This is a genomic window from Roseovarius sp. MBR-79, assembly GCF_053628555.1.
In genome coordinates this window covers 1-48,115 of the sequence record NZ_JBRJGP010000019.1, presented here as the reverse complement: position 1 = coordinate 48,115, position 48,115 = coordinate 1, and the positions used below count along the sequence as shown (strand labels likewise).

At 65.3% G+C, this 48,115-nt stretch carries 53 protein-coding genes and 12 pseudogenes; 38 read left to right on the top strand and 27 right to left on the bottom strand.

What is annotated here, in order from left to right; translation table 11 throughout:
• Window positions 1-522: 522 nt before the first annotated feature.
• From ACSSV8_RS16660 to ACSSV8_RS16630, 7 genes and pseudogenes are all read right to left on the bottom strand, one after another.
• Entirely contained in the window at window positions 523-669 is a 147-nt protein-coding gene (locus tag ACSSV8_RS16660; RefSeq protein ID WP_454283200.1) for a hypothetical protein, read from the bottom strand.
• Window positions 670-676: 7 nt separating this feature from the next.
• Window positions 677-931, bottom strand: coding sequence for a hypothetical protein (locus ACSSV8_RS16655; protein WP_354540684.1), 255 nt, complete (start codon window positions 929-931; stop codon window positions 677-679).
• Window positions 928-1,602, bottom strand: coding sequence for a YcbK family protein (locus tag ACSSV8_RS16650; protein ID WP_354540685.1), 675 nt, complete (start codon window positions 1,600-1,602; stop codon window positions 928-930). The genes ACSSV8_RS16655 and ACSSV8_RS16650 overlap by 4 nt, the downstream gene beginning before the upstream one ends.
• Before the next feature lie 75 nt (window positions 1,603-1,677).
• Window positions 1,678-1,986, bottom strand: a complete 309-nt coding sequence (locus ACSSV8_RS16645; RefSeq protein WP_354540686.1) for a hypothetical protein — start codon at window positions 1,984-1,986, stop codon at window positions 1,678-1,680.
• Window positions 1,987-2,046: 60 nt separating this feature from the next.
• Window positions 2,047-3,123, bottom strand: coding sequence for a DUF2793 domain-containing protein (locus tag ACSSV8_RS16640; RefSeq protein ID WP_454283199.1), 1,077 nt, complete (start codon window positions 3,121-3,123; stop codon window positions 2,047-2,049).
• Between the two features lie 10 nt (window positions 3,124-3,133).
• Entirely contained in the window at window positions 3,134-7,180 is a 4,047-nt protein-coding gene (locus tag ACSSV8_RS16635) for a baseplate multidomain protein megatron (protein WP_454283198.1), read from the bottom strand.
• A gap of 25 nt (window positions 7,181-7,205) precedes the next feature.
• Window positions 7,206-8,123: pseudogene (locus ACSSV8_RS16630) on the bottom strand (phage tail tape measure protein); the annotation flags it as partial.
• Window positions 8,124-8,193: 70 nt separating this feature from the next.
• Between ACSSV8_RS16630 and ACSSV8_RS16625 the strand changes: the two are divergent.
• Both ACSSV8_RS16625 and ACSSV8_RS16620 read left to right on the top strand, forming a co-directional pair.
• The gene (locus ACSSV8_RS16625) at window positions 8,194-8,406 is read left to right on the top strand and encodes an AbrB/MazE/SpoVT family DNA-binding domain-containing protein (protein WP_354540690.1); all 213 of its coding nucleotides are present in this window, start codon (window positions 8,194-8,196) and stop codon (window positions 8,404-8,406) included.
• Window positions 8,406-8,786, top strand: a complete 381-nt coding sequence (locus ACSSV8_RS16620; RefSeq protein ID WP_354540691.1) for a type II toxin-antitoxin system VapC family toxin — start codon at window positions 8,406-8,408, stop codon at window positions 8,784-8,786. Before ACSSV8_RS16625 ends, ACSSV8_RS16620 begins: the two co-directional genes overlap by 1 nt.
• Here ACSSV8_RS16620 and ACSSV8_RS16615 read toward each other — a convergent pair.
• The 4 genes and pseudogenes from ACSSV8_RS16615 to ACSSV8_RS16600 all read right to left on the bottom strand — a co-directional run bounded on the left by ACSSV8_RS16615 (window position 8,776) and on the right by ACSSV8_RS16600 (window position 11,389).
• Entirely contained in the window at window positions 8,776-8,967 is a 192-nt protein-coding gene (locus tag ACSSV8_RS16615; protein WP_454283197.1) for a DUF7697 family protein, read from the bottom strand. The genes ACSSV8_RS16620 and ACSSV8_RS16615 overlap by 11 nt on opposite strands.
• A 50-nt stretch (window positions 8,968-9,017) precedes the next feature.
• Window positions 9,018-9,464 (bottom strand): hypothetical protein, encoded by a 447-nt coding sequence (locus ACSSV8_RS16610; RefSeq protein WP_454283196.1) that lies wholly within the window; start codon window positions 9,462-9,464, stop codon window positions 9,018-9,020.
• 269 nt (window positions 9,465-9,733) lie between these two features.
• Window positions 9,734-10,186, bottom strand: a pseudogene (locus ACSSV8_RS16605) (ATP-binding protein); the annotation flags it as partial.
• Between the two features lie 945 nt (window positions 10,187-11,131).
• Entirely contained in the window at window positions 11,132-11,389 is a 258-nt protein-coding gene (locus tag ACSSV8_RS16600) for a hypothetical protein (protein WP_454283195.1), read from the bottom strand.
• Between the two features lie 30 nt (window positions 11,390-11,419).
• On the opposite strand from ACSSV8_RS16600, the gene ACSSV8_RS16595 reads away from it, so the two are divergent.
• Complete coding sequence (locus ACSSV8_RS16595; protein WP_454283194.1) at window positions 11,420-11,728, top strand: hypothetical protein; 309 nt, start codon at window positions 11,420-11,422, stop codon at window positions 11,726-11,728.
• Between the two features lie 107 nt (window positions 11,729-11,835).
• Window positions 11,836-12,408, top strand: a complete 573-nt coding sequence (locus tag ACSSV8_RS16590; protein WP_454283193.1) for a hypothetical protein — start codon at window positions 11,836-11,838, stop codon at window positions 12,406-12,408.
• Window positions 12,409-12,819: 411 nt separating this feature from the next.
• On the opposite strand, the gene ACSSV8_RS16585 is transcribed toward ACSSV8_RS16590, so the two are convergent.
• Together ACSSV8_RS16585 and ACSSV8_RS16580 are read right to left on the bottom strand one after the other, a co-directional pair.
• On the bottom strand, window positions 12,820-13,047 hold the full coding sequence (locus ACSSV8_RS16585) for a hypothetical protein (RefSeq protein WP_454283192.1): 228 nt from the start codon (window positions 13,045-13,047) through the stop codon (window positions 12,820-12,822).
• Between the two features lie 54 nt (window positions 13,048-13,101).
• The gene (locus ACSSV8_RS16580) at window positions 13,102-13,353 is read right to left on the bottom strand and encodes a hypothetical protein (protein ID WP_454283201.1); all 252 of its coding nucleotides are present in this window, start codon (window positions 13,351-13,353) and stop codon (window positions 13,102-13,104) included.
• Window positions 13,354-13,386: 33 nt separating this feature from the next.
• Here ACSSV8_RS16580 and ACSSV8_RS16575 point away from each other — a divergent pair.
• The 24 genes and pseudogenes from ACSSV8_RS16575 to phnN form a co-directional block, all read left to right on the top strand.
• Window positions 13,387-13,791 (top strand): annotated as a pseudogene (locus ACSSV8_RS16575) (integrase core domain-containing protein); the annotation flags it as partial.
• A 270-nt stretch (window positions 13,792-14,061) separates the two neighbouring features.
• The gene (gene phnF / locus ACSSV8_RS16570; protein WP_454283191.1) at window positions 14,062-14,832 is read left to right on the top strand and encodes a phosphonate metabolism transcriptional regulator PhnF; all 771 of its coding nucleotides are present in this window, start codon (window positions 14,062-14,064) and stop codon (window positions 14,830-14,832) included.
• Window positions 14,833-15,059: 227 nt separating this feature from the next.
• Entirely contained in the window at window positions 15,060-15,533 is a 474-nt protein-coding gene (locus ACSSV8_RS16565) for a phosphonate C-P lyase system protein PhnG (protein WP_454283190.1), read from the top strand.
• Between the two features lie 9 nt (window positions 15,534-15,542).
• A complete protein-coding gene (locus tag ACSSV8_RS16560; RefSeq protein ID WP_454283189.1) occupies window positions 15,543-16,121 on the top strand; it encodes a phosphonate C-P lyase system protein PhnH in 579 nt (192 codons plus the stop codon).
• A gap of 1 nt (window position 16,122) precedes the next feature.
• Entirely contained in the window at window positions 16,123-17,319 is a 1,197-nt protein-coding gene (locus ACSSV8_RS16555) for a carbon-phosphorus lyase complex subunit PhnI (RefSeq protein WP_454283188.1), read from the top strand.
• Window positions 17,316-18,203, top strand: a complete 888-nt coding sequence (locus tag ACSSV8_RS16550; RefSeq protein ID WP_454283187.1) for an alpha-D-ribose 1-methylphosphonate 5-phosphate C-P-lyase PhnJ — start codon at window positions 17,316-17,318, stop codon at window positions 18,201-18,203. The genes ACSSV8_RS16555 and ACSSV8_RS16550 overlap by 4 nt, the downstream gene beginning before the upstream one ends.
• Window positions 18,188-19,024, top strand: a complete 837-nt coding sequence (locus ACSSV8_RS16545) for an ATP-binding cassette domain-containing protein (protein ID WP_454283186.1) — start codon at window positions 18,188-18,190, stop codon at window positions 19,022-19,024. The genes ACSSV8_RS16550 and ACSSV8_RS16545 overlap by 16 nt, the downstream gene beginning before the upstream one ends.
• Complete coding sequence (locus tag ACSSV8_RS16540; protein ID WP_454283185.1) at window positions 19,021-19,755, top strand: ATP-binding cassette domain-containing protein; 735 nt, start codon at window positions 19,021-19,023, stop codon at window positions 19,753-19,755. The genes ACSSV8_RS16545 and ACSSV8_RS16540 overlap by 4 nt, the downstream gene beginning before the upstream one ends.
• On the top strand, window positions 19,752-20,984 hold the full coding sequence (locus tag ACSSV8_RS16535; RefSeq protein WP_454283184.1) for an alpha-D-ribose 1-methylphosphonate 5-triphosphate diphosphatase: 1,233 nt from the start codon (window positions 19,752-19,754) through the stop codon (window positions 20,982-20,984). The genes ACSSV8_RS16540 and ACSSV8_RS16535 overlap by 4 nt, the downstream gene beginning before the upstream one ends.
• On the top strand, window positions 20,981-22,030 hold the full coding sequence (locus tag ACSSV8_RS16530; protein ID WP_454283183.1) for an extracellular solute-binding protein: 1,050 nt from the start codon (window positions 20,981-20,983) through the stop codon (window positions 22,028-22,030). The genes ACSSV8_RS16535 and ACSSV8_RS16530 overlap by 4 nt, the downstream gene beginning before the upstream one ends.
• A 67-nt stretch (window positions 22,031-22,097) precedes the next feature.
• Entirely contained in the window at window positions 22,098-22,922 is an 825-nt protein-coding gene (locus ACSSV8_RS16525; protein WP_454283182.1) for a hypothetical protein, read from the top strand.
• Window positions 22,923-22,952: 30 nt separating this feature from the next.
• Window positions 22,953-23,957: an ABC transporter ATP-binding protein gene (locus ACSSV8_RS16520; RefSeq protein ID WP_454283180.1), complete on the top strand. Its 1,005-nt coding sequence runs from the start codon at window positions 22,953-22,955 to the stop codon at window positions 23,955-23,957.
• Entirely contained in the window at window positions 23,954-24,772 is an 819-nt protein-coding gene (locus tag ACSSV8_RS16515) for an ABC transporter permease (RefSeq protein ID WP_454283179.1), read from the top strand. Before ACSSV8_RS16520 ends, ACSSV8_RS16515 begins: the two co-directional genes overlap by 4 nt.
• A gap of 314 nt (window positions 24,773-25,086) precedes the next feature.
• Complete coding sequence (locus ACSSV8_RS16510; RefSeq protein WP_454283178.1) at window positions 25,087-26,013, top strand: phosphate/phosphite/phosphonate ABC transporter substrate-binding protein; 927 nt, start codon at window positions 25,087-25,089, stop codon at window positions 26,011-26,013.
• Window positions 26,013-26,840, top strand: a complete 828-nt coding sequence (locus ACSSV8_RS16505; protein ID WP_454283177.1) for a phosphonate ABC transporter ATP-binding protein — start codon at window positions 26,013-26,015, stop codon at window positions 26,838-26,840. The genes ACSSV8_RS16510 and ACSSV8_RS16505 overlap by 1 nt, the downstream gene beginning before the upstream one ends.
• A complete protein-coding gene (phnE, locus tag ACSSV8_RS16500; protein WP_454283176.1) occupies window positions 26,833-27,864 on the top strand; it encodes a phosphonate ABC transporter, permease protein PhnE in 1,032 nt (343 codons plus the stop codon). The genes ACSSV8_RS16505 and phnE overlap by 8 nt, the downstream gene beginning before the upstream one ends.
• A 5-nt stretch (window positions 27,865-27,869) precedes the next feature.
• Window positions 27,870-28,322, top strand: a complete 453-nt coding sequence (phnG, locus tag ACSSV8_RS16495) for a phosphonate C-P lyase system protein PhnG (protein ID WP_454283175.1) — start codon at window positions 27,870-27,872, stop codon at window positions 28,320-28,322.
• The gene (gene phnH, locus ACSSV8_RS16490; protein ID WP_454283174.1) at window positions 28,319-28,876 is read left to right on the top strand and encodes a phosphonate C-P lyase system protein PhnH; all 558 of its coding nucleotides are present in this window, start codon (window positions 28,319-28,321) and stop codon (window positions 28,874-28,876) included. The genes phnG and phnH overlap by 4 nt, the downstream gene beginning before the upstream one ends.
• Before the next feature lie 3 nt (window positions 28,877-28,879).
• Entirely contained in the window at window positions 28,880-29,986 is a 1,107-nt protein-coding gene (locus tag ACSSV8_RS16485) for a carbon-phosphorus lyase complex subunit PhnI (protein ID WP_454283173.1), read from the top strand.
• Window positions 29,973-30,872, top strand: coding sequence for an alpha-D-ribose 1-methylphosphonate 5-phosphate C-P-lyase PhnJ (locus tag ACSSV8_RS16480; RefSeq protein ID WP_454283172.1), 900 nt, complete (start codon window positions 29,973-29,975; stop codon window positions 30,870-30,872). The genes ACSSV8_RS16485 and ACSSV8_RS16480 overlap by 14 nt, the downstream gene beginning before the upstream one ends.
• Complete coding sequence (locus tag ACSSV8_RS16475) at window positions 30,869-31,699, top strand: ATP-binding cassette domain-containing protein (protein ID WP_454283171.1); 831 nt, start codon at window positions 30,869-30,871, stop codon at window positions 31,697-31,699. Before ACSSV8_RS16480 ends, ACSSV8_RS16475 begins: the two co-directional genes overlap by 4 nt.
• Window positions 31,700-31,706: 7 nt before the next feature.
• The gene (locus tag ACSSV8_RS16470) at window positions 31,707-32,417 is read left to right on the top strand and encodes a phosphonate C-P lyase system protein PhnL (protein ID WP_454283170.1); all 711 of its coding nucleotides are present in this window, start codon (window positions 31,707-31,709) and stop codon (window positions 32,415-32,417) included.
• A complete protein-coding gene (locus ACSSV8_RS16465; protein ID WP_454283169.1) occupies window positions 32,414-33,568 on the top strand; it encodes an alpha-D-ribose 1-methylphosphonate 5-triphosphate diphosphatase in 1,155 nt (384 codons plus the stop codon). The genes ACSSV8_RS16470 and ACSSV8_RS16465 overlap by 4 nt, the downstream gene beginning before the upstream one ends.
• A complete protein-coding gene (gene phnN, locus ACSSV8_RS16460; protein WP_454283168.1) occupies window positions 33,565-34,149 on the top strand; it encodes a phosphonate metabolism protein/1,5-bisphosphokinase (PRPP-forming) PhnN in 585 nt (194 codons plus the stop codon). The genes ACSSV8_RS16465 and phnN overlap by 4 nt, the downstream gene beginning before the upstream one ends.
• Window positions 34,150-34,370: 221 nt before the next feature.
• Here phnN and ACSSV8_RS16455 read toward each other — a convergent pair.
• Window positions 34,371-34,646: pseudogene (locus ACSSV8_RS16455) on the bottom strand (transposase); the annotation flags it as partial.
• On the opposite strand from ACSSV8_RS16455, the pseudogene ACSSV8_RS16450 reads away from it, so the two are divergent.
• The 4 genes and pseudogenes from ACSSV8_RS16450 to ACSSV8_RS16435 form a co-directional block, all read left to right on the top strand.
• Window positions 34,611-35,288, top strand: a pseudogene (locus tag ACSSV8_RS16450) (IS256 family transposase); the annotation flags it as partial. The pseudogenes ACSSV8_RS16455 and ACSSV8_RS16450 sit on opposite strands and share 36 nt — an antisense overlap.
• A gap of 531 nt (window positions 35,289-35,819) precedes the next feature.
• A complete protein-coding gene (locus ACSSV8_RS16445) occupies window positions 35,820-36,089 on the top strand; it encodes a hypothetical protein (RefSeq protein WP_454283167.1) in 270 nt (89 codons plus the stop codon).
• Entirely contained in the window at window positions 36,086-36,403 is a 318-nt protein-coding gene (locus ACSSV8_RS16440) for a type II toxin-antitoxin system RelE/ParE family toxin (protein ID WP_454283166.1), read from the top strand. Before ACSSV8_RS16445 ends, ACSSV8_RS16440 begins: the two co-directional genes overlap by 4 nt.
• A gap of 152 nt (window positions 36,404-36,555) precedes the next feature.
• Window positions 36,556-37,212 (top strand): hypothetical protein, encoded by a 657-nt coding sequence (locus ACSSV8_RS16435; protein WP_454283165.1) that lies wholly within the window; start codon window positions 36,556-36,558, stop codon window positions 37,210-37,212.
• A 42-nt stretch (window positions 37,213-37,254) separates the two neighbouring features.
• Here ACSSV8_RS16435 and ACSSV8_RS16430 read toward each other — a convergent pair whose 3' ends face one another.
• From ACSSV8_RS16430 to ACSSV8_RS16405, 6 genes and pseudogenes are all read right to left on the bottom strand, one after another.
• Window positions 37,255-37,449: a hypothetical protein gene (locus ACSSV8_RS16430; RefSeq protein WP_454283164.1), complete on the bottom strand. Its 195-nt coding sequence runs from the start codon at window positions 37,447-37,449 to the stop codon at window positions 37,255-37,257.
• Complete coding sequence (locus ACSSV8_RS16425) at window positions 37,412-37,663, bottom strand: hypothetical protein (RefSeq protein ID WP_454283163.1); 252 nt, start codon at window positions 37,661-37,663, stop codon at window positions 37,412-37,414. The genes ACSSV8_RS16430 and ACSSV8_RS16425 overlap by 38 nt, the downstream gene beginning before the upstream one ends.
• Window positions 37,663-38,337 carry a YcbK family protein gene (locus ACSSV8_RS16420; protein ID WP_454283162.1) on the bottom strand — a complete coding sequence of 225 codons (675 nt, stop codon included), beginning with the start codon at window positions 38,335-38,337 and terminating at the stop codon, window positions 37,663-37,665. Before ACSSV8_RS16420 ends, ACSSV8_RS16425 begins: the two co-directional genes overlap by 1 nt.
• Before the next feature lie 70 nt (window positions 38,338-38,407).
• Window positions 38,408-38,716 carry a hypothetical protein gene (locus ACSSV8_RS16415; RefSeq protein ID WP_454283161.1) on the bottom strand — a complete coding sequence of 103 codons (309 nt, stop codon included), beginning with the start codon at window positions 38,714-38,716 and terminating at the stop codon, window positions 38,408-38,410.
• Window positions 38,717-38,800: 84 nt separating this feature from the next.
• Window positions 38,801-39,877 carry a DUF2793 domain-containing protein gene (locus ACSSV8_RS16410; RefSeq protein ID WP_454283160.1) on the bottom strand — a complete coding sequence of 359 codons (1,077 nt, stop codon included), beginning with the start codon at window positions 39,875-39,877 and terminating at the stop codon, window positions 38,801-38,803.
• 10 nt (window positions 39,878-39,887) lie between these two features.
• Window positions 39,888-41,744, bottom strand: a pseudogene (locus ACSSV8_RS16405) (phage tail protein); the annotation flags it as partial.
• Here ACSSV8_RS16405 and ACSSV8_RS16400 point away from each other — a divergent pair.
• Together ACSSV8_RS16400 and ACSSV8_RS16395 are read left to right on the top strand one after the other, a co-directional pair.
• Window positions 41,739-41,882, top strand: a pseudogene (locus ACSSV8_RS16400) (transposase domain-containing protein); the annotation flags it as partial. The pseudogenes ACSSV8_RS16405 and ACSSV8_RS16400 overlap by 6 nt on opposite strands.
• A 131-nt stretch (window positions 41,883-42,013) precedes the next feature.
• Complete coding sequence (locus ACSSV8_RS16395) at window positions 42,014-42,178, top strand: peptidoglycan-binding domain-containing protein (RefSeq protein ID WP_354540711.1); 165 nt, start codon at window positions 42,014-42,016, stop codon at window positions 42,176-42,178.
• 14 nt (window positions 42,179-42,192) lie between these two features.
• On the opposite strand, the gene ACSSV8_RS16390 is transcribed toward ACSSV8_RS16395, so the two are convergent.
• From ACSSV8_RS16390 to ACSSV8_RS16375, 4 genes and pseudogenes are all read right to left on the bottom strand, one after another.
• Window positions 42,193-42,483 carry a type II toxin-antitoxin system RelE/ParE family toxin gene (locus tag ACSSV8_RS16390; RefSeq protein WP_454283159.1) on the bottom strand — a complete coding sequence of 97 codons (291 nt, stop codon included), beginning with the start codon at window positions 42,481-42,483 and terminating at the stop codon, window positions 42,193-42,195.
• On the bottom strand, window positions 42,471-42,755 hold the full coding sequence (locus tag ACSSV8_RS16385; protein WP_354540710.1) for a CopG family ribbon-helix-helix protein: 285 nt from the start codon (window positions 42,753-42,755) through the stop codon (window positions 42,471-42,473). The genes ACSSV8_RS16390 and ACSSV8_RS16385 overlap by 13 nt, the downstream gene beginning before the upstream one ends.
• 89 nt (window positions 42,756-42,844) lie before the next feature.
• A pseudogene (locus tag ACSSV8_RS16380) lies at window positions 42,845-42,967 on the bottom strand (IS66 family transposase); the annotation flags it as partial.
• Window positions 42,968-43,253: 286 nt separating this feature from the next.
• A pseudogene (locus tag ACSSV8_RS16375) lies at window positions 43,254-43,871 on the bottom strand (S49 family peptidase); the annotation flags it as partial.
• Window positions 43,872-44,219: 348 nt separating this feature from the next.
• On the opposite strand from ACSSV8_RS16375, the gene ACSSV8_RS16370 reads away from it, so the two are divergent.
• A complete protein-coding gene (locus ACSSV8_RS16370; RefSeq protein WP_354540698.1) occupies window positions 44,220-44,483 on the top strand; it encodes an AbrB/MazE/SpoVT family DNA-binding domain-containing protein in 264 nt (87 codons plus the stop codon).
• A complete protein-coding gene (locus ACSSV8_RS16365; RefSeq protein ID WP_354540697.1) occupies window positions 44,480-44,878 on the top strand; it encodes a PIN domain-containing protein in 399 nt (132 codons plus the stop codon). The genes ACSSV8_RS16370 and ACSSV8_RS16365 overlap by 4 nt, the downstream gene beginning before the upstream one ends.
• A gap of 5 nt (window positions 44,879-44,883) precedes the next feature.
• On the opposite strand, the pseudogene ACSSV8_RS16360 reads toward ACSSV8_RS16365, so the two are convergent.
• The 3 genes and pseudogenes from ACSSV8_RS16360 to ACSSV8_RS16350 form a co-directional block, all read right to left on the bottom strand.
• Window positions 44,884-46,380 (bottom strand): annotated as a pseudogene (locus ACSSV8_RS16360) (phage portal protein).
• A gap of 3 nt (window positions 46,381-46,383) precedes the next feature.
• Window positions 46,384-46,599, bottom strand: coding sequence for a phage head-tail joining protein (locus ACSSV8_RS16355; RefSeq protein ID WP_454283158.1), 216 nt, complete (start codon window positions 46,597-46,599; stop codon window positions 46,384-46,386).
• 1 nt (window position 46,600) lies between these two features.
• Window positions 46,601-46,992: pseudogene (locus tag ACSSV8_RS16350) on the bottom strand (phage terminase large subunit family protein).
• Between the two features lie 146 nt (window positions 46,993-47,138).
• Between ACSSV8_RS16350 and ACSSV8_RS16345 the strand changes: the two are divergent.
• Window positions 47,139-47,282, top strand: a complete 144-nt coding sequence (locus ACSSV8_RS16345) for a hypothetical protein (protein ID WP_454283157.1) — start codon at window positions 47,139-47,141, stop codon at window positions 47,280-47,282.
• Between the two features lie 92 nt (window positions 47,283-47,374).
• Window positions 47,375-47,997 (top strand): annotated as a pseudogene (locus tag ACSSV8_RS16340) (transposase); the annotation flags it as partial.
• Window positions 47,998-48,115: the final 118 nt, after the last annotated feature.

Below are 48,115 nucleotides of genomic sequence, written 5' to 3'. Positions count from 1 at the left end.
ATGTCCGCGCCTCCGTCCAAATGTCTCTCAGGACCGATCTTGCCATGAAGAGGGCGGATCGCCGAGGAGAAACGTGATCATCCGGGATGGAGCAGGTAGGCTCTCAACCAGCTCTCAATATATGATTACAGAAAGGGCGTTGTTGGAAATCACTCTGGCTTTGCAAACTCCGCTATCTGCGCATCACCGCCGGTCGCCCCGTCGCGCGGCATTCTCCAAAGCGGCCAGCCCCGGGCGCAGTAGGGGACCACTGCCAAGCTCAACATTCGTTTTAATGTGGACCCGGCAGACGTGGCCTGTGAGTCGGGCCGATGTCAATGTGCAGGGCCACGCTTAACCCTTCTCCCGAGGGGCACGATCGTGCCCATTTCGGCGCGCGACAGGTGTCCCGCCCTGTGGGATCCTTAGAGGGCAGCGAAGCCCTGCTGCTCTTTGAAACCGTAAGCCAATGAACCGGGCCGGGCGTGACGCTGCGACCGAGGCGTCTGCCGCTTCCTGCATTTTGCTTGCCCGGCCCGTCTTTCACCCGCACGCCCGCACCTGGTCGCGCAAGACGGCATAGTCGCTCAGCATCCGAACGATCATCGCGTTTTCCGGCAGTGCACCCACCTCTGCGGCGGCGCGCGATTGTTCGGCTGCGCTGTATTCCACCACCGGCGGGCAGGCCACTTGGGCATCAGAACCGCCCGTCGCGCAGGCGCTGAGCCAGAGCATCAGGGTCACGAGGACGGCGGCTGGCGGCTTCCAGCATCTGGCGTTGAATTTCATGGCTCTTCTCCGATGTTGAAAGCCGCTCCGCCAGCCGCCCGGCGCGCTCCCCGGCGCGGCGAAGGTTCAGCAGAAACAGGACGATGGTGAGGGCGGCCAGCATCAGGCCCAGCGCTTTGCGCGCCGGGCCGCTTGCAAGGAGTGCGGCAATCCAGCCGATCATCTCTGGCCCCGCTTCCAGTCATCGATCCGGGCATGGATCGCGACGGCGATGCCGATCAGTGCCAGGGCAATGAACACCCAGCGCAGGGTATCGAGATAAGGCACCAGTGGCAGAATTGCGGATTGCGTCTCGGCAAGAACCTGCTGCGCCACCTCGACCCCGGCCGCACCGACCGTGGCCACCCCGGCCGCGCCACCACCCTTGAGCGTGCGACTGTCGGCCAGCACCTCACGGGCAGGCGGGATTTCCGGCACAAACGGTGTGGCACGGGGCGGAAAGGGATCGCCCCAGCTGCGGGCGGGCCCGAGATCGATATGCATGAAGCCCGAGCGCGGGTAATACCCGAAGCCGAGGAACCCCGCCGCCCTTGCAGCCGCCTCAAAGACAACGGGGTCGTGGTTCGACATGGCGATATCAAACGCCGTGCCTTCCATATGCTTCGATGCCTTTGCGCCGCCGACCGCGCGGTTATGCGCCGGGCTGCGATAGGCCGAGCGGACGATCAGCGGCTTGCCGAGGCGGTTGCGCAGGGACTGCAGCTTGTCCATGGCTTCGGTGTTGATCCTGATCGCACCGGCATCGCGCGAGGCGATCTCGGCGGGCGAAAAGCTGGGCCAGCGCCAGACGCTTTCGGGCACGTCGCGGAAATGGGCATAGGTCGTTGTCGGCATGGGGATCCTCCAGGCATGCAAAACCCGCCTGTGGGGCGGGTCGGGTGACGGATTGGTTTGTGAGTTGGTGGCGCGTCAGTCAGCACGACCGCGCTGGAAGGCTTCAAACATGACGTCCCGCATGGCGCGGATATCGGTCTCGATCCGCTCCAGCCGGTCGGCATCGACCTTGCGGTCCTCGGCGCGCTGTTTGTCGATGCGGTCGCGCTCGGCGTTGAGCTCGCGGTCGAGGCGGTCCAGCATCGCCTCGTTGGTGAACGCTTTGCGGGTGACGGTGGCGGCGATGGCCAGGATGCCGCCGATCAGCGCGGTGACGGCAGCGGTCATGCCATTGTCGCGAAAGACCTGCCCGACCTCCTGCAGCAATGAGGTGCGTTCTGTCATGGTGATATCCTTTGGTCGTGGGTCTGGTGTTGGTGTGAAACAAGGTTCTGCCGGGGTGCCTCAGCCGACCTTGCAGCCCCAGAAGGACGTCTGATCGGCCGCGAAAAACCCGTCCTGCGCACGGAAATACCCCTGCAACTCGACGGTATCGCCCGCGGTCAGAGGCACCATGGTCTGCAGCCAGAGGGCGGTGGCGAGCGAGACGTGGCCGCCGCTGATTTCACCGAAGGAGCCACGGATTTCCGTGGCTCCATTAAGCACCAGCCGCCCGCGCATCCGGGCCGAAGTGCTGGCATTGATCTTGTAGAGCAGCGTCGCGCCGAAAAGGTAGGTGCCGGAGGCGGGCGCGGTAAAGAGATTGGTGGCGGCGTCGAACACGCCCTGATCGTTATAGTCTGCGTTGTTGAGGCCGATCTTCGTCCAGGTTCCGACGCCGACGTAATTGTCGAAGTTGGTCCAGGCCTTGAAGCGCGGCAGTTGCGGCTGGTCGGCAATGCCGGTGGCGTTGTCGATGCTGAGCCCGTCGAAGAACGTGCTGCCATCGGGGGAGACCGCGAGGCGCAGCCTGTCCGAGCCGAAGAGCCCCAGCAGCGCCCTGGTCACGAACCCGGTCCGCAATGTCAGACCGAGATCATCGGCGGCGGCCTCCTTGTTCATGGTGTAGAACAGATCGCCGGTCCCCCCCTCGGCCACGGTCTTCGCCGTCCAGAGTGCGGCGTTCAGTTTGGCCGCGAACGGGGTGGCGGCATCGGCGGTGGTGCCCACGCCCAGCAGCGCGAGGTTCTGCAGAGCCGCCGGGGTTGTGCCGACCCAGCCCACGCCGTCATAAACCAGCAGCAAACGCTCGTCTTCGACCCAGACCCGCCAGCCGGTGCGGGGCGGCAGGCGCAGCCAGGCACCGTCGGACCAGAGGGCGACGTTCAGATCCCACCCGGCCCAGTCGCCGGCGCCGCCCGTGGCCACTATGTAGCGGTCCCCATCGACCGGGCTTGTCGGGGGTGCTGCCAGATCACGGCCGATCACCGAGAGCTGCACCAGCCCGTCGAGCAGGCGCAGCGCCTCGTTGTGGGTGACATGCTTCTGGGCCTGCGCGGCCAGAATATAGGGCAGCAGCAGGTTGGTCGTGGCGTCGGACATGAGAGGTCTTTCAGAAGTTGAGGGTGACGGATCGCCCAGCGCCCCGGCCGATCAGGGCCGAGAGCTGGAAGATGCGGATATCAAGGGTCTGGCCGGGTCCGAGCGGCGCGCCCCAATCGGCGGTCTGCTGCGTTGCGGTGTAGAGGACGCTGGTCGTGGCAGTCGTAAAGGATCGCTTGACAACTGACCCGTCCAGAATGTCGACCTCATAGGCATCGGTCTCTTCGGCAAGCGGCACATCACCTGCGTTCCAGCTGTCGGCGGCCAGCGATCGTGAGCGCCGCACCCAGCGGATGGTCAGGTCGCCGGGGCTGCGGGCAAAGCGCCAGGGCTGTTCGACATGGCCTACCGAAAACGGCCGCAGCCCAGCGCCCTCGGGAGTGAAACCGACCGCGGTGTAAGTCTCATCACTGACGGGTTTTGAGACCGGGCCGATGCGCCAGTTCCATGGCAGACCCAGATCAGCCTCGCTGATTGGTAGCGAAGCCAGTGTCGTGTCCAGCACCACGACGCGGGCGCCAGATGGCACCACGCTGGCGATGGCAGTTTCCGTGCCGCGCTGGCCCCGCAGCAAACGGATCAGGCGGTAGCGCCCGGCGGCGATCAGCTCCACGCTGCCCGCCTGGACAATTTCCCACTGGCTAGGACCTGTTTCGATCGCCAGCGCGTTGGCCCCGCCAAAGAGGGCGAGATCGGTGACGCTTTCCAGCGTTCCGGAGAAGAGATCGACCAGCAGCGCATTGCCGTGATCGAAGCGCGATACCGGCCCGGCAAAGAGGTCGGCGGCCAGCACGCCGATGCTGGCGCGGGTGCCGAATGTGGTCAGCAGCGCAAACCCATCTGTGGCGGCGCTGCGAAACACCGCCAGCTCCCCCGGCCATGGCCTGGCATGGGCCGCGACCAAGGGTCGGTGCGCGGGTTGATCGTCGCGCAGCTGCGGCAGATCGAGCAGGACGATCTCGGGCGCGCCGAACACCGTGGGGGTTGCCAGCGTGGTCGGGCGGGCCTGCCCGGGTGGCAGATCGTAGGTGCTGCGATCCTGGCGCACGGCGTCGACGCTGCGCAGGTCGGAGTCGGCGATGGACACGAGCCGCATCTCTGTCAGGCGGCCATCGTGGTCGAGCAGGATCACGTCCGCCGGATCGAGTGCCAGACGCGAGGGCGGCAGGCGGAACGCGGCCGTCTCCCGGCCCACCCAGGCCTCCATCAGGGCGCGGCGGCAGCGGCGCTCGGCCTCCTCGGGCGGGACGGCGAGGGGGAAGGCTTCCGAGGCGATGCGCGCGCTTTCCACGGTGATGCGCCGGGCTTCGACCTGTGCTGTATCGTACTCCTCGTCGGCGCGGGTGATCTGCCATTTGAGCGCCTGCGGCAGTTCGGATTCCTGCGCGCGGGTGAGCTCCATCACATCGCCCTCTGCGGCGGAGGACGCCACCATAGCATCCGGGGTGACGGTGACGCGGGCGCTCTGGCCGCGCATCACGAAGCGGATGCGGCCCTCGCTTTCCACCGCGTCAAACCCGAAATGCCGCGCCAGGGTGCCGATCGAGGCGCGCGGCGCTTCCAGCGCGGTGATGACATAACCCTCAACCGCGCCCCATAACTCGGAGACGTCGATCTGGTCTTCCCGCAGCCCGGCGCGGAGGCAAAGGTGGCGCACGAGGGCTGCCAGCGACACGGCCCCGAGCCGACCCGTCAGCCAGTGGCCCAGCCGCCAGTTCGGGCCATCGCTCCAGACATCAATCAACTCCGGAAAGAACGGATAGGGCCGCGCATCCCAGGTCCAGGCCGCGCAGTCGGGGACGTGCACCATCGGGCCGCCGTAGATTGAGGACACGGGGTTGTTCGCGGGATCGCCCCAATGCAGATAGGTCGCCTCCAGATACGCCCGCTGAATGGCATCATCGCGCCAGCCGCGCGAGAAATGCGGCACCTCGCTTTCCGAGGATTTTGGATCAACAAACACATTGGGCTGGTTGGTGCCGCGATCAATCGCAGGACAGCCCAGTTCGGTGAACCAGATCGGCTTGGATTGTGGCACCCACGCGGTCGGTGTCCCGCTCTCGACCCCACCGGGCCCGTTGAAATGCGGGTTTTGCCACCAGCTACGCAGATCCTTGAAGCGGAACACCCATGGCTTGTCCGCGCCGCCATCGGTAATCGGCGTCCTGATCTGCGCCGCGCGATCCGCTGCGCTGGCATGGAACCAGTCAAACCCTTCGCCGCCCGCGATGTTCGATTGCAGATAGGCGCGGTCATGGATCGCGGGCCAGCCGCCCTGCGCATCAAGATGCTCGAACCCGTCGCGCCAGTCCGACAGCGGCATGTAATTATCGATGCCGATGAAGGTGATGCTGGCATCCGCCCAGAGCGGATCGAGGTGGAAATAGACGTCGCCCGATCCATCCTGCGGCTGGTGCCCGAAATACTCCGACCAGTCGGCGGCATAGCTGATCGCGGTTTCCGCACCCAGAATGCTGCGCACATCCGCCGCCAGATCGCGCAACGCCTGCACGGCGGGATAGGTGCTCACGTCAGAGCGGATCGTGGTCAGCCCGCGCATTTCCGAGCCGATCAGGAAGGCATCGACCCCGCCCGCCACCGCGCAGAGATGCGCGTAATGCAGCACCATGCGTCGCAGGCCCCAGTCCTCCACGGGCCCGGCCCAGCTGACAGCATCCCCGGACAGGCTGAAACTCGCGGGCATGGCCGCGCCGAAGAAGGCCGCGACCTGTGCTGCGGCGGCGCCGGTCTGGTCGACGCTCCCCGCGACCCCCGCCGCAGGCGAAGAGGTGATGCGGCCGCGCCAAGGGAATGCGGGCTGGCCGATCCCGGCGGCATTGTCGGAATACGGGTTCGGCAGGGTGTTGCCGGACGGCACATCCATCAGCAGGAACGGATAAAAGGTCACCCGCAGCCCGCGCGCCTTTATCTCCCGAATTGCCTGAACCACCGCGAAATCCGCCGGTGTGCCGCCAAAGGCCGGGCGGTCGTCGCTGTCCCGGCTCACAAGCAAGGCATTGGCGCGGCTGACACCATTCACCGACCAGGCGATGGGCGAGGTGATCTTCACCGGCAGTTCCACACCGGGCCGGATCCTGCAATGCCCGGCCCGCAGGTCATCGCCGAACCAGGCCACCACGAGGCTGACGCTTTCGATGCCCGGGACCGAGGCTTGCAGCCGGTCGAGCGCCACGGTGATATCGGTGGTCTCCGCGAGGGCGTTGAGATTGTCGGCGCGGGTGGCCCCACCCGGGCCGGACAATCTCCTGACCGGTTGCGTCGCGTAGATGAACTCGCCCGAGGCCGGGATCATCGTGACAGCCTTGACCAGCCCCTCGGCGGTGTCGGGATCGGGCAGCGGGCGAAACACCTCGAAAGAAAGCTGCGGCAGGCGGTTGCCAAAGGCGGAGAGCGCCAGCTCCTCGAAGACCACATAGGCGGTGCCGCGATACGCAGGCGTGTTGGCGGCCCCCATTCTGGCGGCGATGAACGGATCGGGCTCCTGCGCCTCGTCGCCGGGATACCAGCGCCAGGTGACGCCAGAGAGGTCCATCGGCTTGCCATCGGCCCAGATGCGCCCCACACCGGTGATCCCCCGCCCTGCCGGGCCTCCTCCGCCTCCATTCTCTCCACTGGAGAGAATGGTCCCTCCGGGACCGGCTTCGGAGCCTTCCGAGAGCGCCACGGCGAAGGAGGCGAAGTAGAGAAACTCGGTGGTGGTGACCTTTGGCCCGCCGCCCTTGCCGCCGCCCTGGCGCGAGGTCTTGGTCTCCTCGCGGAAATCCGTGGCCCAGATGATGTTGCCGCCGACGCGCATGCGCCCGAAGAGACGCGGGATCACCGCGCCTTCGGTCGACGCGGTGATGGTCAGGCTGTCCAGCCGCGCGCCCTCGATGCGTTGCGCGGGCGCCAGTGCCGAGACGATCCAGTTGTCGAGCACACCGCCAAGGCTGGAGCCGACAAAGCCGCCGATGCTGGCGGCACTGACGCCAAGGAGGCTGCCGCCGATCGAGCCGCCAATCGCGGTGCCGACGGCGCCGAGGACAAGGGTTGCCATGATGAAAAACTCAGATGTGGTTGGAGCGCGGGAACAGGAAGGCGAAGGCGATGCGCCGCCGCCAGGCGGGGGTGAGGGCCGCGAAAGTGGCGGCGATGGAGGCCAGACGGCCGATATTGTCGAAGAGCGCCCTGATGGCGATGCCGAGCGGTCCGGTGCGGCTGGCAACCGCTGCCAGAGCGTTCGCCACCGCCTCCAGCGCCGGGGCGGCGGCGACGGCGAGCTGGTTCGAGACCCCGCGCCAGATCAGCCCCAGCCGCGAGATCGCATCATTGGTGCGCTCGATCTGGCCCGCGTCCGCGTCCGAGACCACCACCCCGAAGGCGAGCACATCCTCGGTCGCCTGGCGCAGTGTGGCCGTGTCGATCCGGGTGAAGACCAGAGCTGCGCGGTCGCCAAAGAGCGTTGAGGCGACAGCGGCGCGCTCGGCCTCGGGGACAAACTGGCCCAGCGCCTCCTGAATGTTGGCGATGCGCTGATCCAGTGGCAGGCGCTGCAGGTCTTCGGCCGAAAGTTGCAGGCGGCGCAGGGCGTCCACGGCTGGGCCAGTCCCGGCCGCCGCCTGGCTCAGCCGCCGTGTAAGCTGCGCCGTGGCCTGCTCGACCTGACCCATCGACACGCCCGCCAGATCGCCCGCGCGCTCGAGCACCTGAATGCTGGCAACAGTGGTGTCGAGCGAGGCCGCTAGCTTGGCCTGCGCATCCACCGTTTGCAGCCCCGAGCGGATCATCGCGGCCCCGGCAGCGGCCAGCGCGACCGTGGCGGCGGCGGCCGCCACCCGCGCGCGCCGCGCAAAACCTGCCATGCGGGCATTGGCCAGATCCATCTCGCGCGACAGACGGCCAAAGCCCCGCGCGCCTGCTTCGCCCACGCCCTCAAGCTCGGCGCGCACCTGGCGGCCGCCTTCCGCAACGAGGCGCACGGAAACGTGTTTCTCAGCCATGGATCAGAATCCTTGAATTTGGGATGTGTCTGTCTTACGTTTGGCGCATCGATAAACAAGTGGTATGATCATGTCCGAGACCGCGACCCTCTCCTCGAAGTTCCAGATCTCGATCCCGAAGGCGATCCGGAGTGCCCAACACTGGAAAGCCGGGCTGACCTTTGCGTTCATTCCGAAGGGCACCGGCGTTCTGCTGGTCCCGGTCCCGGAGCGGGAGGCCCTGAAAGGTCTTGCGCGCGGGGCATCGGGCAGCGACTACCGTGACCGCACGGACCGGGTCTGATGATCCTTGTCGATACCTCGGCATGGATCGAGTGGCTGATTGGCTCTCCCACCGGGGAGGTGGTGGCAAAAGACCTGCCGGAACAGGCGGAGTGGCTGGTGCCGACCATGGTGCAGCTGGAGCTCGCGAAATGGCTCACCCGCGAGGTGGGCGAGGACAAGGCCGATCAGGTGATCGCCTTCACGCAGGTCTGCGAGGTTGTTCCGCTCGACACCGATATTGCGCTGGCCGCGGCTGACGCGTGCCGCATCCACAAGCTGGCCACCGCCGATGCCATCATTCTGGCGACCGCGCAGGCGCGGGGCGCGCGTCTCCTGACCTGCGACCAGCATTTTGCGGGGCTGCCGGGCGCCACTGTGATCAAGAAGATCAAGACCTGACGGCGTGTTCTCTCTCACCGGCTATCTCTTCGTTCAGTTTGCGCACCATCACCGCCTCGATCCCGGGCAGCAGTTCGGCGGCGATGAGGGGGTCAATGCCTAAGCCGCTCGCGAGGGCCAATGCCGCGCCCATGTCCCAGCCCAGCACGGCACCGGGGGTCACGCGGATCTGGCCGCCCATACGGCCGACCAAATCCCAGATCTGCCAGCCTTCAAAGGTGACAGGTCGGTTCAGTCTTGCGGGGCAGTCCGGACAGCTTTGCTCGCGGCCCTCAAAGGGCGGGCAGGCGGCGCAATAGCGCTCGCCCCCGCCGAAGGACCACTCGGCGCGGGCGATAAGGCGTTTTTTTCCGCGTCCAGAATGAGACCGCGCGCGACATAGGAGGTCTGGAACGCCTCGAAGACCGGCCAGATCTCCAGCAGCGCATCAATGCCCTCGGGCGTGACCGGCACGACATTGCCCGCGTCGTCGCCGACGCCCTCCCAGTCCAGCACCGCGCGGCGGGCGACGGCTTTGGCCATGGCGAGCGCCAGCTCTTCCTGACTGGCATCTTCGGACAAAGCCTCGATGGTGGCATCGGCCCGGGCCGCGACCATCAGCGCGGTGGTCAGAGGTGCGACCTGCAGGCGCAGGCCTGGGGCAAGCTCGAGCCATTCGGGGGTGGCAGTGAGGTTCATGCTGGTCGCCATCGCGCTGGCCAACAAGATGGCGCGGGGGCTGTGGGCCATGTTGACGAAAAACGAGGAATACCGGGGGCCGGTGATGGTGGGGTAATACTGCGACCCCGCCAAAATCGACCGCCCGGAAGTGTGAGGAAGGCAATGACCCGCATGGGCAAATGATCGATCAGACCGGGATCAGGAGACCCAGAGGAATCCAGAGCGTCAACCAGAACGCGTTTCCCTGATTTGGGCCTGAGGCCCGCAGCATCCGGAAGCGGCACCTTGATCTTGAGATCGAAACGCCCCGCGCGCAGGACTGCCGGATCGATGCGGTCGATAAAGTTACACGCACCCACCACGATCACGCCTTCTTGCAGTGCGATCGCGTTCATCTCACCCAGGAATCCATTGATCACTTGGGTGCGGTAGTTGGAATTGTGGGGGTCGCGGCTGGCTCGTGATCCGACGGCATCGATCTCATCTATGAAAAGAATGGAGGGCGCGCGGCTCCGCGCCTCGGCAAAGGTCTTGCGCATCTCGCGCAGCATATCGCCCAGATGGCCCGCCGCCTGCCATTCCGCGAAGCTGCCGGTCACGCAAGCGATACCGGCGCTGGCCCCCATGGCGCGGGCCAGCCACGTCTTGCCAGTTCCGGGTGGGCCGTAAAACAGGGTTGAGCGCGAGAGGTCGGACCATGCGACCTGACCGGCTTTCCAAAGCAGAAGATCGGCAACCATACGCCGTGCCGCCAAAAGGGCAGGGCTGTCGCCGGCCATCTCTTCGAGACGGGGCACATCTTTGCGGTCGGTCAGCGTCATCGCTGTGAGCCGTGCGCTCACGTCTGGCAAGGTGGGACCGCGCAGGGCGGTGCAGACATGGGCGGTGCTGAGCTTGGCCAGCCGTGCGTCATCCGGCAGGGCCTGCTGGAAGGCCGCTTCATCCGTCAGCGCGACGCCAAGATCGCCCGCTCGCAGCTGCGCCACCAATATCTCGCGCGTCACGGGCGGCAGTCGCCAGAGTGGCAGACCCGCTTGCCGGATATGCTCTGGCAGCGGCGCGTCCAATGGGCAGAGGATAAGGGCCGGCGAAAACAGATCCATCGCCTCCTCTATAAGAACCGCAAATCTTTGCGCCTGCGATGCACTGACCGCGCCCTCTGAGACGGGCGGTGCAACCACCGTCCACGCCGGATTGGGCACGCAGCATTTGAGCACTTCCGCGACAAGCTCCAGATCGCCGATGGCGAAATCCGTCACGATCGTCACCGCGCGCGCGTCTTGTGCGGCACGCAGTGCGTCCTCGGACCCGAACGCCACAGCGAGCCGCAAGGCAATCAGGACCTGACGCGCCGGGACTGGGGCCCAAGGCGCATTGATCGGCTGCTCCGGGTCCGGCTGGCCCTGAGTGAAGCGCTGGAAGATCTCACCAAGCACATCATCGGCCTCGCCGTCTTGGACGTCCGATTGGGTGTTGCAGATCAGGTGGCCCCGGCCTGCATGATGCAGCCGCAGGCGGTCGATCAGGACATGTGCGAAGGGCAGCCAAAGAGGCGCTTTGGGTGAAGTGGTCGTATTGGGCTGGGTCATGGCGCAGCTCCCTGTTTTTAATGCGGCGGCAAAGCCCTTCTGTCTCCGGGCGCGTGACCCGGAGCCAGATGGGCTTGTTGGAAAGAGAGGCCCGTTTCAGGCGGCGGGTGCGCTGGCCTCAAGATCATCGAGCAGGCAGAGGATCACCGGCGTCAGAGATCCATCATAGATCTCCGTCTTGACCCGGATCTGCCCCCGCCACGCCGCAGGATCGACGGCTGCATCGGGATGTGCCTGTTTCAATTCCTTGTGCATCGCCTTCTCGGCGCAAAGCGCGGCATGGCCGGTGGCCATCGGCACCACGCGCAGGATCTGGCAGGGCATCTCGTTGTCGCGCCGAAGCTGATAGGTCATGCGCTGACACGGGCCTACGGTGTTCTGGAGTTGGAGCGCAGCGGATCGGTCGAGGAGGTATTTGGCACTTTTGTCGGCGACGCGACCGACATCTTCGATGCTTACTCTACGGTCGTGGCCTATGATCCTGCTTCCTTGGAGGCAGCCGCCACGCCGAAGTTTCATAAGCGGAGTGGCACGCGCGCCTTTGCTGGCGGAGCAGGAGGAACGACCGAAGGTATCCCCCTCTACGATCCGCTGAAATACACCACGGGCATGAACGCGATCAATCGTTCTGTCGCAATCTTCGCGGTCGATGGGGCAAAGACCCGCGTTCCGGTGATTTTCGTCCTGCAATGAGCACTCTCACCGGGCATCAATCCGCTACGATGCGGACCGTGATGCCCGGACATTTCTGACACCTCACGCTTGAGGGGCAACTTTTCTGACTGTCCGGAGATACGCATATGGCAAAACAGGCACGATACGACCAAGGATATGATCTGCGCCAGGACGGCGAGCGGCGCGTCATCAGCTTTGGCGGCGACGGGATTCCATGGTCCGGATACGTATTCATGGGGATCATGGTTCTGCCGGCCCTCTCTCTGTTATTGACGCCCTTCTGGATCGTGCCAACCATTGGAATTCCGGGGCTCGTCTTTCTCGTTTATCTGACTTTCCAGCGACAGGAGTTCACGCTCACCCCGCTGAGCATCATCAAGGGTGCCAATGAGTATGATCTGGCGCGTGTCACTGAGGTGCTGATCGACAATCCGATGGACAAGGAGGTATCCATCTCCGGCGGTGCCGGTCTGATCATTGGCGGAACCGGTGTGGCCGGGGCCTCGATGGCAGCGATGGGTGCGATTGCGAATGCCACGACCGGGGCAATGATGGCGGCAGCTGTTGCCAATGCGCGGGCTGCGGCAAAGCGGCGGTTTCGCGTCCGGATCCGATACGGATCGACGGTTGTGACCCTCGCGCGCAATCTGAAAAGGGATCGTGCGGTCGCGATCTTCCAGCTTTTGACGTCGGCGTAGATTGGGGGCGGTTTCGCCCGCAGAAACGATGCGTGCGAACTTTATCCGCTCGTTCTAGATCTTTAGCGATTCGTCGGGCGATGGCTCATCGGGTGGTTCAATATCCAATCCGATAGCGCCGACCGGGGTGCTGTCGGCCTCGTGACGCCAGATCTGTGCTTTCGGGAACAGTGCGCATCCTTTTCACCTACTCATGGGCTGGTGCCAATGATCCCGTGCTGGTGACACCGTTGCGGTTCTGCGCAATTTGCATAGGCAGTGCCTTCATGTTCAGAGCGCGCCTGCTGCGCTTCCTATGCAGGCCAAACATATGTTCCGCCGCGCTCCTCACCAACGCATTGGGGGCGCAGCAGCCATTGTCCGCGCCCCCATGATACTGTTGAGTCGTATGACCATCCCAGCCGCAAATACCTACTTCTCGACCGACTCGTTGCCATGATTTCTGGCACGCGTTTTACGCAAAAAGTCTTCATCATCCTCGTAATCGATGTCCTCAAGCGGGTGAAGCACGATTGAGGACGACGGCGTGTTTACATCGTCCAGCGTCTGTTCGAGCGATGCGATATCGATCTCGGGTGCCGGAATGGGTTCGGGAGCAGGCTTGAGGGGTTTCGGTTTCGCGGCCTCGATGTCTGCCATCGCCTGACGCCAGTATGTGCCGATCGTTGCCGCACTGATAAGAATGCCGCGTGCCTACAGTGCGGCTTCAATCACCTTGAAGTTCACTTTCCTCGCCCGTGCGGCGGTGATTTCGGGCAGAAGGAGAATGATGGCCTGCCTTTTCGTAATGCCTTCCGCTGTTTCCGTGCCGATCTTTGCGATGTCTTTTCTCAATTGCGCGATCAGGTTGGGGGTGATGATAACTTCTGCAGTGGCGGGCTTGGTTGCTTTGGCGGGTGCCGGGCGGGTGTCATTGGTCGCATTGGGGGACGTGCTGATGTTCATGGCGTTTCCTTTCTGTGCCGTCCCTTTCAACTACGGGTAGCCAAAACTGACTTTGCTCTCGATGCTCTTGAGCAGGCCCTGCACGATCGACGGCCCGTCCAAAGGAGCGGATTGGTCCACCACTCGGATCGCGGCGGGCAATATTTGTCCATTCGATACACCGAGCGTTTAGCCGAAGCGGGCATCGAACCATCGGTCGGCAGCGTCGGTGACTCATATGACAACGCACTCGCGGAAACCATAAACGGCCTCTACAAAACCGAGCTGGTCCACCGTCAGGGTCCGTGGCGCAACATGCAGGATCTGGAAATGGCCACCCTCGGCTGGGTGGATTGGTTCAACAACCGGCGCCTGCTTGGACCCATCGGAAACATCCCGCCAGCAGAGGCAGAAGAGAAATTCTATGCACAGCGCGACGTGCTCGATATGGTCGCGTGAAGTGAAGCTATAGGTCTCCGATGAAACCGGGGCGATTCAGATCTTCGCCGATCTTGAGGGCGGTGAATGTCTTGCCTGAGACTGGCAGCCTGATTAAATCCTGATCCACCTTAACAGGGCTGCAAACTGGTCGAAAAAGCAGGACCACCTCTGGCGAACGCAGTGGATGCGGGCCTTGATCATCACGACCGCCCCGCCTTGGATGGCCCGTCACAAGCACGTCATACGCCTCATCTAGACGTGGTGACGTAGAGATTCGGAGGGGGACCCTTGCCGCACCTTGTTCGACATTCCGGCGTCGCCGTCTGGGCGCAGATCGCTGAAGCCCTGCGCGGCGAGATCGAGCGCAATTTCGATGAGGGCGACTGGCTGCCGGCCGAGCCCGAGCTTGCCGCGCGCTTCGGTGTCAATCGCCACACGCTGCGCCATGCCGTGTCAGCGCTGATTGCCGAGGGGCTGGTTGAGCGGGTCCACGGACGCGGCACCCGCGTGTTGGCGCGCGGTCTGGTTTACGGTATCGGGCGCGACACGCGGTTCACCGAACAGCTTGCCGCCAGTGGCCGCACTGCGCAGGTGCGCCTGCTTGACCGCGATGAGGCGCGCGCTGAGGGTGGCGTCGCCCGCCGGTTGCGTATTGCCGAAGGCACGACTGTGCTGCGGCTGCGCACCTTGCGCAGTGACGAGGATCTGCCCTTTGCGCTCACGCTGCATTTTCTGACCGGTGCTTCGGCGGAGGCGGCGCGCAGCTACGAGGGCGGCTCGCTCACCCGCCATCTGCGCGAGACCGCCGGGATCACGCTTGAGCGGGTCGAGAGCCTGATCACCACGCGCCTGCCGCTGCCCGAGGATGCGCTGGCGCTCAGGATGCCGCGCACCCAGCCGGTGCTGCGCGTCAAGGGGGTGAACGCCTGCCGCGAATGCGGCGAGGTGCAGGAATACGCGATCAGCCAGTTTCGCGGCGATCGCATTCAACTGTCGGTGGCCGAGCCGGGCTGGGCCACCGACGAGCCGCCGCAAGACCAAGAGAACACCACGATCTGACTCCCCAGTCACGCAACGCGACCGAGAGGACCGACCATGCCCGATATGAAGGCCCGCCGCCCCGCCTGATCGCAGGCACGCCGGGGGCAGGAGTTCTGCCAGTTTCCAAAATTTATCCCCTTTGCGAGGGGTGCCGCCTCCGCCCGGTCACCGGGCGGGATGACGAGATAGTGCCCAACGGGTCGCCATTCATCGGCGACCAACAACAGATAGAAAGACAGGTCACCATGCCCGACCAAGCCACCGACCTTGCCGAAAAGGCGGCGCTGCACGAGCTGCTTGCCCATGCCGCCGCAGATGACATTCGCGATTTGCCCGAGCGCTTCGGCCTGACCGCCACGCGCCGCAGCGCGCGCCGGGTGCGCGTCATGCTGCGGCTGCGCGACGGGGTCAGCGGCCAGCCCTTCAACATGACCGAGGCGCTGGCGATCGAGGCCAATGCCGAGGTCGGCGGGCATCAGGGCTGCCAGCTTCGCTTGGGCGAGGATGACGAGGCGGCGGTGATCGGGGCCACGCTTCTGGCCGGGATCGAGGCCGACCCGACGCTGTTGCCCCAAGTGCGCGCGGCGCTTGCGGGGGTCGAGGCGGCGCGCGCGCGCAAGGCAGCGCAAGAGCGCGCGGCCGTGCGCGCCACCGAGATCAATTTCGAGGGTGGCGAGGTCGAGGCCTACGACGCCAACGACTATTCCACCGATCGCTGAGGATACCCCATGAAAGACGCAGTCTATTCCATCGGCCCCGATCCGTTCGAGACCCAAGCCCTTGCGCGCGCGGCCATCTCCGCCATGGCGCATCCCGGAAGGGTGCTGCGCTGCGGTGCCACCTGCGCGGGGCTGTTGCGCGCCTTCGTGCCTGCGGGCACGCGGCTTTACCTGGGCGAGGGCAGCGGCGCGGCGGGGTTTACGCCGCCCGTGGGCGCGCGGCTCGTGCAGGCACCGGGCGAGGCGGTGATCGCGGCGGCGCAGGCCGAGGCGGGTGCCGTGCTGATCGCGGCGCTGTCTCGCGGCACGCTGCATCATCCCGAGGATGGCGCGCTGTTGCTGCTGGCGGTCACCGGGCTAAGCGATGAGCCCGATGCGGACGCGCCGGCATTTTGGGTCGGGCGCGGGGCCGCCGGAGGGCGCACGCGGCGTTTCTCGGTGGCGGGGTTTGGCAATGATTTTATCGCCGCGCGCGCAGCCGTCAACGCCGCCTATCCGATGGGGGTGGACATCCTCTTGGTGGATCAGGGCAGCGGCACGGTTTCCGGTTTGCCGCGCCATTCGCGGCTTGACTCAAGGGAGGTCTGAGATGGGATATACCGTTGTCCGGGGCGGCACCGAGGCGATGCTGGCCGCCGAGCAGATGCTCGATGCTGTGCGGCTGGGGGCCTTTCGCGCAGCACCTGAAGGCGCGGCAAGTGCCACCCAGCAAGTGGACATGATCCTTGTCGGGCAGCGCAACGCGGTGGATCGCGTGATGTGCGAGGCCGGGTTTCACGCGCCGCGCCTCGCGGCCCTTGCCATCGTGCAGGCCGAGGGCGATGTCATCCATGCCTCGTTCATCCTGCGCGCTTTGCGGGTCAGCCTGCCACGCTGGGGCACATCCGAGACGATCGACATGGAAGATATGCGCGTGCTGCGCCGCCTGTCCTCGGCGTTCAAATCCGTGCCCGGCGGTCAGTATCTGGGGCCATCGCACGATTATACGCTGCATTTCCTGCGTCATGAGCTGCTGGCCGAACTGCCCGAAGAGCGCCGCGCCGAGGCCTTGCGCGCGCTTGGGGCCGAGGACGGCGTAGAGGGCGAGGCCACACGCCCGCTGCCGCCGATGCCGCGGGTGATCGAGATCCTGCGCGCGGCGGGTGTGGTCAGCCTGCCCAAGGGCGACACCGGGGCGGAACCTGCCGACATCACCATGGCACCGATGCGCTTTCCGGCGCCCGCCCGCTCGGCCCGGCTTCAGGCGCTGTCGCGCGGCGAGAACGGAATGATGATCGGGCTCGCCTACAGTTCGTTGCGCGGCTACGGCCATGTCCATCCGACCTTGGCAGAGCTGCGCGTGGGCCATGTGCCGGTGCGCCTGCGCCATCCGCTTTGGGACATCGAGGTCGGGATCGGCGAGGTGCTGATCACCCAATGCGATGCGATCATCACCGGTGTCGGGGCCATCTCGACCGATGATGCCGAAGACGGGCAGGACGGCCTGCGGCTTGGGCTGGGCTTTGGCGCGGCCCTTGGCCAGCAGGAAGAACGGGCCATTGCCATCTCGATCCTCGACGGCTGTCTGGAGCAGGGCGACAGCCCCGAGGGCGGCCCCGCCGACGATACCGAATTCGTGCTTTATCATTGCGACGGGGTCGAAAGCCTTGGCTTTGTCGAGCATCTGAAAAAGCCGCATTACATGCTTTTCGCCTCGGTTCTTGACCGGATGAGCGCGGCCAATGCGCCGCAAACCGTTGCGCCGGAAGCGGCGGCACAGCCCGAATTCGAGGAGACCACCCCATGAGCGCCAATCACATCGCCCCCGCCACCGCGCCGCAATGGCCCTTTGGCTATCTGGATGAGTTCATGAAAGCCTCGGTGCGGCTGGCCGTGCTGCGCTCGGTCTGCATTCCGGGCTATCAGGTGCCTTACGTCTCCGAGGAGGTGCCGATCGCGCGCGGCTATGGCTCGGGCGGGTTGCAGGTCACGCTGTCGCTGATCGGCCCCGAGGATCGCTACAAGATCATCGACGAGGGCGATGACGAGACGGTGAACGCGGTCAACCTGCGCCGCATGGTGGGGCTGGTGACGGGCGCCACCGCCACCTATGACCCCGAGCGCGCCGACCTGATCCAGACCCGCCACAAGGTGCCCGAGGCCCCCCTGCGCGAGGATCAGATCGTGATCCTTCAGGTGGCCTTTCCCGATGCGCTGCGGTTTTTCGAGCGCTCCGAGGCGGTGGCGCGGCAGATGCATGCCGAGAAGGATTACAGCAAGCTGTGGCTCCGGCTTTATGAAAGCGTTGTCAGCCACGGCGAGATCATGATCGGCGGGCGGTATCCGGTGATGGTCGAGGGGCGGTATGTGCTCGATCCCACCCATGTGCCGCGCTGGGATTTGCCGATGCTGGATCAGTCCCCGGCGCTGTTCGTCTTCTGTGCCGGGCGCGAGAAACGCATCTATTCGATCCCGCCCGACACGCGGGTCGAGCCGCTTGGTTTCGAGGATCACCCGTTTCGCGTCGAGGATCAGACCGGGCGCGCCTGCGGGCTCTGCGGCGCGACCGACAGCTTTCTGGCCCCGTTTCTGGCGCAGGGCGGCGGCATGGGCTGGCTGTGCTCGGACACGGCTCATTGCCGCAAGCGGCGCGGTGAACATCTGGAGGATATGACATGGCAACCCCTTTGATCCGGGCCGAAGGTCTGTCGTTGCGCCATGGCCGCGCGCCTTGCGCCGACGGCTGCCGCGCGCTGGACGACCGGGCAGATACTGCCGTCTGCCCGCGCTGCGGCGCGGTCTGGGCGCTGCGCGATGTCAGCTTTGATGTCTATCCCGGCGAGATTTTCGGCATTGTCGGCGAAAGCGGCGCGGGCAAGACCAGCCTGATCGACATCCTCGATTTCCGCGCCGAGCCGACGGCAGGCGCGATCTATTACGGCGGCTGGCATGACGGGCAGCGCCCTTTGCACGAGGCCAGCGACGAAGAGCGGCGCGACCTGCGCAACCACGCGCTTGGCCTTGTCTATCAGAACCCGCGTCGCGCGCTGATGATGGGGATGAGCGCGGGCGGCAATGTCATCGAACGGATGCTGGCCGCGGGCGAACGCCATATCGGGCAGATGCGCGCGCGGGCGCATGGCCATCTCGACCATATGGAACTGGGCGACCGGATGGACGTGGTGACCGAGACGCTGAGCGCGGGCATGCGCCAGCGGGTGCAGATCGCGCGTGCACTGGCCAACCGCCCGCAGGTGCTGTTGCTGGATGAGCCGACGACCGGCCTCGATCTGTCGGTGCAGGCGCGCACGCTTGATCTGATCCGCAAGGTGCAGCGCGAGCTGGGGCTGACGGTGATCCTTGTCACCCATGACTGGGGCGTGCTGCGGCTTCTGGCGCGGCGGGCGATCGTGCTCAAGGCCGGGCGCGTCGTCGAAAGCGGCATGGTGGCCCAACTCATGGAAGACCCGCAGGCCCCTTACACCCAACTTCTGGTGAGTTCCGCGCTATGACACAGCCCATCCTTGAAATCGACAATCTGTCCAAGACCTTCGTGCTGCATCTTCTGGGGGCCAAACGGATCGAGGCGTTGAAAGATGTCTCCTTCACCCTTGGCAGGGGCGAGTTTCTCGCGGTCACCGGGCGCACAGGCGCGGGCAAATCGACGCTGGTCAAGACGGTGCTGCAATATCACCGCCCCACTGGCGGCGGCGTTGTCTATCACCGCACCGACGGCACCGCGTTGCGGCTGGACCAACTGCCGGTGATCGAGCTGATCGCGCTTCTGGACAGCGAGATCGGCTATGTCGCGCAACATCTGCACGTGGTGCCGCGGGTGGCCGCGCTCGATCTGATGATCGAGGCCGCGCCGCACCATGACCGCCCCCGCGCCGAGGCCGAGGCGCGCGCGCTATTCGAGGCGCTGCGCCTGCCCGAAAGCCACGGAGAGCTGTATCCCGCCACGTTTTCGGGCGGGGAAAAGCAGCGCTTCAATCTCGGGCTGACGCTGATGCGGCGCCCGCGCTTGCTGATCGTGGACGAGCCGACGGCCGCGCTTGACCCGGAAACGCGCGAGATCGTCATCGACCTGATGGCAAGCCTCAAGGCGCAAGGCACCAGCACCATCGCCGTGCTGCATGACCGCCTTGCGGTCGAACGGCTCGCGGATCGTGAAATCGTGATCGCGGCGGGGCAGCTTGCCGCCGAACACCGCGTGACCCAGACAGAGGAACCTGTTGCATGACGACCCTCATCACCAATGCCCAGATCGTTTTGCCCGACCGGGTGGAACACGGCACGCTGCGCCTGCACGATGGCAAGATTGCCGAGATCCTGCCCGACGACGGGGCAGGGGCCGCGCCCGCGCCGGGGGTCGAGGTCATTGACGCCGAAGGCGATTGGCTGATCCCCGGCTGCATCGACCTGCATGGCGACGATATCGAGTTCGAGATCGGCGCGCTTGGGCCGCGCGCGGGCACCCTGCGCATGCCGGTCGAACTGGGCCTGATGCAATCAGACAAGAACGCCGCCGCCTGGGGGATCACCACCAAGCTGCATGCCATCGCCTATTTCGAGGACGAGGCCAAGAACCGCTCCAAGCGGCTGTCGGGGGCGATCATGGACGCGATCCGCGATTATGGCGCGGCGGGGCGCCTGCTGGTCGAGCATTGGGTGGACCTGCGCTACGAAGTAACCGCCGATCCCGATTACACGCTTGCGGCGATGGCGCATCCGGTGGTGCGCATGATCTCGGTCATGGATCACACGCCCGGCGAGGGCCAATTCGCCGATCTCGAAAGCTACAAGGCGCTCAACCGTCAGATCACCGATGCTGATGATGCCGAGTTGGAACGGCTGGTGGCCGAGAAACGCGCGCGCGCCCATCTCAAGACCGCGCATGAGGCGCAGGTGGCGGCGCGGGCGCAGGAACTTGGCCTGATCATCGCCTCGCATGACGACGATTGCGCCGCGCGGGTCGAGGCGTGGCACGCGCTGGGCGGGGGCTTGTCGGAAATGCCGGTGCGCCTTGAGGCGGCAGAGCGCGCCCATGCGCTTGGCATGAAGGTCAGCATGGCCGGTCCCAACCTGCTGCGCGGCGGATCGGCCAGCGGCAACCTGAACCTTGTCGAGGCGCTGGCCGCCGGTGCGCTCGATGCGATCTGTTCGGATTACTATCCGCCGGCCCTGGTGTGCGGCGCGTTCAAACTGGTGCAGGACGGGCTGATTGCCGATCTGCCCGATGCGATCCGCCTTGTCACCGCCGGCCCCGCCGATGCGCTTGGCCTTTCGGACCGGGGGCGTTGCCTGCCCGGTCTGCGGGGCGATGTCGCCCAAGTCTCGACGGTGCTTGGCCATCCGGTCGTGCGCCGGACCTTTGTCGCCGGTGCCCTTGTTTATGAGGATCGCCGGTTCGAGAACCGCCCGCCCGAAACCACCACCCCTTCCACATCAAGCGAACTGAGGACGTCATGAAACATTTCCTGAAACTTTCCTGCACCGCGCTTACGCTGGCCCTTGCCGCCCCGGCCTCTGCCGAGGATCTGACGGTTTACGACCTGCCCAGCAAATACATGAACTGGGCCGGTCTGGTCGAGGCCTACGAGGCCAAGACCGGTATCCGCCCGACGCTCGATCTCAAGAACGGGTCGAGCACCGCGCTTGCCGCGATCAAGCTCGAGGCCGCGAACCCGATCGCCAATGCCGCGTTCTGGTCGCTCGATATCGCGTCCGAGGCCAAGGCCGCCGGTCTGCTCGCGCCGCTGGAACCGACGCGGTTTGACGAAATCCCCGCCGATCTGAAGGACCCCGATCATCACTGGTGGGGCGTGGCAACCGCCAATATCGCCATCGGCGTGAACACCGACGTTCTGGCGCGTCGCGGTCTGTCGATGCCCACCTCATGGGCCGATCTGCTTGATCCGAAATATGCGGGTCTGGCCTGTTCGATGGATCCGACCTGGTCGGGCACGGCTTCGGTTTTCATGTATTCCATGAATGCCGTGCTGGGCGGGGCACCGGATGATTTCACCACCGGCTTCACCTATCTCAAGGCGTTCAAGGATAACGGCCACAGCTACCGCACCGAGATCGTGGCGCCGCGCCTGGCGCAAGGCGAATGCGCGATCACCGTTGACGCGGAAGGCAACATCCTGATCGAAAAGGCCAATGGCGCGCCGGTCGATGTGGTCATCCCGTCCGAGGGCGTGGCGGCAGTGCCGCTTGGCATGGGTCTGGTCAAAGGCGCGCCCGAGCATGACAAGGCGGTTGATTTCCTCAACTGGGTGCTGAGCGACGAGGCGCAGGCGATCATCGCGCAGTCCTATTTCCGCCCGGTCATCGCCAGCGCGGTGTCTGAGGACATGGCCAGCCAGTTCCCCGCGATCACCCGTCAGGTGCCGGTGGATATTCCCCATGCGGCGGCCAATGTCGGCAACCTGAAACGCGCCTTTACCGAGGCCGTGCTTCAGGATGGCGACGTGAAGGCCGCGCTTGCCGCGATCGGTCTGGCGGGCAGCTAAGCCAATCCCCTTGCCGGGGGCGGTCATATCGCCCCCGGCAGTCCCCCCTCGTGAAAGGCATCGCTTCATGCGCTGGTTCATCCTTGCCGTTTCGCTTGCCCTGCTGGGTGTTCTGGGGTTCGGGCTTGTCTGGCCGCTGGTCACGGTTGCGCGGGTCAGCATCATCGGCGCGGCTGGCGAGATCACCTTTGAGACCTACGGCAAGGTCTTCGGCAACGCCTATTTCATGCGCGCGCTTGTCGAAACGGTGCTGTTTTGCCTGGCCACCTCGGCGCTGGCCTCCTTCTGGGCGCTGCCGCTTGCCTGGCGGATCGGGCGGGGGCAGAGCGGCGCACGCACGTTGCGGGCGCTGAGCCAGATCAATTTCGCCTTCGCGGGCATCATCTATGGCATGTTGATGATCGTGCTGATGGGCAATGCCGGTGTGCTGGCGCTGCTGGAGGCGTGGCTTTTGGGCAGCGAGGCCACGCGCGGGCTGGCCTTTACCGCCTTCGGGCTGGCGGTGTGCTATCTCAGCTTTCAGATCCCGCGCTCGGCGCTGATCCTGGCCGAGGCGGTCGCCAAGATTGATCCGGGCCTTCTGGATGCGGCGCGCACTTTGGGTGGGCGCGGGCCTGCGCAGGCCTGGCTGGTGGTGCTGCCGCTGCTGCGTCCGGCGCTGGTCGAGGCGACGGTGTTTTCCTTCCTGCTGGCGATGGCGTCCTTTGGCCCGGCGCTGTTGATTGCCCGCTCGATCACGATTTTCCCGGCGCTGATCTATCGCGAATTCACCGGGTTCCTGAATTTCCCCAATGCCGCCGTCATGGCGGTTTTGATGCTGGTTGTGGCGCTTGTTCTCAGCGCCCTCATGCGGCTGGCCTTTGGTCGGCCATCCTGGACCGAGACCGCATGACGCGGCAGGCCACGCCAAGGAGACATAAAGATGACCATCACGCTTGAAGGGATCGAAAAGCATTTCAAGGACGTGCGCGTGCTGCGCGGCATCGACCTGAGCCTTGCGCCCGGCTGTGTGACGGCGCTGATCGGGGCGTCCGGGTCGGGCAAGACGACGCTGCTCAACATCATCGCCGGTCTGGTCGAGCCAAGCGCCGGGCGCGTGCTGTTCAACGGGCGGGACGTGACGCCGCTTGATGCCGCTGACCGCCGGATCGGTTACGTGTTTCAAAGTTTCGCGCTCTTCCCGCATCTGTCGGTGCTCGACAATGTGGCGTTCGGCCTGCGCACGCGCGGCGTTGGCCGCCGTGAGCGCCACGCGCGCGCGCTGGTCGCGCTGGAGCGGGTGCGCATGGCCGAACATGCCGACCGGCGGATTGATGCCTTGTCGGGCGGGCAGCGGCAGCGCGTGGCGCTGGCGCGTGCGCTGGCCCCGGAGCCGGAAATCCTGCTGCTGGACGAGCCGCTTTCGGCGCTCGATCCGGTGTTGCGCGACAATATCCGCGACGACTTGCGCGAGATGCTGGAGCCGCTCGATATCACCACGCTCATGGTCACCCATGACAAGGCCGATGCCTTTGTGCTGGCCGACCGGATCGTGATGCTGTCGGGGGGGCGCGTCCTGCAAGAGGGCACGCCGCGCGATCTTTATGACCGGCCCGCCCATATCGAGGTCGCGAGCTTTTTCGGCGCGGTGAACATGCTGCCCGAAGCGGGCGACGGCACGGGTCCGGATCAGGCCCCGGTGATTTTCCGCCCCGAGGATACCGGGCGCGCCCCAAATGCCGCGCAGGCGGATTTCACCATCACCATCGCCCGGCGGCTCTATCTTGGCGATCGTGTCCGGGTGCGGGGGCTGACATCCGAGGGGCATGAATTGAGCGTTGATCTGCCCAAACATACCGCCCTGCGCGAAGGCGAAATACTGCACCTGACCCTGCTGAAGGACGGCGAGAGCGCCGGGATGGCACGGGCGGCGGGGGCGCGGGGATGAGCGCGCAAAGCACAGAGATGTTGCGCCGCGCACAGCCCCAACCGCTTGCGGCGCGCATCGAGCGGCTCTGGCGCGGGGTGGAGCCGGGGATCGTCTGGGTACCGGCCGCGCTTCTGGTGGTGCCGTTGGCCTTTCTTGCGGTGGGATCGTTCACCGCGCGCTGGGACAGCCGGGGCCTGTCGGGCCTGTCGCTGGGGGCCTATGCCGAGATCTGGCCGGTGGCGCACAGCCAGATCCTGTTCAGCCTGATACTGGCGCTGGCGGTCAGCGCGATCAATCTGGTTCTGGGCGTCTCGCTCGGGGTCTATCTGGCGCAGGATCACAAACGCGGCCAGACCATCATCAAGGCGGTGATGGCGATGCCGCTCGTGCTGCCGCCGATCATCGTCGCGATGGGGCTTGTGCTGGCCTATCCGCACCTGATCGGCAGTTGGACGATCCTGCTGCTGGCGCATCTGGTCTGGACCTTCCCCTTTGTTGTCTGGCCGGTGATGACGGCGATGCTGGCGCTTGACATGGCCACGCTGGGGGCTGCGGCGCGCACGCTGGGGGCGTCGGAGTGGATGATCTTCACCCGCGTGATCCTGCCCAACCTGCGCAATTCGATTCTCTTGGCGTGGTCGATGACCTTCATCATGTCTTTTGCCGAAATCAACGGCTCTCTGTTCCTGAGTTCGGCGCGCAGCCACCCGGTGGGGGTGGGCCTTCTGGAAAGTTTTCTCAACCTCGAAATCCGGGTGGCTGCGGCCTATACGGTGTTGTTTTTGGTCGTTCTTTTGCCGGTGCTGGCGCTGACAATCCGCCGCGCCGAGTAAGGTTTCGGGGTCGTGTCACGCAAGTGTCGCACAAGTCGTCTAGATGTCTCAATTACCAGATTCGGAGATTGCAGATGTCCCCCGCACGCAGCCGATATTCCGTCGCAGTGACGGGCAGACCCAAGGCAAATGAGTGCGCGTTCGCGGCGATCGCAGTTTGCACCAAGACAGCGCATGTCGCCCCTCGCAGGGCCTATGCGCTTACGCCTTCGACCTTCGGCATGGTGCCGGTGGCCGATCCTGCCGCATCCTTAACCTGGGTGCGGCCACAACCCTGACTCCCCAGTCATTCAACGCAAACCAAGGAAGAAACCATGTCCCTTCTCAAGACCCTCGTTGTGGCTGCAGCCGCAACTGCGATGTCTATCACCGCAGCCTTCGCGCAACAAGCCGATGGCTCTGCCGCCAACCCCTACCGCGTCATGCTGGTGCCTGCCGATGGCGGCACCGAGGATGGCACAAGGGCCGATTTCAAGCCGGTGTTCGACGCGGTGACCGCCTCGACCGGCCTGCATTTCGACATCAAGGTCGGTCAGACCTATGCCACCGTGATCGAGGCAATCTGCTCGGACGTGATCGAGATCGCCTGGTTCGGCCCGGCCTCTTACCTGCCCGCCAAGGAGCGTGGCTGTGCCGAATTGCTGGCGGTGGACGTTAACCACGGCAATTCCACCTATTTCTCGGGCATCTATGCGCGCAAGGACAGCGGGATCACCTCGGTTGCCGATCTGAAGGGCCGTGAAATGGCCTTTGGCGATGCCAATTCCACCTCGTCTTTCGTCTATCCGGTGGCGATGATCGTGGCGGCGGGGCTTGATCCGGTGAATGATCTGTCGGTGATCCGCATGACCGGCAGCCACGCCAACAGCCTCAAGGCGCTGTCCGAGGGCCAGGTCGAGGCCGCTGCCGCGTCGTTTTCCAGCTTCGAGAAGGCGATCGACCAGGGCACCATCAGCGTCGACGACATCATCGTGATCGGCAAGTCCGACCCGATCCCCAACCCGCCGCTGGCCATGTCCACCAAGCTGCCCGCCGAGGTCAAGGCCAGCCTGCGCAATGCGTTCAACACCGTGCATGAGGCCCCCGGCGTCACCCCCGAAATGATCCGCGGCTATGGCGGCAAGCAGGTGGACCGCTACGATGCCTCGATTTCCGAAGACATGATGGCCCCGGCGCTTGCCACGCTGTCCAAGGTCTCGGGCGATCTGCGCAACGCGATCATCGAGAAGGCGTCGAACTGATGGCGGCCGCGGCGATCATCAACGCCGCGCTGGCCACCGGCGGAGAGGTGCGGGCGCACCTCTCCTTCCGGGGCTTGCGCAAGGTCTATGCCGATGGCGTCGCGGCGCTTGACGGTGTGACGGCGCATGTTGCGCGCGGCGAATTCTGTGTCGTGCTGGGGCCGTCCGGCTCTGGCAAATCGACGCTTCTGCGGGCGGTGAACGGGCTGACCGATCTGACCGAAGGCGAGATGGTGCTGGGCGACACGGCGCTGACGCCGAAAACCCTGCACAGCATCCGTCGCCGGGTGGCGATGGTGCATCAACAATTCAACCTTGTGGACCGCGTGAGCGTCGCGGCCAATGTGCTGTCGGGTGCCGTGGCCGAGGTGCCGGGCTGGCGTGCCATGCTGGGCTGGTATCCGCCCGCGCTGCGCCAACGCACCTGTGATGTGGTGGCCCGTGTGGGCCTGGATGAAATGCATCTGACGCGGCGCGCCTCGGCGCTGTCGGGCGGGCAGCAGCAACGTGTCGGCATTGCCCGCGCGCTGTTGCTCAAGCCGGAAATCATCCTGGCGGATGAGCCGGTGGCCAGCCTTGATCCGGCGATCAGCCGCGAGGTTCTGGGCCTCTTGCGCGAGGCCGCCCGCGAACAGGGCGCCACCGTGCTGTGCAGCCTGCACCAGACCGATCTGGCGCGCGAATTTGCCGACCGCATCATCGGGATGCGCAGGGGCCGCGTCGTATTCGACGGCAAACCAGCACTGTTTGACGCCCGCGCCGAGGCCGAACTTTACGAAGGTCTGGCCGTGCCGGGCGCGGAACCCAAGGAGAAGATCTATGCGTGAGGCCATTCTTGAAACCGGCGGGCATCCGCGCCCGGCCACGGAGTGGCATCTGCGCGCGCCCTATGACTGGCGCGCCGCATTGGCGGTTTTGTGCATCGCGCTGGCGTTGATCTGGTCGGGGCAGCGCATGGAAGTGGGCAAGATGCTGGGCCTGACCGGCGAGGCGGTGCTGGCGGGCGTCGGATTGCAAGAGGAAAGCCAGGTCGGCAAGGGCCTTGGCCGGATGATCGGCGCGCTGTTCCCGTTTGTCGTCGCCGACAAGCAGGAAATGGCGCGGCTGACCGATATCGACCGCGACAACCTGCCGATGTTCACCCGCATCGAGACGGTCGAGGTCACCACCTATCACCTCAATGCCGATACGTTGCAGGCCGAACCACGGGTCGAGACCAGGGAATATCTGGTGCATCCGTTCGGCTATCTCATCAAGGTGCTGTCCAAAATGGTCGAAACCTTCGAGATTGCCGTCTGGGCCACGATCATCGCGGTTCTGCTGTCGGTTCCGCTGGCGTTTTTCGGGGCGCGCAACTACACGCCCAACCGGTTTGCCTATTCTACCAGCCGCGGCATTGTCAGTTTCCTGCGCTCGATGCCGGAACTGATCATCGCGATGTTTCTGGTGCTGGGTTTCGGCTTTGGTGCGATTGCGGGCTATCTCGCGCTTGGCCTGCATGGCGCGGGGTTTCTGGGCAAGTTCTATGCCGAGGATATCGAAGGCGCCGACCCCAAGCCGCAAGAGGCGCTGACGGCGCTTGGCGCGGGCAAGTTCCGGGTGCTGCGCGCCGCCGTTCTGCCGCAGGTGGCACCGTCCTATGTGGCCTATACGCTCTATATCCTTGATCGCAACGTGCGCATGGCGGCGGTGATCGGTCTCGTGGGCGCGGGTGGCATCGGGCAGGAGCTCAAGGGCCGCTACGATACGTTTGATTATGGCCATGTCGGCACGATCCTGCTGGTGATCTTTCTCACCGTGTTCGTGCTGGATCAGGTCGCGGCGCGCTTGCGCGCAAGATTGATTGGATGACAGATATGACACGACCGGAGAGAGAAGACTGGGGCGCGGCGCTGGCCGCGGCTGACCCCGCAGAGCTGGCCGCACTGGCCGGGCGGATCACTGATAGCGCGCAGGTAGAGGCGATGGCACCGCCGCGCGAAGGGCTGATGCTGATGCGCCTGCGCGACAGCGTGGCGGGGGCGGCGTTCCATCTGGGCGAGGTGCCGGTGGCGCGGGTGCATCTGCGCCTGAGCCGCGACGGGCGCACGGCCGAAGGCGGCGCGGTGCTGATGTCGGATGACTTGGCGCGGGTGACGCGGATCGCGGTGCTGGATGCGGCGCTGGCCGCCGACTGGATTGAGGCCCCCGAGATCGAGGCGCTGATCGCCGCTGGACAGGCCGCGCGCGCGCGCCTTGAGGCCGACCGCGCGCTGGTGCTGGACCGCACCCGCGTCGATTTCCAGCTTTTGTCGGAGGAAGACGAATGACCGTGCTTGATCTGGCCCCTGTCTGGCGGCCTGCCAACCATCAGGCGCTGTTTCGCCTGATCCTTGACGCCGCTGCGCGCCCCGGCACATTGGCAGACCTCTCGGCGCATCTGGGCGAGGCCCCGGCTTCGCTGGCCGCGCTGGCCACGTTTTGCGACAACACGCAAGGTCTGGCCGATCTGACCGGCACGCTGGACGAGACCGCATGGCGGTTTCTGGACGCGCAGCGCGCAGCACCCGAGGTGGCGGGCTTTATCCTTGCCGCCGGGGCTACGTCCCCCACCTTTACCCCGCGCATCGGCACGCTGGATGCGCCCGAGGGTGGTGCGACCGTCATTCTGCTGGTGGACAGCCTGACCGAAGGCCGGCCCCTGACCCTGTCTGGCCCCGGCATCAAGACCACCAACACCCTGCATGTCACGGGCCTTGCGCCCGGTTGGTTGATCGCGCGCTCTGAGTGGTGCGCCGATTTCCCGATGGGCTGCGACATGGTGCTGACGGACGCAACCCGCGTGGCGATCCTGCCGCGCACAACCAAGATCACGGAGGGCTGAGCCATGGCCTATGTTGCCATTCGCGGCGGGGAAGAGGCGATTGCCGGGTCCGCCCGCATCATGGACGCGCTGCGCACGATGGGGGCAGGCGATCCGATCGAGCTGGACCAGATCGAACGCCAGATGCCGCTCTTGCATACAAAGGTAATGTCCGAAGGCGGGCTTTATCATCCGCGCCTTGCCGCGCTTGCGCTGAAACAAAGCCTTGGTGACAGCCTTGAGGCGTCGTTTTTCCTGCGCGCCTACCGCTCGACCAAGCCTCGGCTGGGCGAGACCGGCACGCATGACACGCGCGCGATGCGCGTCACCCGCCGGATTTCCGCCGCGTTCAAGGATATTCCCGGCGGGCAGATGCTGGGCGCGACGCCCGATTACCTGCACCGCCTGTTCCGGTTCGATCTGATGGATGAGGGCGCCGAGACGTTTGAACAGATCACCCGCGACTGGTTCGGCAACCGCCCCGAAGCGACGCGCCCCACGACCTTTCCCAAGGTGGTGGATACCTTGCGCGAAGAGGGGCTGTTGCCGCCGCTGGCGCAGGACGACACCGAGCCGTTCGACATCACCCGCCAGCCGCTGATCTTTCCGGTGCCGCGTTCGGCGCAACTCTCGACCATGGCGCGCGGCGAGACGGGCGGCCTTCTCGCGCTCGCCTATTCCAACATGCGCGGCTACGGCGATGTTCACCCCACGGTGGGCGAATTGCGCGTGGGCTACCTGCCGGTGATGGCCCCGCACCCGGTGACGGGCAAACCGGTCGAGATCGGCGAGGTGCAGGTCACCGAATGCGAGATTGTCGCCATGTTCGAGAAAACCGATGAGGGTGCGCCGGTCTTTACCTTGGGTTACGGCGCGTGTTTTGGCCATAACGAGGTCAAGGCGATTGCCATGGCGGTGCTGGATCGCGCCATATCCGTCGCCGCCGAGAAGGGCAGCATCAAGAACCCCTCCGAGGACCCCGAATTCGTGCTGCTGCATGTGGATGGGATCGAAAGCATGGGCTTTTGCACCCATTACAAGATGCCGCATTACGTCACCTTTCAATCAGATATGGATCGCCTGCGCGCTGCGCGCGACAAGGCCGGGGAGGCAAGTGATGTTTCCAACTGACACCATGGCGCAAGGGCACGCCGGGGCCGATTACGGCTTTGCCTTCCTTGACGAGGATGCCAAGCGCGAGTTGCGCCGCACCATCTTCAAGGCGGTGTGCATTCCGGGCCATCAGGTGCCCTATGCCAGCCGCGAAATGCCGATTGCGCGGGGCTTTGGCACCGGGGGGATGCAGTTGACGCTGGCGCTTCTGGGGCCGCGCGATTGCGTCAAGGTGATCGACCAGGGCGCCGATGACAGCGTGAACGCCGCCAATATCCGCGCGTTTTTCGCGCTGACCTGCCCCGGTGTCAGCGGCACCACCCTGACCGAGGCCGCGAGCGTGATCCAGACCCGCCACCGCATCCCCGAACAGCCCCTGCGCGACGATCAGATTCTTGTGTTTCAGGTGCCATACCCCGATCCGCTGGTGCTGGTCGAACCCAATGCCGCCACGCGCCGCCGGATGCACGGGCGCGCCGATTATGCGCGGCTGTGGGTCAAGCTTTATGAGGATATGGTGGCCTTTGACGAGATCACCATTTCGCACCGCTATCCGACACGGATCAATGGCCATTACATCATCGACCCCTCGCCGATCCCGCGCTACGACGTGCCGAAACTGCATCAGGCCGAGTGTCTCTATCTCTTCGGTGCGGGGCGCGAGAAACGCATCTATGCGGTGCCGCCCCATACCGATGCGATCCCGATCACCTTTGGCGATGTGCCGTTCAAGGTCGAGGATTTCACCGACCGCACCACCGGCAAGCGCCATTGCTGCCGCCGCTGCGGCGCGAATGACAGCTTTCTGGACGAATTTCTGGATGAGGGTGGCAACCGCGTCTTTCAATGCTCGGATGCCGCGTATTGCGACAGCCGCCTGACGGCGAGGGAGGCCGCAGAATGACCCCGATCCTTGACGTAGAAAACCTGACCCGCATCCATGGCAAGGGCTGCGACCGCTGCCTTGAGGCCACGGGGCCAGAGCATGACACCAATATCTGCCCCTATTGCGGATCGGTGGTGGCGGTGGCCGAGGCCTCCTTTCGCCTGCACAAGGGCGAGGTGCTGGGCATCATGGGCGAGTCTGGTTCCGGCAAATCCAGCCTTGTGAAGATGCTCTATTTCGATGATCAGCCCACATCGGGGCGCGCGACCTATCACCTGAACGGGCGGGCGCATGACCTGTTCACGCTGAACGAGGCACAACAACGCCGCTTGCGCGATACCGCGATGGGGATGGTCTATCAAAACCCGTCGCTGGGGCTGAATTTCGACATTTCCGCCGGGGGCAACATTGCCGAGCGGCTCTTGATGTCGGATGAGCTGCGCTACGCGGTGATCCGCGACAAGGCGCGCGCGCTTCTGGCGCGGACCGAGGTGCCGCCCGCGCGCATGGATGAATTGCCGCGCAATTTCTCGGGGGGCATGCAGCAGCGGGTTCAGATCGCGCGCGCGCTCTCGACCGGCGCGCCGCTGTTGTTTCTCGATGAGGTGACGACCGGGCTGGACCTGTCGGTGCAGGCGCGCATCCTCGATCTGATCATGGAATTGCAGGAAGATTCCGGCGTCTCGATGCTGGTCGTCACCCATGATCTGGGGGTGGTGCGCCATCTGACCACCCGCACCATCGTGATGAAATACGGCCGCATCATCGAATCCGGGCTGACCGATCAGATCCTCGAGGATCCGCAGGCCGCCTATACGCAACAACTTGTCTCCAGCGCCTTGTGAGGGTCCGATGAGCGATACCATTCTTTCCGTGAAGGGCCTTGGCAAGGGCTTTTACCTGCACGACCGCGCCAAGCATATTCCCGCCGCCATGGGGGTGTCCTTTGACATCCGCGCGGGCGAGTTGGCCGCGCTGGTGGGGCCGTCGGGGGCGGGGAAATCCTCGCTTCTCAAGGCGATCTATCGCAGCTATGTGCCCTCCGAAGGCGTGGTGAATTATACCACCGCAGCGGGTGACGTGGTCGATCTGGCGCAAGCGCCGGAAACGCAGATCACCGCGCTGCGCCGCAGTGAGATCGGCTTTGTCACCCAGTTCCTGCATTGCCTGCCGCGCCTGACCACGCTTGACGTGGTGGCGCGCCCGCTGTTGCAACAGGGCGTGGCAAAGGCAAAGGCGCATGAGGTCGCCGCCGAGATGCTGGACGCGCTGGCCATTCCGAAACAGCTTTGGGATGCGACCCCGGCGACGTTTTCGGGCGGCGAGCGGCAGCGTGTCAACATCGCCCGCAGCTTTGCGCAGGGCGGGCGGCTGATGCTGCTCGATGAGCCGACGGCCAGCCTTGACCCGGTCAGCCGCGAAAAGGTCTGCGCCATGATCGAGCGCGCCAAGGCGGGCGGCACCGCGATGGTGGCGATTTTCCATGATATGGAGATTGTCGAGCGGCTGGCCGATCAACGCATCATGGTCGAGCGCAAGGCCTTCGAGGAGGCGGCAGAATGACCGTCACGCTGAGCAATGCCCGTATCGTAACGCCCGAGGGGCTGCATCACGGTGCACTGACCATCGAGGATGGCCAGATCGCCGCGCTGGATGCGCCTGCGCGCGGGCTCCAGGTGGATATGCAGGGCGATCTGATCCTGCCCGGCCTCATTGATCTGCATGGCGATGCGATCGAAAAAGAGGTGGAGCCGCGCCCCAATGCGTTCTTCCCGCTGCCCGTGGCGCTGAATGCCATCGACCGGCGCATGGCGGCGGCGGGTGTCACCACCGCCTATCACGGCATCAGCTTTGCCGAGGGCGAATTGGGCGTGCGCGATGTGGATTTCGCCGAAACGCTCGCCCGCGCGCTGCACGGCTTTGCAGGTGCCGTCGATCACCGCGTGCATATCCGCTACGAGGTGACCGACGCCGGGTCCGAGGCGCGGGTGACGCGGCTGTTGGATCAGGGCGTGGCGGCGCTTTTGTCCTTCATGGACCACACGCCGGGGCAAGGGCAGTTCAAGGACGCCGCCGCCTACGGGGCCTATCTGAGCCGCGTCTATGCCCAGAGCGCGGGCGAGATCGCCGAGCGGATCGAGACCAAACAGGCCGAGGCCGCGAATGTCGCCGACCGCATGACAAGGCTTGCGGCACTGGCGCGCGGGCATGGCGTGGCGCTGGCGGGTCATGATGACGAGGGCGCCGAGCGTGTCGGTTTCATGGCCGGGCTGGGGGCCACGATCAGCGAATTCCCGCTCGATCTGGACACCGCGCGCGCAGGCTGCGCGGCGGATCTGGTGACGCTTTTCGGCGCGCCCAACGTACTGCGCGGGCGCTCGCAATCGGGCGCGCTCTCGGCGCGGGACGCGATTGCGGCGGGGGTCGCGGGCGCGCTCTGCTCGGATTACGCGCCGCAAGCGATGCTGCCCGCGCTCGGCGTCTTGACCACCGAAATGGGCATGGCATGGCCGCAGGCGATGGCGCTGATGGCGGCTGGCCCGGCGCGCGCGGCGGCGCTGGCGGATCGGGGCCGCATCGCGCCCGGTCTGCGCGCCGACCTGATCCGCGTGCGCAGCGAGGGCGCGGCGCTGTCGGTGATCGCAACCTGGGTGGCAGGCCAACAGGTCTATGGCTTTGGCGCGGCCCCCGTGCGCGCGATGGCCGCGCAATGACCGGGCATTTGTGGCTCGTTGTCGGCCCCTCCGGCGCGGGCAAGGATACGGTGCTGGCCGGGCTGGCCGCGCGGCTGACCCCGGACGACGGCGTGATGATCGCGCGCCGCATCATCACCCGGCCCTGCCAGCCCGGCGGTGCGGAACAGCATCTGTCTGTGACGCTCGAGGCCTTCGCCCGGCTCGATGCGGCGGGGGCCTTTGCGCTCAGTTGGGCCAGCCACGGGTTGCATTACGGCATCGGGGCCGAGGTGCGCCCATGGCTCGCAGCCGGCTTGAGCGTGGTGGCCAACGGTTCGCGCGCGGCCCTGCCACAGGCGCGCGCCGCCTTTGGTCCCGCCTTGCGCGTGGTCGAAATCACCGCCCCGCCAGAAATACTGGCCGCCCGCCTTGCCGCACGCGGCCGCGAAAGTGCTGCAGATATCGCCGTGCGCCTTGCCCGCACGGCAGAACTGCCGCGCGACACGCCCGACCTCGTCATACAGAACGCCACAGCGCCCGAGACCGCCATCGCGCGGCTGCACGCCGCCCTGACACCCGCACCCGCGCCAACCGCGTCGAGGAACCGGGGGCGTCCGTGATCCTGACCCGCGAGGCATCATTATGATATTGTCGGCGGGTGTGGTTCGGCATGCGAAACGAAGTGAGGCCAAGCCGGGCGGTCCCAAGGGCCGCATCCGAGGCATTTCTGACCGCATCTTGGCACATCGGGCTGGCATCGGGCGCAGACCCGCGCGCTATGGCGTGCGGTGCTTCAAAGGCGAATTTTCTAAGAGTCTGATTCAAAACTAAGCGAGCATGTTCATATCGTTGCAAGATGACGCGTGACCCGTCGCATGTGGGCGACGAGCACCCAAGCCTCTGCGCTGGCTATGGATTTTTCCCAGTCCTTTGACAGGCGGCGGCATAGCCCCAGCTAGGTAAGGGTGCGCTCGACCACCCATCGGCGGGGCAAGACTTCGAAGCCATCTGCGGTGTCGGAGCGTTTGACGTTCTGGACGGTCCAGCGCCCGATGGCCTTCAGGGCATCGCCCAGTTTGGGGCAGGCATAGCCGCCGTCGGCGAAGATGTGGCACAGCGTGGTCGCCGCGAGGTTCTGGGCATGGAAATAGGGACTTCCGAGGCAGAACCGACCTGGACGGAGTTTCTGCGTAAGCTGACCTGTCGCGGCCTGCGGGGCGTGAAGCTCGTGATCTCGGATGCTCATGAAGGCATCAAGGCAGCCGTGACAAAGGTGCTGTGCGCCACATGGCAGCGCTGCCGTGTTCATTGCCAGCGAAACGTTCTGGCCCATGCGGGCAAGAGCGGCAGGCGTGTTGTCTCGGCCTTCATCGCCACTGCCTTCGCGCAGGACACCGCAGAAGCAGCAAGCACTCAGTGGCGTGCAGTCGCCGATCAGATCCGCCCCAAGGTGCCAAAGCCGGCGAACATCATGGATGACGCCGAGCACGACGTTCTGGCCTACATGACCTTTCCGAAGGAGCATCGCGCCAAGCTGCACTCCACGAACCCGATCGAACGTCTGAACGGCGAGATAAAGCGCCGCACCGACGTCGTCGGCATCTTTCCAAACGACGATGCCATCATCCGCCTGGTCGGCGCGCTGCTCCTCGAACAAAACGATGAATGGGCGGTCCAGCGGGGGCGATACATGACACTGGAAACCATGGCGCCTTTGAGCGATGATACTATCGTTCGCCTGCCTGTCGTGGCGCGCTGATCAGGCAGGCCCGCGCCGGATGTCATGGTGATCTTCGAGGCCAGCTACACCATTCAATGGGACACGATCAACAACCGGATGGAAGCCTCCTATCTCGGCGCTCTTGCGTGCCGAAACCAGCGTAAGGTCGACGACGCCATTCCTACGGGTCAAGAGCATATTGAGCGGTCATTTACATCTTAGACCAAACGTGAATCTCGCGGTTTTCAACAGGAACATCACGGAAATATCTGATCCTGCGCAGACATGTGGATGCCAGTCAAACAACACACCTCAAATCAGGTAGGCTACGGCGGTAGTGGCCTCCCGCAACAAAATTCCTTAACCTTTCCAAACAGTTATAACCCGACAAAAAAACTTGTGTACGGCCCGCGCAAAAACGGGTCAACGCCAAGTCAACGTTTCGCACGTCCCCCTGAAAACCCAGTGGCTTTTTGCGCTTGGGGGTCTTGGGCAACGGCGTTGCGTCCGCCACGGTTGAAACCATCGCCTCGATCCATTATATGACTCAGTCATACCATGGAGGCGCGGATGACCGTCAAAACCACCCTCAGCTTCACGGATCGCCACCACCGGTTCCTCTCTGAGAAGGTGGGACAGGGCGTGTTCGCGACCCAGAGCGCCGCAGTCGCGGCCGCGCTGGAACAGATGATGCAGGATGAGCAGGAACGCGACGTGGCCCTTGCGGCCCTCGCGCAGGAAATCCGCGCGCGCATGGAAACGCCGCGCGAAGAGTTCATCGACCAGGACGACGCCTTTGCCGCCGCCCGCCGTACTATCGGGGCGGCCCACGGCGCGTGAACTACCGCATTCGTTTCCACCCTCTTGTCGCGCGTGATCTTGATGCCGTCGCGCATTGGGTTCTCGACTATGCCGGTCACGAAGCGGCCGCCCGCAAGCTGGCCGAGATCGAGGCGGCCATCGCCACGTTGAAGGCCACACCGCACAAAGGTAGCCTCCGCGATGAAATCGCCCCTGGCTTGCGTGCTATCCCGGCAGGAAGGAAAGCCGTCATTGCCTTCGTGGTTGACGATTATGCAGCCGAAGTGCTTGTTTATGCGGTCACCTATGGCGGCGCGGATTGGGTCATGCGCAGCCGCGCGCGCAGCCGGTAGCGGGGCAGAGGCCACCCGCACGCACGCGTCTGATCGCGCTGGACGGCGTAATCGCTGAGCATGCGGACGATCATCGCGGCGCAAGCCCCTGTGGCACTTGCGTGAAATGCCGATTAGACTGCAGGGATCGAAGGCGATGACGGGGGAAAACGATGGCGGCGCGTGACAAGAAACAATCGGTAGATGACGGGGCAATGCGCGCGCTCCTGAAACGCCATGCGTGCCCGATCGGATATCATCAGCTTCGGTCCCGCTTCATGGGCAATATTGCGACGCCGGATATGCAAGCATCGCCCATGCAGGAAATTAAGCGGATCTGGAACGATGAACTGCCGGAATTTGAAGATCAAAAAGAGGCGGAGGCATTCTTCGGCGCGCTCCTGCAGGGCATGTGGAATGGGCTGGGCGCGCACCAGAAGCGCAATGATCCCTTCAAGCTTGCACGGGTAAAGACGGCTCCGGCCAGCTATGAATATCTGGCCCGGCTTGCGAAGGTGCGCCGCGAGGAAATCGAGGGGTTTCTCGACGGGCTGTTCGCGGGGCAGGAAGAGATGGATTTTCCCGAAAGCGCGCACAAGGCTGTCGGTATCCTGGGCGAATTGCGCGCCTTGTTTGCGGCGACCGAGGATCTTGCGACCACCCCTCCGGGACCCGCCGACGTATCGAGCCTGGAACAGACCGCCAAGCACCTGCGGGAATTGACCCGTATTTCCGAGGTCGAAATCAATACAATCATCCAGTCATGCCGCAAGGCGCGCCAGCAGATGCTGGAAACCCGTGTCATGGAGCGACCGGATCGGCTGCATTGATGCCTCTGGCTCTTCCCGCGTGATACATGCCCGGCCCGGTCTTCACCCGCACGCCCGCGCCTGATCGCGCAGGACGGCGTAATCGCTGAGCATGCGGGCGATCATCGCGCCCTCGGGGAGCGCCTCGACCTCGGTGGCGGCGCGGGCCTGATCGACGCGACTGTATGCGACGACTGGCGGGCAGACCTGTTGCGGCCCGTCAGAACCGCCCGTCGCGCAGGCGCTGAGCCAGAGCATCAGGGTCACGAGGACGGCGGCTGGCGGCCTCCAGCATCTGGCGTTGGATATCATGGGTTTTCTCCGATGTTGAAAGACGTTCCGCCAGCCGCCCGGCGCGTTCCCCGGCGCGGCGGAGGTTCAGGAGGAACAGGGCGATGGTGATTGCTGCCAGCAGCAGGCCCAGCGCTTTGCGCGCCGGGCTGCGGGCGAGGAGGGCGATAATCCAGATCATCACCGCTGACCCTTCTTCCAGTCGTCGACGCGGGCATGGATGGCGACCGCGATGCCGAGCAGGGCGAGAGCAATGAACACCCAACGCAGGGTGTCGAGATAAGGCACCAGCGGCAGGAGGGCGGATTGGGTTTCCGCGAGGACGTCCTGTGCCACCTCGATTCCGGCCGCGCCGACCGTGGCCACCCCTGCCGCGCCACTGCCCTTTAGGGTGCGACTGTCGGCCAGCACTTCGCGGGCGGGGGCGACCTCCGGCACGAAGGGCGTGGCGCGCGGTGGGAAAGGCTCGCCCCAGCTGCGCTCGGACCCGAGGTCGATATGCATGAAGTTTGATCGCGGGTAATAACCGAAGCCGAGGAAGCCCGCCGCCCGTGCGGCTGCCTCGAATGCCACCGGATCGTGGTTTGACATGGCGATATCAAAGGCGGTGCCTTCCATGTGTTTGGACTGACGCGCGCCGCCGACCGCCTTGTTATGCGCGGGGCTGCGATAGCCGGAGAGCACGATCAGCGGCTTGCCGAGGCGGTTGCGCAGGTTCTGCAGCGCGTCCATGGCCTGCGTGTTGATCCTGATCGTGCCGTCACCGCGGCTGGCGATCTCGGCGGGGGAAAAGCTGGGCCAGCGCCAGGTGCTGTCGGGCACGTCGCGGAAATGGGCATAGGTGGTGGTCGGCATTTGGGATCCTCCGGAAATGCAAAACCCGCCGGGTCAGGGCGGGTCGGGGGCAGGTTTGGTGTGGTGATCGTCAGTCGGTGCGGTCGCGCTGAAACGCCTCGAACATCAGATCCCGCATGGCGCGGATGTCGGTTTCGATCCGTTCCAGCCGGTCGGCATCGCCCTTGCGGTCCTCGGCGCGCTGGCGGTCGACGCGGTCGCGCTCCTGGTCAAGTTCCCGCTCAAACCGGGCCAGCATGGCGTCATTGGTGAAGGCCCGGCGCGTCACCGCAGCCAGCAGGGCAAGCGTGCCGCCGATCAGCGCGGTGATGGCGGCGCTCAGCCCGTTGTCGCGCAGGGTCTGAGTGACCTCTTGCAGGATGGTCGTGCGTTCGTTCATGTTGATTTCCTTGATAATCTTGCGCGGGCAGAGGCCTGCACCGCCTTTGATTCCTGTCGCCGGGCGGTTTCCTGTTTGTGCAACTCATCCAATCTTCGCCCCCCAGAAGGAGGTGTGATCGGCCGCGAAAAACCCGTCCTGCGCACGGAAATACCCCTGCAATTCGACGGTATCGCCCGCCGTCAGCGGCACCATGGTTTGCAGCCAGATCGCGGTGGCGAGGAAGATGTGGCCGCCGCTGATCTCGCCAAAGGAGCCTCGGATCTCGGTGGCCCCGTTCAGCACCAGCCGTCCGCGCATCCGGGCCGAAGTGCTGGCGTTGATCTTGTAGAGCAGCATCGCGCCGAAGAGGTAGGTGCCGTCCACGGGTGCTACGAAATGGTTGTTCGCGGCGTCGAAAGCGCCTTGGTCGTTGGTGTCGGTGTTGTTGATGGCGATCTTCGTCCAGGTATCGACGCCGACATAGTTGTCGAAGTTCGTGTACGCCTTGAAGCGGGGCAGCCGGGGCTGGTCCACGATGCCCGTTGTGTTGTCGACGCTCAGCCCGTCGAAGAAGGTGCTGCCGTCGGCGGAAACCGCAAGGCGAAAGCGGTCGGAGCCGAAAAGGCCAAGCAGCGCGCGGGTGGAAAACCCGGTCTGCAGGGTCAGCCCGAGATCGTCGCCTGCCGCCTCCTTGTTCATGGTGTAGAAGAGATCGCCGGAGCCGCCCTCGGCCACGGTCCTGGCGGTCCAGAGCGCCGCGTTCAGCTTGGCCGAGAACGGGTTCGACGCATCCGCCGTCGTGCCCAGCCCCAGCAGCGCCATGTTCTGCAATGTGTCCGGCGTGGTCCCGACCCAGCCTGCGCCATCATAGACCAGCAGCACCTTCTCGTCCTCGACCCACGCGCGCCAGCCAGTCCGCGGCGGCAGGCGCAGCCAGGCGCCATCGGTCCAGAGCGCAACGTTCAGATCCCACCCCGCCCAGTCGCCGGTCGCACCGGAGCCGACGATGTAGCGGTCGCCGTCGGCGGGGCTGCCGGGCGGGGCGGTCAGGTCGCGGTCGCGGACGGAGAGCTGGACGAGCCCGTCGAGCAGCCGCAGCGCCTCATTGTGGGTGACGTGCTTCTGGGCCTGCGCCGCCAGGATGAACGGCAAGAGCAGGTTCGTGGTGGCATCGGCCATGATCTATCCTTCAGAAACTCAGCGTGACGGTCTTGGGCGCGCCCCGCCCGACGCGGGCGGAAAGCTGGAAGATGCGAATGTCGAGCGTGTCGCCGGGGCCGAGTGGCGCGCCCCAGTCGGACGTTTGCTGGGCCGCCGTGTAGACCGCGCTGGTGATGGCCGTAGACAGGGTTCGTTTCACGACCGCGCCATCGAGGATCTCGACCTCATAGGCTTCCAGTTCCTCCGCCATCGGCACTTCGACCGCGCCCCAGCTGTCGGCTGAAAGTGCGCGGGATCGGCGCGTCCAGCGGATGGTCAGATCGCCGGGGGTGCGCGGCCTGCGCCACGGCTGTTCGACATGGACGACCGAGAATGGCTGCAGCCCGACGCTCTCGGGCGTGAAAGCTTGCGCAACATAGGTCTCGTCGCTCACCGGTCGGCTGGCGGGGCCGATGCGCCAGTTCCACGGCAGCCCGAGATCGGCCTCGGCAATCGGCAGCGAGGCGAGCGTGTTGTCCAGCACGACGATCCGCGCGCCCGCGGGGGCCGGGTTGCCCATCGCCTCTTCCGTGCCGCGCTGGCCGCGCAACAAGCGCGTCAGCCGGTACCGGCCGGGCGCCAGCAGTTCCGCCGCGCCCGCCTGGACGATCTCCCAGACGCCGGGCGCGCTCTCGATGGCCAGCGCGTTGGCACCTCCGAACAGGGTCAGATCCGTGACGCTTTCCAGCGTGCCGGTCAGCAGATCGACGACCAGCGCATTGCCAAGATCGAAGCGCGACGTGGGGCCTTCGTAGAAGTCCGACACCAGCGCCCCGATCCGAGCGCGGCCGCCGAAGGTCGTGAGCAGATCGAAGCCGTCGGTCGCGGGGCTGCGGAACACCGCCATCTCGCCCGGCCATGGTGCGGCGTGCGCGGCGATCATCGGTCGATGTGCGGGCTGGTCCTCGTTGATCTGCGGCAGGTCCATGAGCACCGCCACGGGCGGGCCGAACACGATGGCCTTCGAAAGCGCCGAGGTCCGGGCCTGCCCGGGCGGCAGATCGTAGGCCTCGCGGTCCTGGCACACCGCCTCGATGCCGCGCGCCTCGGCGTCGGCGATCGCGACGAGGCGCAGCGGGACCGACCGGCCGTCATGCTCGAGCGCCAGCACATCGGCCGGGTCGAGCGCGAGGCGCGAGGGCGGCAGGCGAAACGCGGCACCCTCGCGCCCCACCCATGCCTCCATCAGCGCCCGGCGGGCGCGGCGCTCGGCTTCCTCGGGCGGCACCGCCATCGGGAAGGTCTCGGAGGCGACGCGCGTGGTGTCCACGGTGATGCGCCGCGCCTCGACGACGGCGGCGTCGTAATCCTCGTCCGCGCGGGCGACCTGCCACTTCAGGGCCTGCGGCAATTCGGTCTCTTGGCCCCGGGTCAGTTCCAGCACGTCGCCGTCGCGGGCCCCGCTGCCTGCGCTCAGAGCGACCAGATCGTCCGGCGTGACGGTGGTGACCGCCGCCCGACCGCGCATCATGAAGCGGATCACACCCTCGGTCTCGACGGCATCAAACCCGAAATGCCGCGCGAGCGGGCCGATCGAGGCGCGGGGGGACTCGAGCGCGGTGATGACGTAGCCCTCGACCGCGCCCCAGAGGCCGGAGACGTCGATCATGGCCTCCGGCAGACCGGCGCGCAGGCTGAGGTGGCGGACGAGGGCGGCGAGCGACACCGCGCCGAGCCGCCCGGTCAGCCAGTGCCCGCGCCGTCAGTTCGCGCCATCGGTCCAGACGTCGGTGAGTTCGGGGAAGAACGGATAGGGCCGCGCGTCCCAGGTCCAGGCGGCGCAATCGGGGATATGCACCATCCGGTCGCCTGAGAGCGATGACACCGGGTTGTTCGCGGGATCGCCTCGCTGATCGAAACCTGCAAGGTCAATGGCGTCGAACCCTTCGCCTATCTCAAGACCACCCTGACAGCCATCGCCAACGGCCACCCCCAAAGCCGCCTCGACGACCTGCTGCCGTGGAACTTCACGCCGTCAAGCTGACCCGACCGTGGTCCCTAGCGACCGCTTACGATGCAACCTTTGAACTGGCTGGAAGCGAGGAGGCCTTCGAAGACGTTGCCGGGGCTTGTGGTTGGACAACGCTATCCCTGACCTAGGACGATTATCGTGCCATCCAGACCCTCTTGAACGGAGGAGGCTTCAATGCTGGCACGCCAGATGGGCAATGGGGTTCAGGCTCCAAGGAGGCAATGAGAGCCTTCCAGACGTCTATCGGCATTCCCGCGACGGGCGCCCCTGACCGGGCTACGTTGCAGAAACTTGGCTTCGGAGGCTAACGGTCACAGTACGGTCAGTAGCCAGCCTCGCGCTGATGGCGCACGGCCAAGACCACCGCCGTTTCACCATCAAACCGATAAAGCGACACATATCCGCTGTCGCCGAAGGTGATGAACCACTCGCGGAATTCCGGTTCCATATCCTCGACTGGCCGCCCGGCGCCCGGTTGATCACGCAGGATGTTCATGCCCTCGCGGATGGATTTGGCCGCGCGGCGGGCGGCATCGGGGTTCTTGTCTGAAAGGAAACGGTAAAGTCGTTCGACATCCCGCAGCGCGGCGGGCGACCAGATCAGTCGTGACATTCAGGTGCTGCCGCCTCTTCGCCTGCTTCCAGCCTGGCAAGCCAGGCATCAGCTTCGTCATGTGTGATGTGCTTGCCCGTCGCTTGAAACTCCTCCCATGCCTGCAACCCGGCCTGGCGAAACGCCTCGCGTTTCTCTTCGCGCTCGACGAACTGCGCTACCGCCTCGCGCAGCATCCAATGCGTGGAGCGGTCCTTGGCATCCGCCAACCGCTTGAGGCGGTCGCGGGTATCCTGATCGAGCTTTACGGCGATGGGGCGGACGGCGTTCATGCGGGTGACTCCGGATGGGTATTCATCAGTATTACCTTTAGCACAACTGCATCCCTTGCAGAAGTCACAATTCAGAAAGTGCGCCGTCATGCCCAGGCGATGCCGCCTTCGTCGTGACCGGCGAAGAGCGCATTCTTGCGATTGAGGGCAATCGGGCGGATCAGGTTTTCGACCCTGTTGGAGTCGATCTCGACGCGGCCATCGGTCAGAAAGGCGCGCCGCCTGCGCGCAGACCTGCGCCACCTCGGCGGCCTCGGCGCGAATGGCGTCGGCGGTCATTGTGGTGGGCGCAGCATCACCCACCGCTGCCGGAATCTCTGGAGCTGCAGCGACGGTTGCTGTCGCGGCGAGAGCGGCGGAAATATGAGCCGGGTTCGGCGTGTCGGAGGGCGCGTCAGTGGACGTGGTGGTCATCTGTAGACCCTTTCTGCTGGAGGGAATGGTGCCGCGCGGGGCGGCGGCGAAAGCGTGGAAAGCGGTGACGGGATCGGCAAGATCATCGGCCAGACCGGCAGCGATGGCGTCAGCCCCGCGGAACACGGCGGCTTCCGTGGCCAGCGCCGCCGCGTGGCTCAGCCGATCCCCGCGCCCGGCGGCGACGGTTTCCGCGAAAAGGAAGCGCACCACCTCGAGCTCGCGCTGCATCTGGTCGTGCACGGCTTCCGGCAGCGGCTGGTACGGATTGGCATCGATCTTGTGCACGCCCGCGTGGATCAACGTGACACTGAGGCCCTTCTGATCCAGCGCCCCGCTCATATCGGTGTGCAGGGCCACCACGCCGATGCTGCCGACAGCCCCCGTGCGGGGCAGGATGATCCTGTCGGTCTGGGAGGCCAGAACATAACCAGCGGAAAGGGCATGTTCGGCGACAAAGGCCTGGACGGGTTTCTGCGTCCGCGCCGCCCGGATGCGGTCGGCCAGATCAAAGGCCCCGGCCACCTCGCCACCAAAGCTGTCGATGTCGAGCGCAATGCCGCGCACGCCGGGATCGGCCAGCGCTGCCTGCAATTGGGCTGCGATCCCCTCATAAGAGGTCAGGCCAGAGGACTGCCCGATCCACGCCCCGCGATGCACCAGCGTTCCGGCAATTTCGATCACCGCAATACCGTCCACCATCGCAAAGGGCTGGGTGCCATTCCGCTGGTGACGCTGGGCAAGATCATTGCCGAAGAGCGAGGCGCGGGCGGGCAGGGCCGCCGCTGCTTGATCCGAAGCGTCGACCTCCAGCCCTTGGAGGGTGATTTCCTGCCCGGTGATCCGAGGCCCCAACCCCGACAGGAAGGCCAGCGCCTTGGCCGGATCCACCATAAGCGGGGTGTTGAAGGCGCGTTGGGCGATCTGGGCGTGGTGCATGTTCAGGGTCCTGACCGCCCTGTCTTGCGGTGACAGAGGGTCTCATCTTGATTTTCCGGGGGATGTGCCGATATAGTAAGGAGATACGCCAATAAGTAAGGAATCGCGGTGATGCAGGAATCGACGGTGACCATCAAAGGCCAGACGACCCTGCCGCGCGATGTGCGGGCGGCGCTTGGTCTCAAGAGCGGTGACAAGGTGCGCTATGTCGTGATGAACGGCGAGGTCAGGCTGCTGAAAGCCCGGCCCGTGGCAGAGCTTGAAGGCGTCCTCGCGCGGCCTGATGCGCAGACAAATGCGGGGCCTGTCAGCCTTGACGAGATGGATGAGGCCATCGCAGCCGGGGCAGCGGATGGGATGCGCCCCGCCAAATGATCGCCATCGACACCAATGTGCTGGTCCGCTTTCTGACCCAGGATGACCCGGAGCAGGCGGCGGCGGCCAGCGCCTTCATGCGCGGCCTCACTCCTGCAGCGCCGGGGTTCATCAGCCGCGAAGTGATGGTCGAACTGGTCTGGGTGCTGGAGCGCGCCTATCGATTTTCGCGCGCCGAGGTCTCTGCCGCGCTGGAAGGCTTGCTGGCGGCGATCGAGATCGAGGTCGAGGCGGCGGATGATGTCGGCTCGGCGGTGTTTCGATATCGCGATGACGGGTTCGGTTTCTCCGACCTGATGATTGCCGCAGCCGCGCGTCGCGCCGGGGCCGCGAAGCTGGTGACATTTGATCGCAAGGCCGCGTGCCTGCCCGGCGTCGATCTTTTGCCCACCTGATCGCATCATGCACCCTCCTTTGAGTCGGGTTTCTCGTCGCCGGTGTCGTCGGCCGCGCCGTCCTTTTCTGCGTTGGGTTCTTCATCCGTCTTGCCGCTTTCGCCCGGCCCCTGTGCAGGCGACCCCGGACGGCGGAAGTCGAGGCCCAGAGCCAGTTCGCGGTTGCGTTCAGCGGCGATTTCCCGGTCCACCTGTTCGGCGTCATAGCCGCGCTCCGCCAGCGCCTGCGTGCGCGATTTCAGCTCTGCCTCGATCTGCAGGATCTCGGCCGAGGCGTCCTTCATCGGGTCGATCCAGTCCCATTTCGTGGGAAGCCAGGCGCAGGCCTGATAGTGGCGGCGCTGGCTGTCATAACCCTGCAGGTCCAGCGCGCCCGACAGCACGGCGGTGTCCATCCAGCGCACCCAGACCGCGCGGCAGAGCTGATAGACCAGCACGCCATGCTGTCAGGCCGATATCCGGCGGCGGAATTCGATCAGCGAGATGCGGGTGTTCGAGAAGTTGCCCTTGGCGGTGTCGCCGGTCAGATAGCCGTAAGGAATGCCCAGCGCTGCCGCGATCTGCAGCAGGGTGCGGTACTGAAACGGCTCATAGGTGCCGCCGGAGTCTGGTGTGGCCGGGGTCGAGACATCCTCGCCGGGATCGAGCCGCACCACCTGTCCCGGTTCCACCTCCAGATCCTCCTCGGTCGGTTCCAGCGGCGTTTCCGGCGCGGGCGAGGTGATGAACATCGCGAACATCGCGGCGATCTTCTTTCGCTCCAGCTCGGCGTCGTCATAGAGGTCCAGCGTGAACAGCTTGACGATGGCGGCCGCAAACCGCGACACGCCGCGCAACTGGCCCGCCTCGACCGGGTCCAGCACATGGATCACATCCGTAGCGGGCACGCGGACAGTCTCCCCTGCGAGCCCCGGATCGGTCATGTCGCCCGGGTGGCGGCGCAGGAAGTGATAGGCGACGCGGCGGCCGATACCATCGAACTCGATGCCCTGCCGGGTCAGCCCGGCGCCGGGCAGGCTGCGGTTCATGTCGAGCGGCAGCATTTCCGCAGGCAGCATCTGCAATTACAGGGGAACGGTGAGGCCGTCTTCCGCCCGGCGCGGGCGGATGCGCAGTAAGACCTCGCCCGACAGAAACACCTCGCGCGCGGCGCGGCGCTGCAGCCCGTAGAAATCCGTTAACCCTTCGGCGTCGGCCTCATCGGTCCAGGCCAGCCACAGCGCCTGCAACTCTTCCTTCCTGGCGGCATCCGCGATGGTTGACGATGGTTTGATGCCGTCGCCGACCACATTGCTGGCAAAACTCTCCACCGCATTGGCCGCATAGCCGTTGTTCCGGACCAGCCAGCGCGCGCGGGCGGTGATCGTGTCGCCCGAGGCGGCGATCAGCGTGTTCACATGGGCGCGGCTGGCGCGGAACCCGCGCAGGCGGCGGTGGGCCTGTGCGGCATCGAAGCCTCCGATGATCGACCCCAGCCGCTGGCGAAAAGCCTCGAACGCCATGGCTCACAGACCCTTCGTCGCGACAGTGCCCCAGCGACGGCGACGCGGTGTGCCGGTGGTGGCGGTGGCAATCCGACCTTCCAGATCGGCGATGGCATTCGCCAGTTCCGCGTCCGAGCCATAGGTGATGGTCTTGCCGTCATAGCTGACCGAGCGGACGCCTGCGTAACGCGCTTCCTGCAGGGCGGCCAGCAGGGCGCGCATCCGTTCCAGATCCATCTCAGTCCCTCATGAAGTTCGGTGTGTAGGCGTCGACCTCGTCGAGAAAGATGTAGCGTGCGGGCATCGAGCGCAGGCCGGTGGCCGAGTTCGCCCCGGTCAGCACCAGGATGCCGCCGGGGAATTCCTTGGACAGCATCGAATTGCCCGCATCGCGCGAGCGGGCCGGTTGCACGCGCTCCCGCAGGGCCGGGCTGTCCTCGATCAGCGGATCGAGCCGCCCGCGCGACGTCCGCTTGGCCATCTCCACCGTCGGCAGCACCGCCAGCATCGGACCCGGTGCGTGGTGGATGACAAAGCCGATCCAGTTGTGCCTGCCTCCGTGGCACCGACCTGTGCGGCCTTCATGAACGAAATCCGCTGCGCCGGGTGGCGCGGCGACAGCGCATCCATGATCTCGCGCAGATAGGGCGTGCGCGCGGTGCGGTATTGCCCCGGCTCGGCCGAGGCCCGCGACGACAGCTTGCGATGCGCATCCGCCCATCCGCATCGACCACGCCGCAGTGCCCACGCCCCTGAACAGCAGGGACCCGGACGCGGTGGCCCGGATGATCGAGGCTGCGCTGCGCGACGAGGGCATCAAGGCCGAGGCCTCGGACGTGATCTCGCATCTGAAGATCGAGCTACCGACCACCCAGCTGGTCGCTGCCAGCGCGATGCTGGCCAGCTTGCAGCTGATCTGAAGGAGCTTCCAATGGACATTTCCTTCAACTGGCCTGCTGCCGGTTTGGTGGACACGAAGATAAGATCGTGACCAAGGAACTGGAGATCGGACATGGTAAGACGGAAGTTCACGGAGGAGTTCAAGTTTGAGGCTGTAAAGCTGGTGACAGATCGGGGCGTTGCGGTGGCGCAGGCGGCCCGAGATCTGGATCTGGCCGAAAGCGTGCTGCGTCGGTGGATGCGGGAGGCCGCAGTAGCCCCGATCACAGCGTTCCCTGGCAATGGCCAGCAGCGTGCCGAGCTGGCAGAGATCGCAGCTCTGAAGAAAGAGGTCGCCAAGCTCAGGGCGGAGCGTGACATCCTAAAAAAAGCCGCGGCATTCTTCGCGAGGGAAGCGACATGAGGTTCGCCTTCATCGCGAAGCACCGGCATATCTGGCCGGTCAGCTGGCTGTGCGAGGTTCTGGAGGTCTCACGCTCGGGCTTCCATGCATGGCTGAACCGCTCTCTCAGCGACCGAGCGATCCTTGATGCGAAGCTCGTCACGGCCATCGACACGAGTTTCAAGGCCAGCGACCGGACCTATGGCACCCGCCGTGTCTGGCATGACGTCCTTGAAGAAGGTCTGATCTGCGGCCGTCACCGGATCGAGCGGTTGATGCGCCAGAATGCATTGAAAGCACGCCCAAAACGGCGCGGAAAGCCTGGGGACGATGGAGAACGATCGGTCATCGCCGACAGTGAGCCGGTGAACGCCATTGATGAAGTGGATGGCTCCCGCTTTCGGCATCGCAATGTGCCATGTTGGGTGCTGTGAAACGGCCAACAAAGGGAGCCATCCATGGACAAGGTTA

What these genes read in the sequence shown, in the direction of transcription:
- ACSSV8_RS16655 (WP_354540684.1), bottom strand. Translation starts at nt 931, where the DNA reads ATGATCGGCTGGATTGCCGCACTCCTTGCAAGCGGCCCGGCGCGCAAA.
- ACSSV8_RS16650 (WP_354540685.1), bottom strand. Translation starts at nt 1,602, where the DNA reads ATGCCGACAACGACCTATGCCCATTTCCGCGACGTGCCCGAAAGCGTC.
- ACSSV8_RS16645 (WP_354540686.1), bottom strand. Translation starts at nt 1,986, where the DNA reads ATGACAGAACGCACCTCATTGCTGCAGGAGGTCGGGCAGGTCTTTCGC.
- ACSSV8_RS16640 (WP_454283199.1), bottom strand. Translation starts at nt 3,123, where the DNA reads ATGTCCGACGCCACGACCAACCTGCTGCTGCCCTATATTCTGGCCGCG.
- ACSSV8_RS16635 (WP_454283198.1), bottom strand. Translation starts at nt 7,180, where the DNA reads ATGGCAACCCTTGTCCTCGGCGCCGTCGGCACCGCGATTGGCGGCTCG.
- ACSSV8_RS16625 (WP_354540690.1), top strand. Translation starts at nt 8,194, where the DNA reads ATGTCCGAGACCGCGACCCTCTCCTCGAAGTTCCAGATCTCGATCCCG.
- ACSSV8_RS16620 (WP_354540691.1), top strand. Translation starts at nt 8,406, where the DNA reads ATGATCCTTGTCGATACCTCGGCATGGATCGAGTGGCTGATTGGCTCT.
- ACSSV8_RS16615 (WP_454283197.1), bottom strand. Translation starts at nt 8,967, where the DNA reads ATGGGCGGCCAGATCCGCGTGACCCCCGGTGCCGTGCTGGGCTGGGAC.
- ACSSV8_RS16610 (WP_454283196.1), bottom strand. Translation starts at nt 9,464, where the DNA reads ATGAACCTCACTGCCACCCCCGAATGGCTCGAGCTTGCCCCAGGCCTG.
- ACSSV8_RS16600 (WP_454283195.1), bottom strand. Translation starts at nt 11,389, where the DNA reads ATGACCTATCAGCTTCGGCGCGACAACGAGATGCCCTGCCAGATCCTG.
- ACSSV8_RS16590 (WP_454283193.1), top strand. Translation starts at nt 11,836, where the DNA reads ATGGCAAAACAGGCACGATACGACCAAGGATATGATCTGCGCCAGGAC.
- ACSSV8_RS16585 (WP_454283192.1), bottom strand. Translation starts at nt 13,047, where the DNA reads ATGGCAGACATCGAGGCCGCGAAACCGAAACCCCTCAAGCCTGCTCCC.
- ACSSV8_RS16580 (WP_454283201.1), bottom strand. Translation starts at nt 13,353, where the DNA reads ATGAACATCAGCACGTCCCCCAATGCGACCAATGACACCCGCCCGGCA.
- ACSSV8_RS16565 (WP_454283190.1), top strand. Translation starts at nt 15,060, where the DNA reads ATGCCCGACCAAGCCACCGACCTTGCCGAAAAGGCGGCGCTGCACGAG.
- ACSSV8_RS16560 (WP_454283189.1), top strand. Translation starts at nt 15,543, where the DNA reads ATGAAAGACGCAGTCTATTCCATCGGCCCCGATCCGTTCGAGACCCAA.
- ACSSV8_RS16555 (WP_454283188.1), top strand. Translation starts at nt 16,123, where the DNA reads ATGGGATATACCGTTGTCCGGGGCGGCACCGAGGCGATGCTGGCCGCC.
- ACSSV8_RS16550 (WP_454283187.1), top strand. Translation starts at nt 17,316, where the DNA reads ATGAGCGCCAATCACATCGCCCCCGCCACCGCGCCGCAATGGCCCTTT.
- ACSSV8_RS16545 (WP_454283186.1), top strand. Translation starts at nt 18,188, where the DNA reads ATGGCAACCCCTTTGATCCGGGCCGAAGGTCTGTCGTTGCGCCATGGC.
- ACSSV8_RS16540 (WP_454283185.1), top strand. Translation starts at nt 19,021, where the DNA reads ATGACACAGCCCATCCTTGAAATCGACAATCTGTCCAAGACCTTCGTG.
- ACSSV8_RS16535 (WP_454283184.1), top strand. Translation starts at nt 19,752, where the DNA reads ATGACGACCCTCATCACCAATGCCCAGATCGTTTTGCCCGACCGGGTG.
- ACSSV8_RS16530 (WP_454283183.1), top strand. Translation starts at nt 20,981, where the DNA reads ATGAAACATTTCCTGAAACTTTCCTGCACCGCGCTTACGCTGGCCCTT.
- ACSSV8_RS16525 (WP_454283182.1), top strand. Translation starts at nt 22,098, where the DNA reads ATGCGCTGGTTCATCCTTGCCGTTTCGCTTGCCCTGCTGGGTGTTCTG.
- ACSSV8_RS16520 (WP_454283180.1), top strand. Translation starts at nt 22,953, where the DNA reads ATGACCATCACGCTTGAAGGGATCGAAAAGCATTTCAAGGACGTGCGC.
- ACSSV8_RS16515 (WP_454283179.1), top strand. Translation starts at nt 23,954, where the DNA reads ATGAGCGCGCAAAGCACAGAGATGTTGCGCCGCGCACAGCCCCAACCG.
- ACSSV8_RS16510 (WP_454283178.1), top strand. Translation starts at nt 25,087, where the DNA reads ATGTCCCTTCTCAAGACCCTCGTTGTGGCTGCAGCCGCAACTGCGATG.
- ACSSV8_RS16505 (WP_454283177.1), top strand. Translation starts at nt 26,013, where the DNA reads ATGGCGGCCGCGGCGATCATCAACGCCGCGCTGGCCACCGGCGGAGAG.
- phnE (WP_454283176.1), top strand. Translation starts at nt 26,833, where the DNA reads ATGCGTGAGGCCATTCTTGAAACCGGCGGGCATCCGCGCCCGGCCACG.
- phnG (WP_454283175.1), top strand. Translation starts at nt 27,870, where the DNA reads ATGACACGACCGGAGAGAGAAGACTGGGGCGCGGCGCTGGCCGCGGCT.
- phnH (WP_454283174.1), top strand. Translation starts at nt 28,319, where the DNA reads ATGACCGTGCTTGATCTGGCCCCTGTCTGGCGGCCTGCCAACCATCAG.
- ACSSV8_RS16485 (WP_454283173.1), top strand. Translation starts at nt 28,880, where the DNA reads ATGGCCTATGTTGCCATTCGCGGCGGGGAAGAGGCGATTGCCGGGTCC.
- ACSSV8_RS16480 (WP_454283172.1), top strand. Translation starts at nt 29,973, where the DNA reads ATGTTTCCAACTGACACCATGGCGCAAGGGCACGCCGGGGCCGATTAC.
- ACSSV8_RS16475 (WP_454283171.1), top strand. Translation starts at nt 30,869, where the DNA reads ATGACCCCGATCCTTGACGTAGAAAACCTGACCCGCATCCATGGCAAG.
- ACSSV8_RS16470 (WP_454283170.1), top strand. Translation starts at nt 31,707, where the DNA reads ATGAGCGATACCATTCTTTCCGTGAAGGGCCTTGGCAAGGGCTTTTAC.
- ACSSV8_RS16465 (WP_454283169.1), top strand. Translation starts at nt 32,414, where the DNA reads ATGACCGTCACGCTGAGCAATGCCCGTATCGTAACGCCCGAGGGGCTG.
- phnN (WP_454283168.1), top strand. Translation starts at nt 33,565, where the DNA reads ATGACCGGGCATTTGTGGCTCGTTGTCGGCCCCTCCGGCGCGGGCAAG.
- ACSSV8_RS16445 (WP_454283167.1), top strand. Translation starts at nt 35,820, where the DNA reads ATGACCGTCAAAACCACCCTCAGCTTCACGGATCGCCACCACCGGTTC.
- ACSSV8_RS16435 (WP_454283165.1), top strand. Translation starts at nt 36,556, where the DNA reads ATGGCGGCGCGTGACAAGAAACAATCGGTAGATGACGGGGCAATGCGC.
- ACSSV8_RS16430 (WP_454283164.1), bottom strand. Translation starts at nt 37,449, where the DNA reads ATGCTCTGGCTCAGCGCCTGCGCGACGGGCGGTTCTGACGGGCCGCAA.
- ACSSV8_RS16425 (WP_454283163.1), bottom strand. Translation starts at nt 37,663, where the DNA reads ATGATCTGGATTATCGCCCTCCTCGCCCGCAGCCCGGCGCGCAAAGCG.
- ACSSV8_RS16420 (WP_454283162.1), bottom strand. Translation starts at nt 38,337, where the DNA reads ATGCCGACCACCACCTATGCCCATTTCCGCGACGTGCCCGACAGCACC.
- ACSSV8_RS16415 (WP_454283161.1), bottom strand. Translation starts at nt 38,716, where the DNA reads ATGAACGAACGCACGACCATCCTGCAAGAGGTCACTCAGACCCTGCGC.
- ACSSV8_RS16410 (WP_454283160.1), bottom strand. Translation starts at nt 39,877, where the DNA reads ATGGCCGATGCCACCACGAACCTGCTCTTGCCGTTCATCCTGGCGGCG.
- ACSSV8_RS16390 (WP_454283159.1), bottom strand. Translation starts at nt 42,483, where the DNA reads ATGTCACGACTGATCTGGTCGCCCGCCGCGCTGCGGGATGTCGAACGA.
- ACSSV8_RS16385 (WP_354540710.1), bottom strand. Translation starts at nt 42,755, where the DNA reads ATGAACGCCGTCCGCCCCATCGCCGTAAAGCTCGATCAGGATACCCGC.
- ACSSV8_RS16370 (WP_354540698.1), top strand. Translation starts at nt 44,220, where the DNA reads ATGCAGGAATCGACGGTGACCATCAAAGGCCAGACGACCCTGCCGCGC.
- ACSSV8_RS16365 (WP_354540697.1), top strand. Translation starts at nt 44,480, where the DNA reads ATGATCGCCATCGACACCAATGTGCTGGTCCGCTTTCTGACCCAGGAT.
- ACSSV8_RS16355 (WP_454283158.1), bottom strand. Translation starts at nt 46,599, where the DNA reads ATGGATCTGGAACGGATGCGCGCCCTGCTGGCCGCCCTGCAGGAAGCG.